The sequence below is a fragment of the Bacillus sp. GMa5/1 genome (assembly GCF_050172015.1).
Lineage (GTDB): Bacteria > Bacillota > Bacilli > Bacillales > Bacillaceae_G > Bacillus_A > Bacillus_A cereus.
This window is the reverse complement of the sequence record NZ_JBNLYC010000002.1, coordinates 57,672-104,452: the sequence shown is the minus strand read 5'-3', so window position 1 is coordinate 104,452 and position 46,781 is coordinate 57,672. Positions and strand designations below refer to the sequence as shown.

Genomic DNA, 46,781 nt, shown 5'->3' with positions numbered 1-46,781 from the left:
TTATTATCTGTAGCGGTTCTATCTACATCACTTGTAGCATGTTCAGGAACACCAGAGAAAACAGTGGCAAAAGAAGAGAAAGTAAAATTAACAGAACAACAATTAATGGCTGATTTATGGTATCAAACAGCCGGTGAAACGAAAGCACTTTACTACCAAGGGTACAACATTGGTCAATTAAAGCTTGATGCAATTCTTGCAAAAGGGACAGAGAAAAAACCTGCTATCGTGCTTGATTTAGACGAAACTGTTTTAGATAACAGTCCTCATCAAGCAATGAGCGTAAAAACAGGCAAAGGCTATCCTTACAAATGGGATGATTGGATTAACAAAGCTGAGGCTGAAGCCCTTCCAGGCGCAATTGATTTCTTAAAATATACAGAGTCTAAAGGTGTAGATATTTACTACATCTCAAATCGTAAAACGAATCAACTAGATGCGACAATTAAAAATCTTGAGCGTGTAGGTGCTCCTCAAGCAACGAAAGAACATATATTACTACAAGATCCGAAAGAAAAAGGAAAAGAAAAACGCCGTGAACTCGTTTCTCAAACTCATGATATTGTCTTATTCTTCGGTGATAACTTATCTGATTTCACAGGTTTTGATGGAAAATCTGTAAAAGATCGTAACCAAACAGTAGCAGATTCAAAAGCACAATTTGGTGAGAAATTCATTATTTTCCCGAATCCAATGTATGGCGATTGGGAAGGCGCTTTATATGATTATGATTTCAAAAAATCAGATGCAGAAAAAGATAAAATCCGTCGCGACAACTTAAAATCATTTGAAGTAAAATAAAAGAGGATGGCATTCGCCATCCTCTTTTATTTTACTTTCTCTGTTAAAGGCAAGATAAATACTTCCACACGTCTATTCTTTGCCTTTCCTTCTTGTGTATCGTTTGGAGCAATTGAACGGTATTCTCCGTATCCAATCGCACTAAATTTTTCTGGTTGTAATTCTTTATTTTGCAGTAATACTTGCATAAAATTAACTGCCCGCTGCGTACTTAATTCCCAATTCGACGCAAACTGCGCATTGGCAATAGGGACATTATCCGTATGACCCGATACTGTAATTTCACGAGGTGACGCTGAAACAAGTAAGCTAGACATCTCTTTTGCAATCCCTAAAGATTCTAATTTCACATCTGCTTTCCCCGAATCAAACAGTATATTTTCTAATATTGTCACCATTAATCCCTTTTCAGTTAATTTAGTTTGAAAAGAAGAGGATAATTGTTTTTCATTAATATATTGATCAATCTTTTTTTGTAATGCTTTCAATTCATCCATCTCTTTTTTTTCTTTAGCTCTAGCTTCTTCTTGTTTTTTTGTTTGTTCTGCCTCAAGGCTACTTGCTGATAATTCTTTTTCATCATTTGGCTTTTGATCACTTAAAAATTCTTTGTTACCTGTTCCCCCAGCTAATTCACTTCGAAAAGCAACTGCCATCTGTTTAAACTTCGCAGCATCTATACTACTCATTGCGAATAAAACGATAAACAATGCAAATAACAACGTTAACATATCAGAATATGGGATTAACCATGTTTCATCGATATGCTCATCATGTTTTTTCTTTTTGCCTCTTCTATTTTTCTTACTCCGCATTTTTTTCTGCTCCTTTTTCTAGCTTTTTACGCTCAGTTGCAGAAAGTGCACCTAAAATGCGGTTCTTCATAATAAACGGATATGTACCTTCTTGTAACATTAATAAACAATCAATGATTAAACGTTTTTTCTCAATTTCAGCTGAAGATTTTTGCTTTAACTTATTTGCAAATGGATGCCATAATACATAACCTGAAAAAATACCAAAAATCGTTGCAATAAACGCACCCGAAATAGCATGACCTAACTTTTCAATATCAGTTAAGTTACCAAGCGCAGCTACAAGACCGATAACAGCACCTAAAACTCCTAATGTCGGTGCATACGTACCAGCTTGTGAAAAAATAGCAGCTCCCTTTGCATGTCTTTCTTCAATTGCCTCTAATTCAGATTCCAAAATCTGCTCCAAATCTTCTGCGGATACGCCATCAATCACAAATTTCATACCGCGCAAAAGAAATTCATCTTGAATTTTGTCTAATTGTTGCTCTAAAGACAAAATACCGTATTTTCTACTTTCAGATGTCCAATGAACAAATAATTCTAGCAACTGTTCATAACTTAAATCCTTTTTATTTGAACCAAAAAGAACTTTAAATAGTTTTGGAACCCTTTTTAGTTGATTCATCGGAAATGCAATACATACTGCAGCAAATGTACCGATAAAAATAATTAATGCTGCGGCAGGATTTAATAAGGCTGTTATGTCAGCGCCCTTGACGACCATCCCTACTACCACTGCTACAAATCCTAAAATAAGTCCAATAATTGTTGCAAAATCCATTCCCATTCACTCCCAGTCTATACAAGAAGTTCTCTATTCTCGATAATCGCTACATCTTCTTATGTATATATATTACATAAAAAATGCATTTCATGAAAGATAAGAAATGAATTATATAAAAAAATACTACAAATTCACACATTTTCTGACATTTTCTTTGCATTTCTATTACGTTATGACTCTTATATTCCTTTTCCAACAAACTAGATTTATAATAAAAAAAACATTACACATTTTATTAAGAAGGGACTGTGATTACAAGGCATCATGAAAAAGATAATAATTATTTCTGCCACTACTATTGTAATCGGGATCACATCTTTCGCTTACTTTGGTTCTAAAACACCACTACATAATGAAGCAAAAGCTGTCGAAAGTCAAAAGCATAATAACCATAAAAAAGAAGAGATTCCTGCTTTTCCAAAAGCTGATCATAATGCAAAGAAAATAGACAATGACTTTTCAGTGGTAACAAATCCCAAATCTAATCTTGTCTTAATTAATAAACATCGAAAACTACCAGATGGATACATTCCTGAAGACTTAACGAGACCAAATGTACCATTTATTAGTCCAAAAGATAAAGAAAAAACATTGCTGCGAAAAGATGCTGCAGAGGCACTTGAAAACATGTTTAAAGCTGCGAAAAAAGAAGGGCTTGATCTTACAGCTGTATCTGGTTATCGTTCATACAAACGCCAAAAATCGTTGCATGATACATACGTTAGACGCCAAGGAAAAGCCGAAGCTAATTCGGTAAGCGCAATTCCTGGTACAAGTGAACACCAAACGGGTTTAGCAATGGATATTAGTTCAAAATCAGCTAAATTTCAATTAGAGCCTATCTTCGGAGAGACAGCAGAAGGAAAATGGGTCGCAGAACACGCTCATGAATTCGGCTTTGTCATTCGTTACTTAGAAGATAAAACAGATACAACAGAATATGCATATGAACCATGGCACTTACGCTACGTTGGTAATCCATACGCTACATACCTATATAAACATCACTTAACATTAGAAGAAGCGATGGAAGACAAAAAATAAGAGAGCAAATTGCTCTCTTATTTTTCTTTCACTCTATTATTGTAGTAATTTCTTCTTCCATTCTTCAGGCCATGGTTCGCCTCTTCCTGTTTTTTTCGACGCTTGAACCATCATTCCACGACCTACTAAACAAACCTCTCCTGCTGCATTCTTCACCATATAATGTAAATCTAAAGAAGAATTCCCGACCGATCCTGCCTTTACATACACCTTCAGCTGTTCATCAAAATATATTTGCTTAATAAAATTACATTGTAAATCCGCAACAACGATCATCGTTTCTGATGATGCATGTGTCCACTCTTGCATAAATCCAAGTTCTTTAAACAACGCAATACGAGCTTCTTCAAAATAAGTAAAAGCAACGACATTATTTACATGTCCAAACATATCTACTTCACCAAAACGAACCTTTACAGGGTTGTAAAACGAAAAACCACTTTCCCATTGCTCAAAGTCTTCAATATAAGAAATCCTCTTCATTGTTATCTCCCCTTTTCACCTTTAAATAAACAGAATAAACAGAAAAATAAAGTTATAAATATTGCCTCTTCGATATGAAGAGGCAATATTTATTAATAGTTATTATCGCTACCAAAGAAATCTTTGAACGATTGAATTGTTGTATCACGGTTTAATGCCGCAATTGAAGTTGTTAAAGGAATACCCTTCGGACATGATTGCACACAGTTTTGAGAGTTACCACAGTTTGCTAGTCCTCCATCTCCCATAATTGCACGTAAGCGATCTGCTTTATGCATTTCACCCGTTGGATGTGAGTTGAATAAGCGAGCTTGTGATAACGGTGCTGGTCCAATAAAGTCAGACTTACTGTTTACGTTTGGACATGATTCTAAGCAAACACCACATGTCATGCATTTTGAAAGCTCATAAGCCCATTGACGCTTTTTCTCAGGCATTCTTGGTCCTGGACCTAGGTCATACGTACCATCAATTGGAATCCACGCTTTAACGCGTTTTAGAGCATTAAACATGCGACTACGATCAACTTGCAAGTCACGTACAACCGGGAATGTCTTCATCGGTTTTAAGCGAATTGGTTGCTCTAATTGATCGATAAGTGCCGTACATGATTGACGTGGTTTTCCGTTAATCACCATCGAACATGCACCACATACTTCCTCTAAGCAGTTCATATCCCATGCAATCGGAGTTGTTTGGTTCCCTTTTGAATCAACAGGATTACGACGGATTTCCATAAGTGCTGAGATAATATTCATATTCGGACGATATGGAATTTCAAACTCTTGGTCAAACGCTTGCGCATCTGGCCCGTCTTGTCTCGTAATGATGAGGCGGATTGTTTTCTCAGACATGTTGTTTATCCCCCTTCTCTTCACCCTTAGCAGCTACATCGTGTTTTGAAGAATAATCACGTTTACGTGGTTTAATTAACGAAATATCAACGTCCTCGTAATGGAATGCTGGTGCATTTCCTTCTCCCTCAAATTTTGCCATCGTAGTTTTTAAGAAGTTTGCATCATCACGATTTGGGAATTCAGGTTTGTAATGCGCCCCACGGCTCTCATTACGGTTATATGCGCCAATTGTAATAACACGTGCTAACTCAAACATATTTGCAAGTTGGCGTGTAAATGAAGCACCTTGGTTACTCCATCTTGCTGTATCGTTAATGTTAATACGTTTGTAACGAGCCATTAATTCTTCAATTTTCGCATCTGTTTCTAATAATTTTTTATTTTCACGAACTACTGTAACGTTATCTGTCATCCATTCTCCAAGCTCTTTATGAAGAACATACGCATTTTCGTTACCATCCATCGTTAAAATATTGTTAAATTTCTCTGTTTCGATTAATTCATTTTGCTCATATACAGTAGATGAAACAGCATCAGATGATTTAGAAAGACCTTTCATATACTCAATTGCGTTTGGTCCTGCTACCATACCACCATAAATTGCTGATAATAGTGAGTTTGCACCAAGACGGTTACCACCGTGCATAGAATAATCACACTCACCTGCTGCAAATAAACCTGGAATATTTGTCATCTGTTTATAATCAACCCATAGTCCGCCCATTGAATAGTGAACAGCTGGGAAGATTTTCATCGGTAGTTTACGAGGATCATCCCCTGTAAATTTCTCATAGATTTCAATAATTCCACCTAGTTTAATATCTAGTTCTTTTGGATCTTTATGAGAAAGATCTAAGTACACCATGTTTTCACCGTTAATACCTAGTTTTTGCTCTACGCAAACATCAAAGATTTCACGCGTTGCGATGTCACGAGGTACAAGGTTTCCGTAAGCCGGATATTTTTCTTCTAAGAAGTACCATGGTTTACCATCTTTATATGTCCAAACACGTCCACCTTCACCACGTGCAGATTCACTCATAAGACGTAATTTATCGTCTCCAGGAATTGCCGTTGGGTGAATTTGAATGAACTCACCGTTTGCATAATATGCGCCTTGTTGATATACAGCAGAAGCTGCTGTACCTGTATTGATAATGGAGTTTGTTGATTTTCCGAAAATGATACCAGGGCCCCCTGTTGCCATAATCACGGCATCTGCTCCGAAACTTCTAATCTCCATAGTTTGTAAGTCTTGTGCAACGATTCCTCGGCACACACCTTCATCATCAACAACAGCTCGTAAGAAATCCCAACCTTCATATTTCGTTACAAGTCCTGCTACTTCGTGACGACGTACTTGCTCATCTAATGCATAAAGTAATTGCTGTCCAGTTGTTGCACCAGCAAATGCTGTACGGTGATGTTGCGTTCCACCAAATCGACGGAAATCAAGAAGTCCTTCTTCCGTACGGTTGAACATAACACCCATACGGTCCATTAAATGAATGATACCAGGTGCTGCTTCACACATTGCTTTAACTGGTGGTTGGTTCGCTAAGAAGTCCCCACCATAAATTGTATCGTCAAAGTGGATCCATGGAGAATCCCCTTCACCTTTCGTATTTACGGCACCGTTAATTCCGCCCTGAGCACATACAGAATGTGAACGTTTTACTGGTACTAAAGAAAACAGTTCAACATTTACTCCTGCTTCTGCCGCTTTAATCGTTGCCATTAAGCCAGCCAAGCCACCGCCGACTACTATAAGTTTCCCTTTCATGCTCTCCCACTCCTTACTGGTTTGCTAGCTGTGGATCGATGAACGCTAATAATGCACTCACACCTACATAAGATAAACCTAAGAAAATAGCTAATGTTACATAAGTAGAGATTCTTTGTGAACGTGGAGATACTGTAATTCCCCAGCTGATGCAGAATGTCCATAGTCCATTTGCAAAGTGGAAAATTGTTGAAACAACACCAACTAAGTAGAATGCAAACATAGCTGGATTGTTTAAAATATCTGCCATCATATCATAGTTTACCTCTTTACCTAACATTGCTTGAATACGAGTTTCCCAGACGTGCCAAGAAATGAAGATCAGCGTAACGATACCTGAAATTCTTTGGAAAACGAACATCCAGTTACGGAAATAACCGTAAGAAACCGCATTGTTCTTAGCTGTAAATGCAATATATAAGCCATATATAGCATGGTACAGTATCGGTAAAAAGATGATGAAAATTTCTAGCGCATACCGGAATGGAAGGAGCTCCATAAAGCCTGCAGCTTTGTTAAAAGCCTCTGCTCCTCGTGTTGCAAAGTTGTTTACAATTAAATGTTGCGTCAAAAAGACACCAACCGGGATGACCCCCATTAATGAGTGCCACTTACGAAACGTATACTCGCGGCCTTTCATGTCCCCATTACCCCCCTTGAATGTTTGACTGCTGTTTTCAGATTAGTTTATGACAATAATGTTTTTTCACTATTGGCATAAGAAAAACTGAAAAAATTATTCGAAATATTTCAGCATAATTTGATACCAAGTTCATTTTACTCCTATTTTTGTCGAAGCGTCAAGAAAACGTATACATAATTTGCATATAATTTGCCAATTCTTTTTTTCTTCTTATATATTCAGATTTTCCTAAAGAAAAATCTGTTTTTATAAATGTGAAATGTTATATAATAATCCCTATAGAAAGAGGGGAATATTGTGAGTAAACATACAATCGATACAACATCTTTAGAAGATGTTTCATTGAACGCCTTCGCTTATGAATTGCTACGTGAAGAATTACTACCTGATTTAATCGGCAACGATTTAGATGGTATTTTATACTGGTCTGGTAGAAACCTTGCAAGAAAATATCCGCTAGAAACAATTGAAGAAGTCATTCAGTTCTTTGAAAAGGCTGGCTGGGGCACTTTAAGCATTGTTGAACATAAGCGTCGTGAAATGCAGTTCCAACTTAAAGGCACACTCATCGCAGAACGTCAAAAACAAAAACGACATTCTTCTTATCAACTAGAAGCCGGATTCATCGCTGAACAAATCCAAAAGCAACGGAACGTCGTTGCAGAGTCATACGAAGAAAAGAAAAAACGTTCTGACTCTATTACATTTCTTGTAAAATGGGATATAAAAGATCTCATTGAAGTGTAATCATTACCTACAGTCAACTAGACATATCAGTTTAGTTGACTTTTTTGTATTTTCATTCAGATGCATTTATTTTAAATCTTCAGAAATTATACCAAAAAACAGAAGACGTTGTAAACTACAACGTCTTCTTATCTGTTAAATACGTATAAATCGTCTCCGCGACATTTTTCGGCATACCCGCTTCGACAAATTCCTCTATAGAAGCTTCTTTCATCTTCTTTAATGAACCAAAATGTTTTAACAATACCTTTTTCCGTTTATCACCGATTCCTGGAATATCATCCAATGCTGATTGAATGACAGATTTCCCGTGTAATTGACGATGGAATGTAATCGCAAATCGATGCACCTCATCTTGAATACGCTGCAATAAATAAAATTCTTGGCTATTTCTCTCAAGCATCACAGGTTCCGGTGGATCCCCAATAATTAAATGGGAGGTTTTATGTTTATCATCTTTTACAAGACCTGCCATCGGAATATATAATCCGAGCTCATTCTCTAAAATATCACTTGCAGCCGCTAGATGGCCTTTTCCTCCATCAATAATAATCAAATCAGGTAAAGGTGAATTTTCTTTAAGCGCCCTTGTATAACGGCGCCTCACAACTTCTCTCATAGACTCATAATCATCTGGTCCTTGAACCGTTTTAATTTTATATTTTCGATACTCTTTCTTCGCCGGTTTCCCATCGATAAAAGCAATCATTGCAGAAACGGGATTTGTTCCTTGAATATTTGAGTTATCAAACGCTTCAATACGATATGGCGTTTCAATCCCAAGCTGCTTCCCTAAATGATCTACCGCTTTAATCGTTCGTTCTTCATCACGTTCAATTAAGTAAAACTTCTCTTCAAGAGCAATCTTCGCATTTTTATTTGCCAATTCTACAAGGTCTTTTTTCTTACCACGTTTCGGCTGCGTCGCTTCCACTTCTAAAAAGCGCTCTACTAATTCCGAGTCTATACTTCCTGGAACGACAATTTCCTTCGGCTTAAAATGACTACTGTTTTCATAAAATTGGCCGATAAACGTTAAAAAACCCTCTTCTGGTTCATCGTAAATTGGAAACATAGAAACATCACGTTCAATTAGCTTTCCTTTTCGAACGAAGAAAACTTGAACACACATCCATCCTTTATCCACTGCATATCCAAACACATCACGATCCACTAAGTCACTCATAATCATCTTTTGCTTTTCCATAATCGCATCAATATGAGCAATTTGATCACGCAACTCTTTTGCACGTTCAAACTCTAGTTTCTCTGAGGCCTCATACATTTTTATTTCTAGTTCTGAACGAACTTCTTTATGTCCACCATTTAAAAACTTAATAATTTCATCTACAATTTCTTTATTTTGTTCTTCCGTCACTTCTTTCACACAAGGCGCTAAACATTGACCCATATGATAATACAAACAAACTTTATCTGGCATATTCGTGCATTTCCGAAGTGGATACATACGATCTAGCAGTTTTTTCGTTTCATGAGCAGATTGTGCATTTGGATAAGGACCAAAATATTTCCCCTTATCTTTTTTTACGTTTCGAGTAATGAGTAAGCGAGGTTGCTTCTCCGCTGTAATTTTAATAAAAGGATATGTTTTATCATCTTTTAATTGAATATTATATTTCGGATCATATTTTTTAATTAGATTTAACTCTAAAATAAGTGCTTCTAAATTCGAAGAAGTTACAATATATTCAAAATCAACAATTTCTCCTACAAGCCGCAGTGTTTTCCCATCATGTGAACCAGTAAAGTACGAGCGCACACGATTTTTAAGCACTTTTGCCTTTCCTACATATATAACCGTTCCTTGCTTATCTTTCATCAAATAACAACCAGGTTGATCTGGTAAAATAGCCAACTTCTCTTTCAAATGTTCGTGCACTCGTCTCCCTCCATTTCTACATACTTAGCATTTTTATTTTCCCTTGAAAACATACTATGCCCAAACACCCAACATACGTTCTTTTATTGTAACGGAAAGACTGTAAAAAAGAAAATAAAAAAAGCTACCAAATGGTAGCTTTTTTTATTTTAGAAGTGTTTAGAAACTAATTCTACTAACGCTTCTTTCGGTTTGTAACCTAACGCTTGATCAACTACTTTACCGTCTTTTAATACGAAAAGAGCTGGAATGCTCATTACTTCGAATTGACGAGCAGTTTCTTGGTTTTCATCAACGTCTACTTTTACTACTTTTACTTTTTCGCCTAGTTCTGCATCGATTTCCTCTAATACAGGAGCGATCATTTTACAAGGTCCACACCAAGGTGCCCAGAAATCTAATAATACAACACCTTCGCTAGTTTCAGCTGCGAAGCTTTGGTCATTTGCGTTTACAATTGCCATTTTATTTCCTCCTTCAAGTATATTCTACCAAGAGTATATCATTAACTTATATACGTGGCGAATAATATGTATCGTTATGTATTGTAACAAAAAAATGTTCCTTTATACTATATAAAAATACGGATTAAATACTAAAAAGATGAGAGACAGGGGATCTCTCACCTTTTTCTATATATAGGGGTACTTCACTTGGAACTCAAGGGTACTAAAATCATGAATGTACTTTTAACTTTTTAAACTCTTCTGTTAAAAGAGGTACAACTTCGAATAAGTCACCGACAATACCGTAGTCAGCTACTTTAAAGATACTTGCTTCTGGATCTTTATTAATCGCAACGATTATTTTTGAGTTAGACATACCTGCTAAATGCTGAATCGCACCAGAAATACCACATGCAATGTATAAGTCTGGGGTAACAACTTTACCAGTTTGACCAATTTGTAATGAGTAATCACAGTATTCAGCGTCACAAGCACCACGAGATGCCCCAACAGCGCCGCCTAGTACGTCAGCTAACTCTTTTAATGGTTTAAAGCCTTCTTCACTCTTCACACCGCGTCCACCAGCGATAATAACTTTCGCTTCAGAAAGATCCACACCTTCTGCTGTTTTACGGACAACATCTTGAATGATTGTACGTAAATCTTTCACATCAACTGTAATAGAAGATACGTCACCGCTGCGAGACTCATCTTTTTCCAGAGTTGCAATGTTATTTGGACGCACTGTCGCAAATAAGATGCCGTCTGTTACAATCTTCTTCTCGAATGCTTTACCTGAGTAAATTGGACGAGTGAAGATAACATTTCCACCTTCAACCTCTAAAGCAGTTACGTCAGAAATTAAACCAGCTTCAAGCTTCGCTGCTAATTTTGGTGATAAATCTTTGCCAAGTGCTGTATGTCCAAAGACAATACCTTCTGGATTTTCTTCAGCATGTACAGCTAAAAACGCTTGTGCATAACCATCAGATGTATATGATTTTAATTTATCATTTTCAACTGTCACAACGCGATCTGCACCGTAATGAATCAATTCATTTGCAAAAGAGGCAACGCTGTCTCCAATTAGAAGACCTACTACTTCACCGCCTTCTGCAATTGTTTTTGCTGCTGCTACCGCTTCAAAAGAAACGTTACGTAGCGATCCATCACGAACTTCACCCATTACTAATACTTTACGAGCCATAGATTTTCCCTCCTGCATATATAATTTCGTATTTTATTAGATTACTTTCGCTTCTGTATGGAGCAACGATACAAGTTCTTTTACTTGATCTTGCAGCTCGCCTTGTAACACTTTTCCTGCATCTTTCTTAGGAGGCAAATAGATTTCAATTGTTTTTGTCTTTGCTTCCACATCATCTTCTTCTAAATCTAAATCATCTAATTCTAATTCTTCTAGCGGCTTTTTCTTCGCTTTCATAATACCTGGAAGCGATGGGTAACGCGGTTCATTTAAACCTTGCTGTGCTGTTACTAAAACTGGTAATGAAGTCGCAATCACTTCTGTATCACCTTCAACATCACGCTCAATCTTCACATTTGTACCGTCAATTTCAAGTTTTGTAATTGTCGTTACATACGGAATATTTAACGCTTCAGCTACGCGTGGTCCTACTTGTCCAGATGCACCATCAATTGCAACGTTTCCCCCTAAAATTAAATCTGCATCTTTATCTTTTAAATATTCAGCAAGCACTTTTGCTGTCGTGAACTGGTCACCATTTTCTACGTCATCTTCAATATTAATTAATACAGCTTTATCACAGCCCATTGCTAATGCAGTACGAAGTTCTTTCTCACTATCTTCGCCACCGACTGTTACAACTGTAACTTCTCCACCTTGTGCGTCTCTTACTTGAATTGCTTCTTCAATTGCATATTCATCGTAAGGGTTGATGATGAATTCCGCTTCGCCATCGTAAATTGCACCGTTTTTAATTACGATTTTTTCTTCTGTATCAAATGTTCGTTTCATGAGTACGTAGATGTTCATTCCATTTACCCCCTTGTTTTTCAGAAAGATTCTATCAATTTTAATTTTCTGTTAATTTATATTAAAAAAATAATTGAACTACCTGCCACTAAATGAAGGTTTACGCTTTTCTAAAAATGCAGCTACACCTTCTCTTCCATCTTCACTCGTAAATACTTCACCAAAAATCTGTGATTCACGTTGTACACCTTCATAGTAATGAGACGATTTTGTCGTTTGCAATAACTCTAGTACAGCACGAGTTGTTGCTGGACTTTTTCCAGCAATTTGTTTTGCAACTTTAAGCGTATCATCTAAAAGAGATTCTTCAGAGAACAATCCGTTAACAAGTCCCCACTTTAATGCTTCTGCACCAGTAATTGGTGTGCTTGTTAACATCATTTCACAAGCTTTCGCTTTCCCAACATAACGTGGTAAGCGCTGTGTACCTGCAAAGCCAGGAATTAATCCAAGTGTTAATTCAGGTAAACCAAGTTTTGCACTTTCAGTTGCAAAGCGCATGTGGCAAGACATAGCAAACTCAAGGCCGCCGCCCAGTGCCGCTCCATGAATTGCCGCAATAACTGGTTTTGAACATTTTTCAACACGCTCAAACGTAACTTGTCCAAGCTGTGCTAATTCTGTTGCTTGCTTCGCTTCAGTAACAGATGTAAATTCTTTAATATCTGCTCCCGCTGAGAAGAAACGTCCTTCACCATGAATAACAACAACACGAATGTTATCATCCTTTTCCACTTGATCAATTAATTCAGTAACGTCATGCATAACTTGTGAAGACATCGCATTCGCTGGTGCGTGATTTAACGTCGCCACCGCGATATGATCTTCAACTCTTACAGATAGGAATTTCAACATGATCCCTCCCATTATTGACGATAACCACAAGCTGCAATAAGTAGCCCGTGTACCGTTTTTGAAAGTGCGACCAGATCATACTTATGATCGCTCATTACCCAATTGGTCACAACTTCATCCACTGTTCCAAAGATCATTTGTCTTGCCACGCGAACATTTAAATCTGCTTGAAATTCACCTTGTTTTATACCAGTCTCTAAAATCTCATCCATAACTTGTAAGTAGCCTTTTAATACTTCATTTATTTTAAGGCGCAAGTCTTGATTGGACTGCCTCAGCTCTAATTGCGTAACGATAGCAAGAGGATCATTTTGCGACAACAGCAAGAAGTGCGTTTCTACCAACATGAATAACTTCGATACAGCGCTTTCAATTCCTGCTGTTTTTTGACGAATTGTTTCGACAAATTCTCCCATCTTCTCTTGGAATAAGGATATTAATATATCTTCTTTATTTTTAAAATATAAATAAATCGTGCCATCAGCTACCCCAGCTTGCTTTGCGATTTTAGAAACTTGCGCTTGGTGGTACCCATTCTCCGCAATCACAATGACTGCCGCATCAATAATTTGATTGTATTTCGGTCTATTTTTCTTCACTTTACTGTCCCCTTCAAGAAGATGACTGAATGAATAGTCATTCATATTCTTATAATACTGACTATTTAGAAAAGTGTCAATCCTATTTTTTCAAAAAGAAAGGGCCTTAGCCCGTTTGCTCATCCTCATTCTTTCTCTTCTCTTCATCTATTAGAACACGGCGCAAAATTTTCCCTACTGTCGTTTTTGGCAATTCATCTCTAAACTCATATACTTTCGGCACTTTATAAGCCGCTAAATATTTACGTGCAAACTGATTTAATTCTTCCTCAGAGCACTCCGTACCTTCTTTTAACACAACAAATGCTTTAACTGTCTCTCCTCGGTACGGATCTGGAACTCCAATTGTCACTACTTCTTGCACTTTTTCATGCTCATATAATACTTCTTCAACTTCACGAGGATACACATTAAATCCACTCGCGACAATCATATCTTTCTTGCGATCTTTTACATAGAAAAATCCATCTTCATCCATGTAGCCAACATCACCTGTATGGAGCCAGCCATCTTGCAATACAGCCGCTGTTTCCTCTGGCTTATTCCAGTATCCTTTCATAATTTGAGGACCTTTCACTACAATTTCCCCTATTTCTCCTGGCGGTAATGCCTCACCAGTCTCAAGTGACATAATGATCGCTTCTGTATCTGGCCACGGAACTCCAATGCTACCTGGCACTCGCTTTTCCCATAAAAAATTACTATGTGTAACTGGAGAGGATTCTGTTAAACCATATCCCTCTACTAGTTTACCACCTGTAACTGTTTCGAACTTTTCCTGTACTTCTACTGGCAGTGGTGCTGATCCACTAATACAAGCACGAATAGAAGAAATATCGTATTCTTTTAAAAGTGGGCTATTTAAAAGAGCGATATAAATAGTTGGTGCCCCTGGAAATAGTGTCACTTTATGCTTCTTAATCGCTTCAAAAACCATTTTCATATCAAACTTTGGAATAAGGACCATTTTGTATCCTTGCATAACACTCAAATTCATAACAGCCGTCATGCCGTACACGTGGAAAAATGGAAGAACCCCAAGAACGACTTCTTCTCCTTCTTTGCAATTATATAACCATTGAACTCCCATTAACGTGTTAGAGACGAGGTTTTTATGCGTTAACATAACGCCTTTCGGAAATCCGGTTGTTCCTCCTGTGTACTGTAAAAGAGCTAGATCATTTTCAGGATCACAAGGCTCCTCAACATCCGTATTCACTTCTTTTTCTACTGAATTCCAAAGATGAATCGTTTCACTCTCTGATACTTTCACAACTAAATTTGACTGTTTTTTCTGCACAAATGGATACAATAGATTTTTAGGGAATGGTAAAAAGTCCGCAATACGAGTTACGATAATATGCTCAATTTTTGTAGCAGATTGAACATTCGTTACTCTTGGAAACACTAAATCGAGACAAAGAATTACTTTTGCTCCCGAGTCATGAAGCTGATATTCTAATTCTCTCTCTGTATACAGTGGATTTGTTTGTACTACGATACCTCCCGCAAGTAATGTGCCGTAATAACCAATTACAGCTTGCGGACAATTCGGCAACATAATAGCAACTCGATCACCCTTTTCCACACCGAGCTTTTGAAGATAATTTGCAAACCTCTTCACCTTATCATGGAAGTCCGAAAACGTAATATCCTTCCCTAAAAAGTGAAGCGCTTTCTTTTCTGGGTAGCGAGAAGCCATCTGTTCTACATATCTATGAAGCGGCTGAATATCATAAGAAATCGTACTCGGAATTTCCTCTGGATAACTTTTCAACCATGGTTTTTCCACCTTCATTCCCCCTTCAAATACATAAAAATAAATGAATGTTCATTCATGATGGTTATTTTCATTATATTATAGTCACCATAGCGTTACAATCATAATATTCTGACTTTTGTATAACTATGCTTTACTTCATTAACTTCTTATTATATGTAGAAACTCTCTTAATCTTAAAAGAGTAAGAGAGTTATAGTTTAACTTAATCTTATTATCGTTAACACTGCTCCTGGAGTAGTTGTTGATAATGTTGCGACAGCTAACAAACCAAATAATTGCAAGCTAATAGCATCTCCTGCTGCGAGAGTTGTAATGATTGTTGCACTAAATGATGTGGTTGCTACCGCAGGAGCATTAATCGTCCCAGCAAGTGCCCCTCCATTAATTGTAATCCGTGAACTGACTAATAATGAAGCCGTTATATTAATTGTATATGAAATATAATAATTACCAGCATTTGCAACCGTAAATACTGTGTTTCCACCAGAAACAGTAATTCCTGGACCGATGTTTTGATTATTTGGAAGCGGGACATTCGTTCCACCAAGAACTACAGATATCGCTGTTCCCGACGTATTATTTGCAAATGCATATGTCGCCGTGATACTTGTACCTGTTGCTCCGGTTGGACCTGTTGAACCCGTTGATCCTGTTGATCCCGTCGGACCTGTTGATCCCGTTGGACCTGTTGATCCCGTCGGACCTGTTGATCCCGTCGCTCCTGTTGGACCTGTTGATCCCGTTGGACCTGTTGATCCCGTCGGACCTGTTGATCCCGTTGGACCTGTTGCTCCCGTTGATCCTGTTGGACCTGTTGCTCCCGTCGGACCTGTTGATCCCGTCGGACCTGTTGCTCCTGTTGAACCCGTTGATCCTGTTGCTCCCGTTGCTCCCGTTGCTCCCGTCGGACCTGTTGCTCCTGTTGAACCTGTCGCTCCGGTTGGACCTGTTGAACCCGTTGATCCTGTTGCTCCCGTTGATCCCGTTGGACCTGTTGAACCCGTTGGACCTGTTGGACCTGTTGCTCCTGTTGCTCCCGTTGCTCCGGTTGGACCTGTTGCTCCTGTTGCTCCCGTCGGACCTGTTGAACCCGTCGGACCTGTTGCTCCTGTTGAACCCGTTGAACCCGTTGATCCCGTTGGACCTGTTGCTCCCGTCGGACCTGTTGAACCTGTCGCTCCGGTTGGACCTGTTGAACCCGTTGATCCTGTTGAACCGGTTGATCCCGTTGGACCTGTTGAACCCATTGGACCTGTTGGACCTGTTGGACCTGTTGGACCTGTTGGACCTGTTGGACCAAGCTTAGGGACTGTCCCATCACAACTAAAACAACACGAATCAACATGTACACCATTTTGATTATTACAACTACAATATCCATTTGTATTATTGAGCCATGAAGACATGTTGATTCCTTCCTTCAAATTCAATCTTATAAGTACAAGTAAGAAATTAAAAAACATTTATCAAATCAGACCGAAAGCTTTATTCAGTGGAGATAAATATAGATTTATCCCGTACATTCTAATAATTATTACATGCGATACTATCTCCTTTTGCTTGTACTTTCGCCTCTCTAGTTAAATGAAATTCCTTTTCTAAATTCTTCATACACATATGGATTTTAATCTTACATAACGATATTCGTATAATTCGTTATTTTTCAGCAAAATTTTAAAAATATAATTACGAATAAAAAACTTATTTTGGGAAAGAAGATGAAGAAAATTCTTAGTATTTTCATGGTTGTTCTTCTATTCGCTGTTGAATGCGGACAGCAAAAAAGAGGAGAAAAAGGTAACAACGATAGAAGATAAAAAGCAAACTATAACAATTAAACATACTGAAGGGGAAACAAAATTAGATAAACCGGCGAAAAAAGTTGCTATACTTGGAACACCTTATTTCTTATGGTTGATGAGGAAAAGTGGGAAGAAAGTTAATTAAAAGACGACTTCATATATGTGAAGCCGTCTTTTCCTATTATGGCAGAAAATTAATATAGGCTTTGTACATAATATATATAACAAGTGAATACATGATTATATTGAATACACTTCGTTTTAAAGTTAACTTTCTCTTTAATTTCTTATCTTGTAATCTCAATTCTATTCCATTTGCTATTTTCAACCTACCTACTATTTGAAATAACTCTCTGTAATCATCAGCATTTCCCAATAATACGTATTCCTTATCATTTTTATACTTTATATGCAGAAACTCGCTTCCACCTTTACGGTCTAATATTGTTTTCATATTGTAGCAATGCTTAATTAATTATTTCTTGTGGAACAGGGATTATATTATCTCTCACGAATTTAATCTATGAACAAAAATAGGAGGGATAACTATGTACCAAACAATTGAAGGCTTTTTACAATCATGGACATACGAGGCTGAGTCTACTCAGAAAATGCTTGATTCATTAACCGATGCATCTTTATCACAGGAAATTGCACCTGGGCACTGGACGTTAGGAAGAATTGCTTGGCACATCGTGACGGCAGTTCCTGTGATACTATCTGGCACAGGGCTAAAGTTTGAAGGAGAAACGAAAGATTATCCTGTTCCAACTTCTGCAAAAACAATTGCAGATGAATACCGTAAAGTAAACGCGGCTTTTGTTGAAACACTTCAAAGTAAATGGACTGATAAAGACTTAGCTACTATTAATGACTTCTTTGGTCGCCCTATGCCGAATTCTATATTTTTAATGACACTCATTAATCATCAAAATCACCACCGCGGACAAATGACGGTTTTAATGCGACAAGCTGGCTTAACAGTTCCTGGCGTATATGGCCCCGCAAAAGAAGAATGGGCTGCGGCTGGAATGGAAGCTCCTAAAATGTAACGACAAAAAAGACAAGATGTTTACATATCTTGTCTTTTTCTGTAACTTGTTTCATGTGAAACTATTTTTTCTTAATAGTTGTTTTATGGAAAAGATAGGTTAAAATGAATACATACTATGAAGAGGAGTAACCAAATTGAATACAAAGAATAAAAAAATAGCTATGGGCACTATTTTATTAACTTCTATTATTGGAGTTATTAGTGTATCTCTTTATTTCACCTATTATGGTACCCCTTGGGGAAAACAAGCAGCAATTACGGAATCAAAAGAATATATTACAAAATATTTTAATCTAGATGCAGAAGTCAAAAACACTTCTTACGATGCTAAAATGAATAGCTATGCAATCGCCTTTGAAACAAGTGGAGACGGAGAGTTTACTATCGAATATAAAAGTCCTAATAACTTTAACATTTCTCCAGGAGTGCAAAAGTATTTAAGCACACACTCTAAATTTACAGAGTAGTACCGAAACATACATATACAAAAAAGAGTTGGTGTAACGCCAACTCTTTTTCTTATTCTTTTCATACAGTTATATCTTCCTTCTCTATATTTTTAATGCCGTAATATGCAATCACAACTCCAATTGCCGCCAATGCTAGTTGAAGGGGAAGTAAAGTTGCTGTAGGAAACTCTGGGTTGGTATTCATTGCAATTGAGACAACGATAAGAGATGAAACAATTGTAGTTGGCACTGAACGTTTACGCATTCCGAAATATAATGGGATTAAACTCATCCCCGCAGTTGCAATGGCTAAAGGAACTAGTTTTATTCCTTCTTGCACCAATTGATCTACTGTGAATGAATGAGGAATAATTGAAAAACAACTATCTATCCCAAAGAAAATTCCTACTACTAAAATGTTAGATACAATAACTGTTATAAATGTTACTATCGCTGTAATAGCCAACTTACTAGCCATCATTTTCTTTCGATTAATGGGATAAGAAAACATGAGTAGTATTGTTTTATTTTTATATTCGTCAATTATTAACCTTGCTATTAATACACTACCAAAAATAATAAATGTTGCTCTTACTACTGTACTAGCCATTAACAAAATCATCTGCGGATCTCTTATTTCTGGATCTCCTTCTATTTGTGCAATGAAACTAACAAAAATTAATAATGCCAGTATAATAATATTTGCAATAACTGCCCCCCTCACATACCATCCAAACTTAAACTTCTTCAATTCTAACTTCATAAGACGTAGCATGATATTCCTCCTTCCTCCTTGGACTTAATCAATATAAATGACTCCTGTTTCACTTAAAATCTTCGCTTCATTTTTTGCATCACCAATCGTTCCTACTTTTATTTTGTCTGTATTTTTATCTTTCTTAAGTCCTTTTAAATCCACTATTACGTCAGCCGAATTACTTTTAGCCATAAGCTTCAATGATGCAGGGACACCTTTATACCGTACGCCAATATCACCTGATTTTGTTTCTATAAATAATGATTTTCCTTCTGTCATATCTTTCAGTAATACTTCCCCAGATGTTGATGTGATGTTCATATTTGAGTTACTTACATTTGTTATATAGTTATCACCAGTCGTAGACTTTATATTTAATTCTTGTACTGAACTACCTTTTAAAACTAACTCTCCACTTTGCGATATGAATTCACCTTTCTCGGCTGATAGTCCTACAATCATTTCATCTCCAGACTTGCCTTTTGTCATGATATTTTTTACTACTATATCTCTTATTTTCACATCACCCGATTTATTATTTAATGCAATTTTATCTATTTCTTTCTTCGGAATAGCTATAGATATACTATTTTTCTTCCTAAACGTGAAACCATTAAAAAATCTGTTCATCTTTTGTTTTTGTTTAATCACAATTTTATTTTCATCATTTTCTATTTTGACAGGATCTATCTCTTTATCTACTTGTTCACCTTGAGCGGAAATTACTATTTTATTAGCGTCTGTACTTTTAAATTCAAGATTCCAGTTTTCATTATCTACTTCTATTTCTTTTATATTATTTATCTCAAAAGACTTTTCTTTCTTAAAACCTTTCCCCTGAAACACCTTAAAACCAAAAACCGCACTAGCAATTGTAATGAATAATATTGCAATTACTATTATCTTTTTCACCATTCATACCCCAGTTCATTGTTGTTTTAAGCTTGCTTCACACCACATCAATCTTATCGATTTTACGATATGAAAGATAACTGATGAAAATTCCTAATAAACAGAGCACTATTGGGATAGCTATAAAATTAAACAGACTTACTTGACCGTTTCCAGGACCAAAGTTACTACTAATTAGCATTCCGATTATTACTGCAGAAGTAATTGTTGTGGGTGTCGATTTCTTTCTCATCCCAAAAAATAAAGGAATTAAACTTATACCAGATATCATAAATGCACTTATAAAAGTAGTTGGAACGATAGATATTATTTCACCTATCGTAGCTGGTGTTTCAATCAGTCCCATCATTGGACTCACAAAATATACAAGCAAACTGATACTGAAAGTAGCGATAATCGTGCTCACAAAACAAAAACAAAAAACAATTGTTAATTTCGCCCTCATTAGCATTTTCCTTTGCAGCGGGTACATAAACGATAATTGCATCGTTTTGTTCTTATACTCATCAATTACTAAACGTGATAAAATGACCGAACTAAAAATAATGAATGTTATCCTAATAAAAGTGTTTATTAAAACCATTTGTTGCGTGAAGTCAAAGAAGAGCACGTCTCCCTCGGCTTTCATTCCCAACGCCATAAGGCTTACTGCAGCGAAAATTGCTATAATACAAATTGCTACCCCTTTAAAGTAACTAGATAATTTATGTTTCTTCCATTCGAGCTTCATTAATCTAAGCATACAAACCACTCCTCCATTCTTTATATAACTGTCTTTATGCTGCTAACATTCTAATTCCAGCAGTAACGAAGCTTAACATTCCTATTACTATTAGAATTAACAACCATTTCCGCTCAGGTTTTCTATAATATAAAATCCCACTTATGAACATTACGATCAATCCACTTAGTAGATTCACTAACAATCCATTAAGCATGAATGCCCTCTCCATCCATTACATTTAAGAAATATTCTTCTAAGGAACTATGTTTCTTATTAATACTTTCAATTTCCACATCGTTCATAATAAGTGCTTTTGAAATGGCCTGCTGAGACGCTAACGTATCATACACACGAATCATGGTTCCACTCATTATTTTGTAGTTTTTTATACCAAGTTTATCTTCTAAAATATAAGCTGCACGTTTCACATCAGGAACAGTGATTTCAATGTACTCTGTTTGTTTTCCGTTAATACTCTTCATTGAAACTTCTTTTATTAGTTTTCCATTTTGAATCACACCAATTGTATCGGCCATTAGTTCCATTTCACCTAAAATATGACTAGAAACTAATAATGTAATGCCATATTCTTTGCAGAGCATTTTAAATAAGTCTCGTAACTCTTTAATACCAATTGGATCTAAACCGTTAATTGGTTCATCTAAAATGAGCAATTCTGGCTTTGTCACGATTGCTCTTGCAATACCGAGTCGTTGTTTCATTCCTAATGAAAAATCTTTTACTTTTTTATTATCTACCCCTTGTAGTTTCACTAAATGTAAAGCATGGTCAATTGCATTTTTATCGTAGTAGCCCATGTATTCACAATGTAGGTCTAAGTTTTCTTTCGCCGTTAATTTATCATAAAAGATTGGGTATTCAATAATTGTCCCCATTCTTTTTAATACTTCATAAGATGTATCTGTTAATTTCTCACCGAAGATTTCAATATCACCACTCGTCGGTTTTATTAAATTTGTAATCATTTTCATAATCGTTGTTTTACCAGCACCGTTTGGTCCTAAAAAACCGTAAATTTCTCCTTTTTTCACATGCATGTTAACACCGGAAATAACTTCTTTCCCTTTAAACACCTTCGTTAACTGGTTTGTTTTTAATATATATGTCATGTTACTTTCCCCTTTCGCAATACTCTATATTTCTATAATAGACAACGGAAATCTCTTTTTTCTTACCCGTTTCTTACAAATTCCTTACGCTGAAAAAAAGCTTGTAGAATCTACTGCTCTACAAGCTAAAACTGTATCTTTATTAATGCAATTGTAAAAATTGTTTTTTCATACGGTTTACTAGAAAGATGAATTTTTCCGTCCATCGCTTCCACAAGCCGTTTCGTAATCGTTAATCCTAGACCGCTTCCTTGGTACAATCTATTTCTTGAATCTTCAAGTGTGTACATACGCTCAAACACTTTATCAATATGAGATTCATCAATCCCTTTTCCTTTATCCCATACATCTATATACACGCCCGTGTCATCATCTCTTAACGTCATACCGAGTGCCTTTCCATCGTCTCCATATGTAATTGCATTTGATATTAAATTATTCAATACCCTACCTAATACTTCTACATTTCCAAGTGCATATATATTTCTTTCTGGTATATCAATATGAACCTGAAAACCTTTCGTCGTCACTAAATCATAAAATGATAAAATCTTCTCGCGGCAAACTTCATTCATATTTATTTTTGTCATTTCAATTGCTTTGTCACCAGATTCTAATTTCGCTAAATCAAAAAACTTATGAATTAATTCCATCACTTCTAGTGTTTTCGTATGCACTTTCTCAAGTAATATTTGTTGTTCTTCTTTATTTATCGTTTTATCCTTATTTAACATTTCTGTATATCCAAGAATAACTGTTAGTGGTGTTTTCAAGTCATGCGAAATATTTGAAAGCATTTTTCTCATCGAAATTTCTACTTTTGCATGATCTGCATTCGTTTTCTGTTTTGCATCTAATAATTGATTAATCGCCACTAATAATTTTTGCAATTCTAGATCATCTGTCATAACGAGTAACGTCTCACCTGTTTTTTCATTTACAATACTTTCTAACTTTTCATATGTGTATCGTAAATTTTTACTACTATTTTTTCTCATTTTATATTGCATATAAATAACACATAACAATATAAAAATAATACCTATTAACAAATTGATCATATTACATCACTTCCAGCTTATAGCCGATGCCCCATAGCGTTTTAATATATTCTGGATTAGATGGATCACTTTCGATTTTCTCACGCAATCTTCTCATATGAACATTAATAACGTTATCGTCACCGTAATACTCTTCATTCCAAACTAACGTATATATTTGCGCTTTCGTAAATACACGATTTTGGTTCTTTACGAATAGCTTTAAAATCTCAAATTCTTTTAAAGTAAGTTTGAGAGGCTTCCCGTTTTTTTCTACAGTAAAATTAATTGGATCAATTGTTAAATCACCAATTTGAATCATTTTTTCTATTGTTTCTGTAGCCGAGTATTTCGTAGACCTCCGAATACCTGCTTTTACACGTGCAGCCAATTCAATCATAGAAAACGGCTTACAAATGTAATCATCTGCTCCAAGTCCTAATCCAACAGCTTTATCAACATCTGTATCTTTTGCCGACATCATTAAAATCGGAACTGCACTTTTTTCTCGAATGATTCGTACAACCTCTAAGCCATCTAGCTTTGGCATCATAATGTCAAGGATAATCAAATCAAATGAACCTTTTAAATATGTGTTCACGCCTTCTTCTCCATCAGACGCAATCGTAACTTGAAAGCCTTCCTTTATTAAATACTTTTCCACCATCTCTTGAATTGAGATATCATCTTCAACTAATAAAATATGATGTGACATATGTCTATCCCCTTTTTACAAACGTTAACAATCCAATTGTATCGTAACTACTACAGACTGGAAACAATTATATGAATTTTCAAACCAACTTCCCTTCCTTCCTTAACAATGATATGATGAAATTCACTACGATTGTTCATAATTAACTTTATATAAAGGAGACTTATCATGTCAGAAAACAAAAAAGTAAGCTTAGCTGATTTAATGCGTGAACAACTTGCTAAGAAAAAGCAAGGAAATGGAAATGGTCAAAATGCAAAAAATCAAAGCCAAGAAACAAAAAAATTACAAAACCAACAAACAAAGAAAACAAACAACCAACGTAGACGTACAGGTGTATAAATGAACGGACAAAAACGTTCTAATATCGCCCCCGGTCTTGAAGTTGATATTGTATTAAAACAAGATCAACGAACAGGCAAATTAACACGTGGAATTGTAAAAGATATTTTAACAAACTCCCCTTCCCATCCGCATGGCATTAAAGTGCGATTGCAGGACGGGCAAGTCGGTAGAGTACAAAATATCGTTCAATAAGAAAAGGAGCTCAAGTAAACTCGAGCTCCTTTTCTTTATTAACCTTTAATTTTCTCGATGAAAACTACTTTTAAGTAGTCTCCTTCTTTAAATTGATCAATGGTACGGAAATCTTCTGGTAAAGAATGTTCTTCTAATATTTTATATTTGCCATTCATTTCTTTAAAGGCTGTATCGATAAAGCCTTTAAACTTTTTCATATCGAATGCGCTACAATTTGTAGAAGCAACGATAATACCGTTATTTTCTGTAATAGCAATTGTTTCTTTTAATAAATTTTTATAATCTTTTGCTGCACTAAATGTATATTTTTTTGAGCGTGCAAAGCTTGGAGGGTCAAGTACGACCATATCAAATTTCATTTTTTTCTTCGCTGCATATTTGAAGTAAAGAAATACATCTTCTACAATAATATCTTGCGCTTCATAATCAACTTCATTTACACTAAACTGCTCAATCGTTTTACTTAAACTACGATTTGCAAGGTCAACACTCGTCGTTTTACTCGCTCCGCCAAGCGCTGCAAATACAGAGAAAGCACCTGTATAAGAGAACATATTTAACACTGTTCTTCCTTTTGCATATTTATCACGAATTTGTTTTCGAACGTTACGTTGATCTAAAAATACCCCAACCATTGCCCCATCATTTAAATAAACCGCAAAGTTTACACCGTTCTCTTTTACGATAAGTGGGAACTCGCCGCGCTCTCCTGCTACGAAATCATCACCCTCAATATATTTCCCTTTCGTATCAAAACGCTTTTTCTCATAAATACCTTTAAAGTTTGCTACTTTTTGAAGAGCGGCTATAATCTCATCTCTGAAAGTATAAATCCCTTCACTATACCAACTTACTACGTAGTAGCCATCATAATAATCGATAATTAGTCCTCCAAGACCATCACCTTCACCATTCACCACACGGAATGCTGTCGTATCACTTGATTTGTAAAATTGCTTTCGTTTATGTAAGGCAGATTTTATTTTACTTTCAAAGAAAGATTGATTAATTTGTTCACTCTCTTTTCTTGTTAAAATCCAGCCGTATCCTTTATTTTGTTTTCCATAATAGCCTTTTCCGACAAAGTGGTTCTTCTCATCTACTACTTTAATGATTGTTCCTTCTTCACGAACATCATTTAAATTTTGAATCGCATCTTTTAAAATAAGCGGATATCCACTTTTAATTTCTTTTATAAATTTCGGTTTTATTTTTACAGTTACTTCTGATCGCATATAATAACTTCCTTTCCATTTGCATGCTTTCTCTATAGGAAGCATTTGAAAAACGAGACTGAAAAAACAGCCTCGTTTCACTATACCATATTATTGCTTTGCTAGTACAACTCGCTCATTCTCTCACTTAACTGCCACATATTTACTACATTTTGAACTGGAAATCTTACTGTCCAATATAATATAAAAAACTTTTATATTTCACATTTAGCATTGACAATGATAATGATTTTCATTATCATTTAATGTATATGAGTTCTTGAAAATATAGCTACATTTATAGGAGGAATAAACATGATTATTGTTACAAATACAGCTAAAATTAAAAAGGGAAATGGACATAAATTAATTGAGCGTTTTAATAAAGTAGGTAAAGTTGAAACGATGCCAGGCTTTTTAGGTCTAGAAGTTCTTTTAACGCAAAATACAGTTGATTATGATGAAGTAACAATTAGCACTCGCTGGAATGCAAAAGAAGATTTCCAAGGTTGGACAAAGAGCGCTGCATTTAAAGATGCTCACTCACACCAAGGCGGAATGCCAGAATATATTCTTGATAATAAAATTGCTTACTATGATGTAAAAGTTGTACGTATGCCAATGGCTGCAGCACAGTAAAAACAGTCCTTTTTTAAAGTATAGAATATGAGAAGCGTTATCTATCACTTCTCATATTCTATACTTTTTTCTTTAATTTCTTTTTACTAATTTTGCGTGTACAACTAGCCTTCCAGCCTCTGGATCAAGCGCATAATCACAAGTAGAAAGTGTTACGATTTCATCATTAGCCGTCAATTCCGTATCCGTTTTGTACAGTGATTTTTCTTGAATTTCCTTTAAGAACGATGTATATGCTGCATCATTTTCAAAATCCGTTTCAATGTAATAAAAGTCCGTTGTTGTCGTGTATACTGAAAAAACTTCCACGTCGTATCCTTCAAATAATGTATCGTAATATAATTTACGATGAGACATAAAAAAGTCTTCATCCAACATCTTTTTTAAACTACCAAACATAGAACCGTCTTTCATACGATGGCCATATAAAATCGTATTTCGATTTTGAGATTTCACATCATTACGATGGTCCATAAAAATGCTTCCCGCTCTCATATCTTCACCTTTATAATTACGAAATAAATAGTAATCATTATCTTTTGCTTGAACGATTGGATAATTAATTTGTGTATCATCCATTGTAATCCATCCGACTATCTCTGGATTAATTTTCTGGAGATCCTGAAACTGTTTACGTACCTCTCCATCTTCTGATTTTTCTTCCATTGGACTTCTTTTATAAATATGTTGTGCCTCAGCCATTACTTTACGATTTTCATAATAATCCATGAAAATCCCGCCCAACTCATACATTGAATAGAAAAAGATTCCTAAAAACACAATTGTAAGTATGCGTTGAAAAAAAGAATTCTTTTTCCGTCCTTTCTTACTATTCAAATTATCACCTCAAAACGGATTATGCTCAGCTTTTAGATTCCCATAGGTACCATGTACAATCCGGTATCTTCATCCTGCTTTACAATGACATCTACACCATATATTGCTTTAACCATTTCTTCTGTTATTACATCATTAGGATTACCTTTCGTAATGATTTCTCCATCTTTCATAACGATAATATGGTCGCTATAACGAATGGCTTGATTAATATCATGTAATACCATTACAATCGTTAGTCCATGCACTTCATTTAACTCTTTCACTAACTCTAATATTTCTAGCTGATAGTAAATATCTAAATATGTGGTCGGCTCATCTAAGAAGAGCATTGGTGTATTTTGAGCTAATGTCATTGCGATCCAAACTCGCTGCCTCTCTCCACCAGATAAAGCATAAATTGGCTTATCACGCTTACTTTGTAAATTCGTACATACTAGCGCACGCTCAATCGCTTCTCTATCTTCATCTGTTTGCGAAGAGAATATATTTTTATATGGCATACGCCCGAAGCTTATTAGCTTTTCCACTGTAATATCTGCTGGAGCCTCATTTTGTTGATGGACAACCGCTAGTTTTCTAGCAAACTCTTTCGGTTTATATTCACTAATCGCTTTCCCATCAAGTATTACTTCTCCACTGCTAGGAGCGTGGTTTCTAGACATGACACTAAGTAATGTTGATTTCCCACATCCATTCGGTCCAATGATTGTTGTAATTTTCCCAATTTCTATTTCACTACTAACAGACTTTAATCGATTTGTTACGTTATCGTATGAAAAGGTTACATTTTTAATTTCCATGAACTTTATCACTCTTTCTAAGCAAGAATATTAAGAATGGACCACCAATAACCGCCATAATTGTTGCTGCTGGAATTTCGTTAGGTGGCACAATTAACCTTCCAATCGTATCTGCCGTCAAAATTAATAACGCCCCTGCAAGAGCAGAAAATGGAATTAATACTTTATGGTCTGAACCGACTAATTGTCTTGAAATATGCGGAACTAGTAATCCTACGAAAGCAATAACACCTGCAATCGCTGTTGATACTGCCGCTAAGAGTACTGCAATGGCAGAAATAATAAGACGAACTCTCGTCACGTGCAAGCCTAAGTTTTTCGCAGTCTTATCTTGTAGCGATAATAAGTTACACCAAGCTCCTACGAACAGAGCAAGAATAAGACCAATCGTTCCATAAGTCACCATTATTTCTACATCGCCCCACGTCTTCATTGTTATGTTAGAAGTCGTCGTTTGCTTAATACTCTTAATAAAATACCCACAAATCGTAACGAATGATTCATTTAACCCAGTAAACATTGCATTAATGGCAATACCAATTAAAATAATGCGAAGCGGGCTTAATCCTGACTTCCATGAAAACGAATAAACGAGATAACACGCAAACGCACCACCTAAAAAGGCGAATACGGGTGTCCAGAAAAAGAATTGCGGGAACAACGTAATAATAACGAGTGTCATAAAACTAGCTCCTGAAGATATACCGATTACCCCAGCATCAGCGAGTGGATTTTTCATAACAGCTTGAAAAAGCACACCTGAAACAGCGAGAGCCGCTCCAGTGAACAACGCAATAATAATACGCGGAAAACGTAAATCTTTAATGACTTCAACATCTTCATTTCCACCTGTAAATATCCCTTGTACAAGTTCAACAATACCTACTTCTAAACTACCTTTCATCGCTGACAATGATGTCATAACAATAAGCAATGCAGTAACAATGAGGAAACTCCAAGTTTTTTTATTCATTCTACTCTTCCTTTATATTAAAATGCATCACGGATACATCATTTTTTTCAATTCATCTAATGCTTCAATTGCTGCTAAATTACCTGTCGTTCCAAATAAACGCTCTTCTAAATCGTAAACACGGTTATTTTTAACCGCAGCAAAGTGTTTCCAAATATCATTTGTTTTAAATTCTTTATCAAACATTTTTACAACTTCATCAGGCATACCATGAGCTGCTCGTAAAATAATATCTGGATCAGCTTTCTTTAAATACTCTGTATTAGAAGCTAAATATTCTACTTGTTCACCTTGAACAATATTTTTACCACCTAGTTGTTTCACTAAATCTCCAATATAAGAATGCTCTGTTGCTACTAAATAACTTCCCGGCACACCTAATAAAATAAGCACTGTCGGTTCTTTCTTTCCTTTTACTTCTTTTTGAATGCTAGCAACCTTTTTATCTAATTTAGTTACTACTGCTTCGGCCTGTTTTTCACGCCCATATTTCTTACCTAAATCGCTAATAGAACTTTGCATATTTTTCAAACTCGTTAAATCTAAAAAGTTTGCTTTCATACCCACACCATCAAAAACTGGCTTTAATTCATATTCAAGTGTTGTCACAGATAACACTTCTGAAGGCTTTAATGACTTTACCTTTTCCATATCTGGACTCATTGGATTCCCAACTTCAGGTAAACCTTTATATCGCTTCGGTAAAGTTTTAGAACTTGTTGGAACGCCGACTAAATCTACTTCTAACGCATCCATAATTTCAGTAACAGCCACTGTTGTTGCAACAACGTGCTCTTTACTTTCACTCTTTACCTGCTTTGCTGATTCTTTTTTTGGTGATGAGCACCCGGCTATACCCATTAACAAAATGATAGCCATTAGTACACTTGCAATTTTCTTCACTCTCAATCACCACTCCTTTCCATACAATATGAAACAAGTCTTGATGCACGCGAACATGCATCAAGACTCCAAAAATTACAATCTACCTGCTCTATATTTACGAACTAGTAAAGCAAGTGAACCTAGCAGTAACACCATGTATAAACCAAGTTGTGCTGTATCTGCAGTTTTTGAGTTTTTCTCTTTTTTTGAATCATTTTTTGTATCTTCTTTTTTCTTCTGACCATCTGCATTTCGGTTAAAATCAGGAGTACCTACTGTTTTTACATTATCTACTTTCGGTGTAGTCACTGGATTTTTCGGTTCATTTTTCGGTTCCTCTTTAATAGTTCCTAACGCGCCGATATTATTTGTATCAAATTGAATTTGTACATCGTAGAAATGATGGTAGTTCATCTCATCGATGTCTACCTTTACTTTTGCGTTTAATTTTTTAAATAGATCTTCTACTTCAAACTGTACTACTCGCGTATTTGCATTTTTATCTTCGCTTACTACTTTCGCATCAGCGAATAGTTCATTGTTTTCCGCTTGGAATTTCGTAATCCACGCACTATTTTTCAGCGTCATCTCAATATATTTTTTACCATCTTTTACGATTAATTTCGCTGGATTTACAACATAGTCATTCATCTTTGAAATCTCATCTGTTTTATCTTTTAATACTTTAAATGTAATATCATATTGGCCATCTACTAAATTTTCCGGATCAACTATTACTCTCGGTTTATTATTTTCATCTTGGTTGTTGTTTCCACCTTGGTTGTCGTTTCCGCCTTGGTTGTCGTTTCCGCCTTGGTTGTTGTTTCCGCCTTGGTTGTTGTTTCCGCCTTGGTTGTTGTTTCCGCCTTGGTTGTTGTTTCCGCCTTGGCTATCTAACGGCTTAATGCTACCTTTATCAAATGCAAATTGAATATCGTAAAAATGGTGATAATTCATTGAATCGATATCTACTTTTACTTTTGCATTTAACTTTTTTGATAAATCTGGTACTTCTACTTCCACTACGCGTGTATCAGCTTTTTTATCTTCACTTATTACATGTGCATCAACAAACGAACCATTTTTCTCAAATTCAAATTTTGTAATCCAAGAACTGTTCGTTAACGTAAATGATACATACTTCTTACCATCTTTTACTTTTAGCACACCTGGACTTTTTGTATATGTGTTCATCATTGAAATTTCGTCTGTTTGATCTTTTAATGCTTTGAAATTGATGCTGTATTCACCATCTTTAATTGTTTCAGCATCTGGTTTTTTATTTTCATCTGGTTTTTCTACTTCTGGTTTTTCTACTTCCGGTTTTTCTGCTTCTGGTTTTTCTACTTCCGGTTTTTCTACTTCCGGTTTTTCTGCTTCTGGTTTTTCTGCTTCTGGTTTTTCTACTTCTGGTTGTTTCTCTTCATTTTTAATTTGTTCAAGTTTATCTTGTTCAAATAAAAGTTGTACATCATGCGTTTGCTTATAATTTCTTGATGCCATTTCGATAAATACTTTTGTATTTAGTTTTTTAGATAAATCGTTTACTTCAAACTCTACTACTCTTGTATCTTTTTCCGTATCCTCACTTACTACTTTTGCATCAACAAATGTGCCATCTTTTTCCGTTTGAAAATTTTTAATTAATGAGCTACTTTTTAATGTTACAATTGCTTTTTTCTTACCGTTTTCTACTTTTAATACTCCTGGATTTACCATGTAAGTATTCATCTTAGATTCTTCATCTGTTTGATCTTTTAACACTTTAAATGGAATGCTGTACGCACCATCTGTAATTGTGTTAGAATTTGGTTGTTGATCTGGGTCAGGCTTTTGGTCGGGCTTCTGACTTGGATCCGGTTTTTCATTTGGATCTGGCTTATTAGCTGGGTCCTCTTTTTCATTTGGTTGTTCCACATGAATTGGTGTAATACTATTTTGATCAAATGCAATACGAACGTCGTACTCATGATGATAATTTAAAAAATCAATATCTACTTTTACTTTTGCATTTAATACCTTCTCTACATCTTCTACATCAAATTCTACTACTCTTGTATCTTTTTCTTTATCTTCACTAATTACATTTGTCGCAACTAGCTTACCTGCTTTTTCTGTTTCAAACTTCGTAATCCATGAACTATTCGTTAATGTAAAGGATACTTTCTTTTTCCCATCCTTCACTTTTAAAGTCCCTGGGCTTACTGAATATTGATTCATCATCGATTCTTCATCTGATGTATCTTTTAAAACTTTGAACCCAATTGAATATTCACCGTCAGCCAACTTGGTAGCTGCTTGAACTGCAAGTGGTTGTAATGTTGATACGAATGTAAATATCATTAAAAACATAGCAACAATAATTTTTGTATACCTGTTCAATGGAACGACTCTCCCTTTTGAAAATTATTTAATACTGCTCCCATCAAATACAAAGCGAATATCATATGAAGCATTATAATTAATAATTGGAATATTAATTTTCACCTTTCCATTTAGTTTTTTTGACAAGTCAGCAACTTCAAATTCTACTACTCTAGTATTATCTTTTTTGTTTTCACTTAACACGTTTGTTTCTACAAATTGACCATCTTTTTCTACTTGGAAACTTTTAATAGAAGCACTATCTTTCACTTTAAATGAAACATATTGTTTTCCATTTTTAACTGTTAATGTTGCTGGGCTTTCAAAATAACTATTCATTCTAGACGATTCATCTTTATCGCCTTTCCATACAGTAAAAGCAATATTATATTTTCCATCAGCTAGTTTTGTAGCAGCCTTTGCATCTTGTAAACCTAGTGTTGCGATAAACGTAAATAAAACAGCAAATACGGCAATAATCATTTTAAATTGTTTAAACATATATTCATCACCCTTCAAAAGATTTATTTACTCAACTTCACTTTACGAATTAAGAAAGCACCTGAAATAAGAATTAACGCTACAAACAATCCAATACGTGCTTCATCGCCTGTTTTTGGGTTATCTGTTTTTTCAGCTTTTCCATTTTCATTTTTTGTTTCTTTGTTCACTTCTTTAGCTGTTTCCTTACTCTCTACTTTTGTTTTCTCTTCTTTTACTTGTGTATCTGTTTTCGCTTGATCATTATTTTTTGTTGTAGCAGCTACGCCGTTATCGCCACCTACAGCTTTTACATTTGCATCAAATGCAAAACGAATTGTGTAGTGATGGTCATAGTTTGCATTTGGTACAACAACATGAATTTTTACAGCTGCCGGTTTGGATAAATCATCTACTTTAAACTCTACTGTTCTTTTATCTGCCGATTCATCTTTACTAACAACTTTCGCATCAACAAAATTCCCGTTCTCTGGTGCTTTAAATTCTGTAATCCAAGCACTATGATTCATCGGAACTTGTACTCTCATCTCACCGTTTTTCACTATTAATTTTGCTGGCTTTTCAAAATAGTCATTTGCCATTGAAGCTGAATCATTTTCCGCTTTTTGAATTACGTAATTAATATCGTAAGTACCATCAGCTAGTTTTGCTGATGCATTCCCGTATGGCATTACAAGAAAAGCTAACATACATACGAACGTTATAATAAAAGCGGGTAATACAGAAACCTTTTTCATTTTTCTTGTTTCCTCCTTGGTTATCTTTCATTTCACTTTTTGAAAATGATAATTATTCTCAATTTATAAAAAAATAATCTCTTCTACCTATTATTTAATTAGCATTCTTTTATGTAACATAAGTATTATTGATTATCATTCTCATTTAATATTAAAAATAATATCTCACCCTATTCCTTATACGAAGGCATAGAAACTGAGAAAAAATGATACAACGTATTTATTGATTATCATTCTCAATGCAAATCAAAAAAAATAAACTATCTCTTCTCCTCTTCTTTCACCTCTTCCCATAACAACACTATAGTTATAGAAACCCCTTTTCCCTCACTTCCCTTCCAATATTTCCACAACTAAGTCAATCTTAGCCTACTCATAAATTTTTTGTCAACTATATTACGTATAAAATTTTTAATATCTAAATTTCTCTATATGCGGCTTTTTTTACAAAAAAAGAGACTTTCTATTATAGAAAGCCTCTTTTCTCTATTTTTCTACAGCAATTTCCTGCTTTTGAAACTTAGAAACTATATAACCAAATCCTATACCGATTATGCCTGGAACTAACCAACCAATTCCTACACTATATAATGGAATCTTATCTAAAATAGGTGCTAGCGCTGCAATTTGAAGGTTTGCATTGTGTAATCCATCAAAGAAACTTATTGCAAATGCTCCTACAATCCCGCCCACATACATCGCTAATGGAAGACGAACGTAGTTTTCAACAAGTGATAATACGATAAGTACGATTCCAATTGGATAAATTGCGATTAAGATTGGTAATGCTAATGCATTTAACTGAGTTAACCCAAGATTTGCTACCATAAATGCTAATACACAGAAAATGAAAACGACTTTTTGATAAGAAAGCTTTGGTAATAAGGAAGAGAAGTAATCACCACAAGCTGCAACAATACCTACAGAAGTTGTTAAACATGCTGCTGTAATTGCGATCCCTAGTAATAAAGTTCCGTAGCTACCAAATAAATGATTCACGACATTTGTTAAAATAATTCCTCCGTTTGCGCCCATTCCAAGTGACACACTAGAAGCTCCAAGATAAGCAAGTGCTAAATACACAAGTAGTAGACCAAGCGCTGCAATAAATCCTGCAAAGATTGTTACTTTTGCAATACTGTTTTTATTTGTAATTCCTTTTTCTTTTAACGCATGAATTACAACATTTCCGAATACCAGTGCTGCAAGTCCATCTAAAGTTAAATATCCATCAATAAATCCTTTAAAGAGAGGAGCACTATACGCTTCTGTCGGTGCACCAAATTCTCCAATTGGTGTAATAAGTGCTTTACCTACGATAATTGCAATAACAGCTAATAATATTGGAGTTAGCACCTTACCAATACGACCCACTAATTTCGAAGGATTTAAAGCTAAATAGAAAGTGACTGCAAAGAAAATAAGTGTAAAGATAACAAGTGGATATGACTGACCAGCTATCTCACTTGGTAAAAACGGTGCAACACTCATCTCATAAGCTACTGTTCCTGTACGCGGCACACTTACGAATACGCCTAAACATAAATAAATTGCAGTGATAAAAACAAGTGCGAATATAGGATGTACACGTCCTGCTAGCTCATTAATATCTCCCTTTAAAGCTATAACAATTACTCCTAATAAAGGTAGTCCAACGCCTGTTACGATAAAACCAAACAGCGCGATCCATACGTCCGTTCCAGCACCTTGCCCTAACGCTGGTGGAAAAATCATATTACCTGCACCAAAAAACAGTGCAAATAACATTAAACTTATTGCAAACATCTCCGAAAACTTTAAAGATGATTTCATTTCTACTAACCTCCTAAAAAAATAAATTAACAAAATATTCTGAATTAAAATCCGTCACATATCCTCTTTCAAGCATACTTCCCCGTAAAAGAACGCAAAAAACACCCGTCCCTAACAAAGGGACGAGTGTTGAAATCGTGGTTCCACCCTTATTCTAATAAAATGAATTTATAACGAAATAAGCTCATTTTATAGCTCGTGTAAATTGATAACGGTTTTATCCGCCAAGAATTACAATGCATCATGTATGCAGTTCACTCTTGAAGTTTAGAGGTGGTAAGCTTGTCTTTTCGTATTAGGAAGCTCACAGCCTAAGGCTTCCCTCTCTGAGAATCGTAAAATACAACTCATGTCCTCATCATTACTTTTATAAAATATCTTGTCGAAACTTGTTGTTTTTTATTATATGGGCTATTTTTTAAAAAATCAATAGTTTTATTTTTTCTGACAAAAAAAATATAGGGAGAAAATTTTCCCTCCCTATAACTGCCCTATTAAAATTTCTAACTCTTCAGCTGTAACGCTCCGCCACTTTCCAACTTCAAGCTCATTTAGCTCTATATTCATAATGCGTACTCGCTTTAGCTTTATTACAGTAAACCCGAAAGCTCGACTCATTCTACGAATTTGCCTGTTCATTCCTTGCGTTAAAACGATACGAAATGTTGATTGATCGACTCTTGTCACTTTGCACGGCTTCGTCATTCCATCTTTAATCTTTACACCGCTGGACATCTCATCAATAAACCAGTCCGTAAAAGGTTTATCGACTGTGACAACATATTCCTTCTCGTGCTCATGATCACCATGTAAAATTCGATTCGCAATGCCGCCGTCATTCGTTAATAAGATAAGTCCTTCCGATGCTTTATCTAATCGTCCAACTGGAAAGATTCGCTCTGGATAATTGATATAATCAATAATATTATCTTCAATATGATCAGCTGCTGTACAAGTAATTCCGACTGGTTTATGAAAGGCTATGTACACCTTTTCTTTCTCTTCTTTTACAATAACTTGCCCATCAATCGTTACAACATCACCATCGCTCACAAGTTCACCGTGCGTACATATTTCACCATTAATAGCCACGCGTCCAGCTTTAATGAGGCGATCTGTTTCACGTCTGGAGCATGATTTTGCTTCGCTTATGTATTGGTTGATTTTCATGTTCTATTCCTTTTCACATATATTAAAAGCGTCAATCTATGGCAATATAATTCTGCCACGATTGACGCTTTTTCACTTCGCAAAAACAACTAAATAAATAACCCCAATCACCAAAAATATTCCGCAACAAGCTAACAATACTTTTGCAAGTTTGTCCATAAACATATAATGGTTTCCCCTTTGTTTCGTTGTTTTCTATTTTAATTCGACAACTGTTACGCCTAGGCCTCCCTCGCCCATGTCGCCGTAACGGAAGGTTTTTACACCGCGATGCTTCTTCAAGTAATCTTGTACACCTTGGCGAAGTGCTCCTGTCCCCTTACCGTGAATAATTGATACGCGAGGATAGCTTGCAAGCTGGGCATCGTCTAAGTATTTCTCAACGCGCGCCATTGCATTTTCAAATCGTTCACCACGAAGGTCAAGTTCTAATGAAACGTGATAGTCTCTACCTTTTACCGTTGCAACTGCTTTTTTCTCTGTTTGCTTCGGTGTGTTAATGTATTCCATGTTAGATTCTTTTACTTTCATCTTCAGAATACCGATTTGTACGCTCCACTCAGTATCGCTTACTTTTTCAAGTAATTGACCTTTTTGACCGAACGTTAATACTTTTACTTCATCACCTGCACGTAACTGTTGCTTCGGCGCAGTGTTTTTCACGTTTACTTTTTGTTTCTTAACAAGCTCTGGTGCTGCGCCTTCTAGACGGCTCTTCGCTTCAATTAACTCGTGATCTTTCACGTTTGCAAGCTGTGCTTTACGCAATTGACGAAGTTCTTGAATAATGCCTTCTGCTTCTTTCTTTGCAGCTTCGACTTTTTCTTCCCCTTCTTTTTGCGCTTTTAATAATCGTTCATCGCGATCTTCGTTAAATTCAATGATTTGACGTTGTAATTCACGATGAAGTTTTTCAGATTGTTTGCGAAGTGCTTCTGCTTCGTTCCAGTCACGCTCTGCGTTCTTCTGGCTTTCTTCTAACTTCGCAATCATATTTTCAATTTTATTCGTATCTGTACTAATGTGGTTGCGTGCTTGGTCAATAACGCGATCAGATAATCCAAGACGTTTCGAAATTTCAAAGGCATTACTACGGCCTGGTACACCGATTAATAATTTATAAGTTGGACTTAATGTATTTACATCAAACTCAACACTCGCATTAATAACTTGCTCACGGTTATATCCGTATGCTTTTAATTCTGGATAATGCGTCGTTGCAACAACGCGAGCACCGCGATTACATACTTCATCTAAAATCGAAATTGCTAGTGCAGCCCCTTCTTGTGGGTCTGTTCCAGCACCTAATTCATCGAATAAAACTAAGCTTTCAAAATCAGCTTTTTCTAAAATATCAACGATGTTCACCATATGTGAGGAGAACGTACTTAAACTTTGTTCAATCGATTGCTCATCACCGATATCAGCAAATATATTTTTAAACACACAAATCTCTGACTCATCCATTACTGGAATGTGAAGACCAGATTGCGCCATTAAAACACAAATACCAACTGTTTTCAGCGTAACTGTTTTACCACCTGTATTCGGTCCTGTAATAACAATTGTCGTGAAATCTTTACCTAACATAATGTTATTTGGCACAATAATTTCTGGATCGATTAGCGGATGGCGAGCTTGTCTTAAATCCATATAACGCTCGTTATTTACGATTGGTTTCGTTGCTTTAATTCGCTTTGCATAAAAAGCTTTCGCAAAAATGAAATCAAGATTCGCAACTACTTCTACGTTTGATAAAACGATATCGGCTTCTACTGCCACTTCTTCTGTTAACATCAATAAGATGCGTTCGACTTCTTGTTTCTCTTTCACACGAGCTTCTTGCAGTGCGTTATTTAATTCTACAATGACTTGCGGTTCAATAAATAACGTTTGTCCAGAAGCTGATTGATCGTGAACAATACCACCATATACGCCGCGGTATTCTTGTTTTACTGGGATTACGTAACGTTCGTTACGAATCGTTACAATCGAGTCAGACAGCATCTTTTGCGCATTTGAAGAGCGCGTCATATTTTCTAATTTTTCACGAATACGGCTTTCCGCAGTACGAATTTGAGTACGAATACCACGCAGTTTATCACTTGCGCTATCGACTACTTCACCGCCGTCACCGATACAATTTGTAATTTTCTTTTCTAAATCATATAAAGATACAATTTGAGCGACGTGAGTTTCTAAAATCGGAAGCTCGACACCGTTATCAGCCATATCTTCAATGAAACGTTTCATATTACGACTACCATACATCGTATTCGCAATATCAAGTAATTCATTTGGACTTAACATACTCCCAATTTTTGCACGCTTCACATTTGAGCGAATATCCGTAATACCACCTAATGGTGCACTACCTTTTAAACGAATAACTTTCGCTGCTTCATCCGTTGTATCTTGCATTTCTACAATTTCTTCAAAATCAGTGCTCGGCACTAAATGCTTCACTTTGTCACGGCCAAGTGAAGAGGCTGTATGTTCAAGTAATTGTTCTTTTACTTTATTGTATTCTAATACACGCAACGTTCTTTCTAACATGTTGCAGGTCCCCCTTGCGTTACTTATTACGTTTAATATAGTCTAATAAACGTTCAATATCCCATGTGTTAATCACGTTATCTTTTTGAATCCAACCTTTACGTGCTGCTGCTACACCTGTTTCCATATCTTCTAACATTTCAAGTGTATGAGCATCTGTATTAATCGCTACTTTTACACCAGCATCTTGTGCTTGTTTTAATAATTTCGCGCTTAAATCTAGACGGTTCGGATTCGCATTTAATTCTAAAACTGTATTTGTCTCTTTTGCGAGTTCAATTAATAAATCTGTATCTACATCATAACCCTCACGGCGCCCGAGAAGACGTCCTGTCGGATGAGCAATCATTGTGACATGTTTATTCTCAAGTGCAGTACGCAGACGCTTCATGATCGTTTCACGGTCTTGTGAGAAGCTAGAGTGAATCGCTCCAATGACATAGTCTAATTCTTCTAATACTTCATCATCAAAATCAAGCGAGGCATCTGGTAAAATGTCCATTTCAATTCCGCGTAAAATTGTAATGTCTGGATACTTTTCATTCATACGTTCAATTTCTTTCGCTTGCTCACGAAGACGCTCTTTCGTTAAACCATTCGCTACTTTTAAGTATTGCGAGTGATCAGTAATCGCCATAAACTTATATCCACGAGCACGGCACGCTTGTACCATTTCTTCAATAGAAAAAGCACCGTCACTCCAAGTTGTATGCATATGTAAATCACCTTGTATATCGGAAAACTGAATTAAGTTCGGATACTCTTTAATTAATTCAATTTCTTTTCCATCTTCACGCACTTCTGGCGGAATAAATGGTAGACCGAAATGAGCAAAGAAGTCTTCTTCAGTCTCAAATGTTTTCACTTCACCTGTTTCTAAGTTCTCTACACCGTACTCACTAATTTTCTCGCCTTTATCTTTTGCGATTTGACGCATTTTTACGTTATGGTCTTTTGATCCTGTGAAATGGTGAAGTGTTGTAATAAACTCTTCTGGTTTTACTAAGCGGAAATCGATTGAAATATCATATTCATATTGAAGACGAACAGAAACTTTCGTATCCCCACTTGCGATTACCTCAATCATATTATCGAATTGTAGTAAATGCTCACGTACCGCTGCTGGTTCTGTCGTTGCAATGATAAAATCTAAATCTTTCACTGTTTCACGAACACGGCGCAAACTACCAGCGCGAGAGAAACGAATTACTTCAGCAATATTCGACAATTTCTCCTCTATTTCCCCGGCAATAGGCAATACCATCGCAATTGGTAAACGCTCTGGACGAGAGCCTACTTGATCGATTGCTTCTAATATTTTCTCTTCTGTCTTCTTACCGAAACCAGCTAAAGCTTGTACTTTATTTTCCTCACAAGCAGCTTTTAACGTCTCCATATCAATAACGCCTAGCTCTTTATATAACTTAGCCACCTTTTTACCACCAAGACCTGGTAGTTTTAATAACGGCAATAAGCTACTCGGTACTTCTTTTTCAAGTTCTTGTAATACTTCAGATGTTCCCGATTCTATATATTCTTGAATAACGGCTGCTGTTCCTTTTCCGATGCCCGGAATCTTTGTGAAATCTTCAATCTCAGAAAGACTACGATCGTCACTTTCTAATGCTGCTGCCGCTTTACGAAATGCAGATATTTTAAATGGATTCGCACCCTTTAGTTCCATAAAAAGCCCGATTGTCTCTAATAATTTGATAACTTGTTTTTTATTTACTTTCATCATTACCCCGCCTTTCTTTCATAGAAAAAAACTTCTCTTTCCGAAAAAAGAGAAGTTATACTCTGCTACCTGTCTGCCATAGTTCCTTCACCTTTTCAGATAGAATCGGTGTATCGTCTACAATTATTTTGCTAATTGATGATTTTTGTAATGGTGTTTGTACTTGTTCAATCGGAAGAATGTTTCCAATGATAATTAAGACAAACAAAACAATATATACTTCTAAAAATCCGAGGATTGCCCCCGCAAACGCATTTACTTGCTTTAAAACCGGTATTTCTGCAAACATATTTAACAAATTACCAAGTAATGAAAGTGCTATTTTTGTAATAATAAACAATATGATAAACGCAAGCGCTTGATAAAATACTGTCTCAATATTATTTGCATCAATCCATTCTGGAACAGATACGTTTTTATCAAATGGATACGGAATAAATTTCGCAAGTGCTGGCGCTAAATCTTTACAGTACCAGTATGCAACAAGGTATGCGATAATAAAGCTTGTTAACTTTACAAGTTGCAGAATAAACCCTCTGCGTAAGCCGAGGAAAAATCCCATAACAAGCAGTAAAATGATAATAATATCAATCATGTTATTCCATTCCTTTTTTTGTCATACTTTCTTTCAATTTCTCATGTTCTTCTTTTAATTTTATGTAATCGTGTATGACGTTTACCGCCGTCAATACCGCTAGTCTACTCGTGTCAAGCGAAGGATTCTTGGCATTGAGTTCGCGCATTTTATCATCCACAATCGCTGCTACCATGCGGATATGACTTGTACTTTCATCGCCAACAACTGAATATTGCTGACCATAGATTTCTACATTAATTCGACTTTTCTTTCCCTTTTGTTGTGACAACTCACCGGCCTCCAATCACGTACAGAATCCTAAAGTTTATCATACCATGAACCTTCATAATATGGAAACAGAAAGAACAATCCGATATGATAAAAATAACAATATAAAAAAAGGGGCGACCATTATGTCAAATTCTATCGTAATTCAAACAAATTCTACAGTAATTGAAGACATGAAACAACAATATAAACATTCGCTTAGCCCGAAAATTCCACAAGGCGGAATCTTCATGGCAAAGGTGCCATCTTGCACGATTACAGCGTATAAATCTGGAAAAGTAATGTTCCAAGGAGGCCGCGCTGAAGCAGAAGCTTCTCGTTGGCAAACTGTCTCTCAAACACCAAAAACAGCTGTAAAAAAATCTGTCGATTCACACCGTTATGCGCCGCCTGCTTCCATCAGTACAATGTCTATTGTAGGGTCTGATGAAGTTGGTACTGGTGATTTCTTCGGACCAATGACAGTCGTTGCTGTATATGTGGATGCGAAGCAAATTCCACTACTAAAAGAACTTGGTGTAAAAGACTCTAAAAACTTAAATGACGATCAAATTACTGCCATTGCGAAACAACTTCTACACGTTGTTCCTTATAGCTCTCTTGTCCTTCATAACGAAAAATATAACGAGCTATTTGATAAAGGAAACAACCAAGGTAAGCTAAAAGCTTTACTACACAATAAAGCTATTACAAACTTATTAGCTAAAATGGCACCTACAAAACCTGAAGGCGTCTTAATCGACCAATTCACACAACCTGATACATACTACAAATATTTAGCAAAACAAAAACAGGTACAGCGTGAAAATGTTTATTTCGCTACGAAAGGTGAAAGCGTCCATTTAGCAGTAGCCGCTGCTTCTATTTTAGCTCGCTACTCATTCGTAAAACAGTTTGACGAACTAAGTAAAAAAGCTGGTATGCCACTTCCGAAAGGTGCTGGTAAACAAGTTGATATCGCTGCTGCTAAATTAATTCAAAAGCTTGGTAAAGAACGATTACCCGAGTTTGTGAAACTGCATTTCGCTAATACGGAGAAGGCGCTTCGCTTATTAAAATAGTATCGACAAAAACAGGAGCCTACAAACTCCTGTTTTTTGTTTCATCCTACTATTGTCCTTATAGTTTTGTTATAATTATAATATACAGATTATTCTAACATAGGAGGAGATCTACATTGCTACTTCTACAAATGATTCTAAATATTTTACTAGGCGATCCACACGAAAGACAGTTCGAAATTAGAGAAAACATTCAGCTACTAAGTGAACAACCAGCGTTCAACGATTTAATAGAGCGTTATGGTCGATCTTTCTTATTAAACTTTCGGATTCGAAGATTTATCGGGAAACACGATGCACGCTTGTTAATACATAATCCAGCAAAACTACAACACTTCTGTGAAGAACTTGAATGTATGATTAGAAAAAGGAGGTTTTTCATATGAACGCTGTAAAAGTTAAAAAGGTACTATATGCTTTCGTACACCTCGTAGGCCCACTTTCTTACCTCACTATTTCTATAATTTGGGGAGCTTTTTTCACTACTAAATCCACATTCGAAAATATATCTGATAATCTTGGCGTGATGGCCATCTATTACGTGTTCATAAGTTTACTGTGGTTTTTCTATTTAGATCGATTAGACAAAGACATAAATAAGATTACAAAAGAAATTAACGATAATAAGATGTAACACATAACAAAGGAGAGCCCTTAAGACTCTCCTTTGTTATGTTAGCTTCGTTTCTGCTTCTTATTTGATGAAAATACTTTATGAGAACCTGTTTCATGTGTCGTCGTTCCTTGTCCTTCAACTTCTGGAGAACCTAGGCCCGATCTTGAATGATCTTTTTTCACTTTTTTACTCATTTATATTCACCCCTTCGCGTTACTTTTTGCTACGAGGGAATAAACTATACAATATGTAAAATAAAAAGCGAGAGGAAATCCTCTCGCCTTTTTTCATATTTTAGAATTCAGAAGAACCTGGAGTTCTTGGGAATGGAATTACGTCACGGATGTTAGCCATACCAGTGATGTACATTAGGAAGCGCTCGAAACCTAGACCGAATCCAGCGTGTTTTGTACCGCCGTATTTTCTAAGTTCTAAGTACCACCAGTAGTCCTCTTCGTTCATACCTAATTCTTTAATTCTGTCTACTAAAACGTCCATTCTTTCTTCACGTTGGCTTCCGCCGATTAATTCGCCGATACCAGGAACTAGAAGGTCCGTAGCAGCTACTGTTTTACCGTCTTCATTTAAACGCATGTAGAATGCTTTAATGTCTTTCGGATAGTCAGTTACGAATACAGGGCGTTTGAAGATTTCTTCTGATAAGTATCTTTCGTGCTCTGTTTGTAAGTCAATTCCCCATTCTACTGGGTATTTGAAGTCAGCACCTGATTCTTGAAGCACTTTAATTGCTTCTGTATATGTGATGCGACCGAAGTCAGAGTTGATTACGTTGTTCATGCGCTCTAGAACTGTTTTATCAACGAAGCTGTTGAAGAATTCCATTTCTTCTGGTGCATGCTCTAATACGTATTTCATTGCATATTTCAGCATATCTTCTGTAAGGTTCATTACGTCACCTAGTTCAGCGAATGCAATCTCAGGCTCAACCATCCAGAACTCAGCAGCGTGACGAGTTGTGTTTGAGTTTTCTGCACGGAATGTAGGTCCGAATGTGTATACATCACGGAATGCTAATGCATAAGCTTCAGCGTTCAGCTGTCCACTTACTGTTAAGTTTGTTTCTTTACCGAAGAAGTCTTTTGACTCATCAACTTTTCCGTCTTCACCTTTTGGTAGGTTATTTAAATCTTGCGTTGTTACGCGGAACATTTCGCCAGCACCTTCTGTATCACTACCAGTGATGATTGGTGTGTGGACATGTACGAATCCACGCTCTTGGAAGAATTGGTGAATCGCAAATGCTGCGATAGAACGTACGCGGAACGTTGCAGAGAATGCATTTGTTCTTGGACGTAAGTGAGCGATTGTACGTAAGTATTCAAACGTATGACGCTTCTTTTGAAGTGGGTAATCAGAATCTGATAAGCCCTCGATATCAATTTTTTCTGCTTTAATTTCAAATGGTTGCTTCGCTCCCGGCGTTGCAATTACTTTACCTTCTACTTTAACTGAAGAGCTAAGTGGAAGTTTTGCAATTTCTTTGAAGTTCTCTAATTCTGTATCGAAAACGATTTGAACGCTTTTGAAGAAGCTACCGTCGTTTAATTCGATGAAACCAAATGCTTTTGAATCACGTAAGTTACGAATCCACCCTGATACTTGTACTGTTTGATCTGCATACTTTTCTGTATCTCTATACAGACTTTTTACTAATGTGTTTTCCATAGTGAAATTCTCCTTTGCTCATATATTTAAATACAAAAAAACCTTTCATCCATAAAGGGACGAAAGGTTAAACTTCGCGGTACCACCCAATTTGTCATAAAGACCAACTTTAACTCGTATGTAATACATACTTCCCGGTTTGTAACAGGCCGGATTCCCGTCTAAGTCTACTCTTGAATACAAAATTCAATTTCGGTTAGCAACTCCAAGGTGTTCTTCACATATACCGCCTCATCAGGCTCTCACCGTCCCTGACTCGCTTTGGATTATAGTATATACTACTTTTCCTTATCATCGTCTTTCATTTTGTTAAACTAAAATTAATGTACTACATTCGAGAGAAAGATGCAAGGTGTTGGAAAATATATGAGCGATTTTTGTAATATATCGACTTACCGACAGTGTCCGACAACCAATCCAATAAAAAAATTGCCGGAATGAATCCGGCAATTTTCTAATTACTTACGTAACTCCGCACCGAATTTCTCTTCTACCGTTGTTAGTACACGGTTATGTGCTTCTGTTACTTCTTCGTCTGTTAATGTACGTTCTGCATCGAAGTAAGTCATAGAGAATGCAAGTGATTTCTTGCCTTCTTCCATTTTTTCACCTTCGTATAAGTCGAATAGTGTTACGTCTTTCAGAAGTTCTCCGCCAGCTTCAGCAATGACTTGCTTCATTTCACCAGCTTTTGTTTCTTTTGTTACTACAACAGCCATGTCACGTGTCATAGATGGGAAACGTGGAATTGCTGAGTAGTAAGTTTCCTCAGCGTCTGCACCGAATACTTTTACAAGAGATAATTCAAATACGAATGTATTTTTCACATCTAATTGTTTTTCTGCTTCTGGGTGCAATTGACCGATGAAACCAATTACTTCGCCATCTAATACGATGTCAGCTGTACGGCCTGGGTGCATACCTTCACGTTTTGCTGGTGCATATGTGATTTGATTTGAAACGCCAAGCACGTCGAATAGTCCTTCTAGTACACCTTTCACAACGAAGAAGTCTACTACTTTCTTCTCACCTTGCCATGCATGGTGAAGAGCAAGACCTGTCATAACACCTGCAAGATGTTGTTCTTCTTTCGGAAGTTCTCCTTCTTCTGTCGGTAAGAAGATAGAACCTACTTCGTATAAAGCAACGCTGTCGTTTTTACGAGCGACATTGTATGAAACTGCTTCTAGTAATTGCGGTACTAAGCTTAAACGAAGTTGGCTACGTTCTTCACTCATTGGAAGTGCAAGACCTACAGGCGCCTTTTCGTTTGGCTCAACCATATATTGTTTCGCTTTGTCAGCGCTTGTTAATGAATACGTAATTGCTTCATATAAACCAGCACCCTCTAAGAAGCGGCGTACTTTACGACGTTTCGTTTGTGCTGATGTTAATTTACCACGAGTCATCGTTCCAGAAGGTAATGTAACTGGAATGTGGTCATAACCGTATAGACGGCCCACTTCTTCTACTAAGTCTTCTGAAATTGTAATATCAGGACGACGTGCTGGTACATTTACATGGAATGTTCCTTCTACTTCTGTAAATGGGAATTTCAAGTTTGTGAACATTGTACCCATTTCACTCGCAGAAATATTTGTACCTAATACACGGTTTACTTTTTCAGCAGTAACAGATACT

The 46,781-nt window shown here is 36.1% G+C and carries 49 protein-coding genes, 2 pseudogenes and 2 other annotated features (1 of these 53 only partly in view); of the genes and pseudogenes, 12 read left to right on the top strand and 39 right to left on the bottom strand.

What is annotated here, in order from left to right; genetic code table 11:
* Nucleotides 1-801, top strand: an 801-nt coding sequence (locus ACQGSG_RS01105) for a 5'-nucleotidase, lipoprotein e(P4) family (RefSeq protein ID WP_426947012.1), incomplete at its 5' end; no start/stop codon positions are given.
* Nucleotides 802-827: 26 nt separating this feature from the next.
* Here the strand turns inward: ACQGSG_RS01105 and motB are convergent.
* Together motB and motA are read right to left on the bottom strand one after the other, a co-directional pair.
* The gene (gene motB, locus ACQGSG_RS01100; protein WP_001256735.1) at nucleotides 828-1,616 is read right to left on the bottom strand and encodes a flagellar motor protein MotB; all 789 of its coding nucleotides are present in this window, start codon (nucleotides 1,614-1,616) and stop codon (nucleotides 828-830) included.
* Complete coding sequence (gene motA / locus ACQGSG_RS01095; RefSeq protein ID WP_000344853.1) at nucleotides 1,606-2,400, bottom strand: flagellar motor stator protein MotA; 795 nt, start codon at nucleotides 2,398-2,400, stop codon at nucleotides 1,606-1,608. The genes motB and motA overlap by 11 nt, the downstream gene beginning before the upstream one ends.
* A gap of 267 nt (nucleotides 2,401-2,667) precedes the next feature.
* On the opposite strand from motA, the gene ACQGSG_RS01090 reads away from it, so the two are divergent.
* Nucleotides 2,668-3,447 (top strand): M15 family metallopeptidase, encoded by a 780-nt coding sequence (locus ACQGSG_RS01090; protein ID WP_000720201.1) that lies wholly within the window; start codon nucleotides 2,668-2,670, stop codon nucleotides 3,445-3,447.
* 36 nt (nucleotides 3,448-3,483) lie between these two features.
* Here ACQGSG_RS01090 and ACQGSG_RS01085 read toward each other — a convergent pair whose 3' ends face one another.
* From ACQGSG_RS01085 to sdhC, 4 genes are all read right to left on the bottom strand, one after another.
* Complete coding sequence (locus ACQGSG_RS01085) at nucleotides 3,484-3,930, bottom strand: acyl-CoA thioesterase (RefSeq protein WP_000822734.1); 447 nt, start codon at nucleotides 3,928-3,930, stop codon at nucleotides 3,484-3,486.
* Between the two features lie 92 nt (nucleotides 3,931-4,022).
* Complete coding sequence (sdhB, locus tag ACQGSG_RS01080) at nucleotides 4,023-4,784, bottom strand: succinate dehydrogenase iron-sulfur subunit (RefSeq protein ID WP_001291827.1); 762 nt, start codon at nucleotides 4,782-4,784, stop codon at nucleotides 4,023-4,025.
* Nucleotides 4,777-6,570, bottom strand: coding sequence for a succinate dehydrogenase flavoprotein subunit (gene sdhA, locus ACQGSG_RS01075; protein WP_000676750.1), 1,794 nt, complete (start codon nucleotides 6,568-6,570; stop codon nucleotides 4,777-4,779). Before sdhA ends, sdhB begins: the two co-directional genes overlap by 8 nt.
* 13 nt (nucleotides 6,571-6,583) lie before the next feature.
* On the bottom strand, nucleotides 6,584-7,210 hold the full coding sequence (gene sdhC, locus ACQGSG_RS01070; protein ID WP_000678354.1) for a succinate dehydrogenase cytochrome B558: 627 nt from the start codon (nucleotides 7,208-7,210) through the stop codon (nucleotides 6,584-6,586).
* Between the two features lie 300 nt (nucleotides 7,211-7,510).
* Here sdhC and ACQGSG_RS01065 point away from each other — a divergent pair, with 300 nt between their 5' ends.
* Nucleotides 7,511-7,960, top strand: coding sequence for a YslB family protein (locus ACQGSG_RS01065; protein WP_246961347.1), 450 nt, complete (start codon nucleotides 7,511-7,513; stop codon nucleotides 7,958-7,960).
* Between the two features lie 115 nt (nucleotides 7,961-8,075).
* On the opposite strand, the gene uvrC is transcribed toward ACQGSG_RS01065, so the two are convergent.
* The 8 genes from uvrC to ACQGSG_RS01025 all read right to left on the bottom strand — a co-directional run bounded on the left by uvrC (nucleotide 8,076) and on the right by ACQGSG_RS01025 (nucleotide 16,966).
* A complete protein-coding gene (gene uvrC / locus ACQGSG_RS01060; protein ID WP_000544296.1) occupies nucleotides 8,076-9,860 on the bottom strand; it encodes an excinuclease ABC subunit C in 1,785 nt (594 codons plus the stop codon).
* Nucleotides 9,861-10,009: 149 nt separating this feature from the next.
* Nucleotides 10,010-10,324 (bottom strand): thioredoxin, encoded by a 315-nt coding sequence (trxA, locus tag ACQGSG_RS01055; RefSeq protein WP_001018943.1) that lies wholly within the window; start codon nucleotides 10,322-10,324, stop codon nucleotides 10,010-10,012.
* A gap of 211 nt (nucleotides 10,325-10,535) precedes the next feature.
* On the bottom strand, nucleotides 10,536-11,513 hold the full coding sequence (gene etfA / locus ACQGSG_RS01050; RefSeq protein WP_000101943.1) for an electron transfer flavoprotein subunit alpha: 978 nt from the start codon (nucleotides 11,511-11,513) through the stop codon (nucleotides 10,536-10,538).
* Nucleotides 11,514-11,549: 36 nt separating this feature from the next.
* Complete coding sequence (gene etfB, locus ACQGSG_RS01045; RefSeq protein WP_001029028.1) at nucleotides 11,550-12,323, bottom strand: electron transfer flavoprotein subunit beta; 774 nt, start codon at nucleotides 12,321-12,323, stop codon at nucleotides 11,550-11,552.
* A gap of 78 nt (nucleotides 12,324-12,401) precedes the next feature.
* The gene (locus ACQGSG_RS01040; protein ID WP_000911292.1) at nucleotides 12,402-13,178 is read right to left on the bottom strand and encodes an enoyl-CoA hydratase; all 777 of its coding nucleotides are present in this window, start codon (nucleotides 13,176-13,178) and stop codon (nucleotides 12,402-12,404) included.
* Nucleotides 13,179-13,189: 11 nt separating this feature from the next.
* Nucleotides 13,190-13,777 (bottom strand): TetR/AcrR family transcriptional regulator, encoded by a 588-nt coding sequence (locus tag ACQGSG_RS01035; protein ID WP_000742223.1) that lies wholly within the window; start codon nucleotides 13,775-13,777, stop codon nucleotides 13,190-13,192.
* A 106-nt stretch (nucleotides 13,778-13,883) separates the two neighbouring features.
* Nucleotides 13,884-15,569 (bottom strand): long-chain-fatty-acid--CoA ligase, encoded by a 1,686-nt coding sequence (locus tag ACQGSG_RS01030; protein ID WP_000414742.1) that lies wholly within the window; start codon nucleotides 15,567-15,569, stop codon nucleotides 13,884-13,886.
* Between the two features lie 188 nt (nucleotides 15,570-15,757).
* Nucleotides 15,758-16,966, bottom strand: coding sequence for a BclA C-terminal domain-containing protein (locus tag ACQGSG_RS01025; protein ID WP_426947011.1), 1,209 nt, complete (start codon nucleotides 16,964-16,966; stop codon nucleotides 15,758-15,760).
* Nucleotides 16,967-17,278: 312 nt separating this feature from the next.
* On the opposite strand from ACQGSG_RS01025, the pseudogene ACQGSG_RS01020 reads away from it, so the two are divergent.
* Nucleotides 17,279-17,465, top strand: a pseudogene (locus tag ACQGSG_RS01020) (ABC transporter substrate-binding protein); the annotation flags it as partial.
* 78 nt (nucleotides 17,466-17,543) lie between these two features.
* Here the strand turns inward: ACQGSG_RS01020 and ACQGSG_RS01015 are convergent.
* Nucleotides 17,544-17,816 (bottom strand): annotated as a pseudogene (locus tag ACQGSG_RS01015) (septation ring formation regulator EzrA); the annotation flags it as partial.
* Between the two features lie 94 nt (nucleotides 17,817-17,910).
* Here ACQGSG_RS01015 and ACQGSG_RS01010 point away from each other — a divergent pair.
* Both ACQGSG_RS01010 and ACQGSG_RS01005 read left to right on the top strand, forming a co-directional pair.
* Nucleotides 17,911-18,414, top strand: coding sequence for a DinB family protein (locus tag ACQGSG_RS01010; RefSeq protein ID WP_000284977.1), 504 nt, complete (start codon nucleotides 17,911-17,913; stop codon nucleotides 18,412-18,414).
* A 136-nt stretch (nucleotides 18,415-18,550) separates the two neighbouring features.
* The gene (locus ACQGSG_RS01005; protein ID WP_001093293.1) at nucleotides 18,551-18,883 is read left to right on the top strand and encodes a hypothetical protein; all 333 of its coding nucleotides are present in this window, start codon (nucleotides 18,551-18,553) and stop codon (nucleotides 18,881-18,883) included.
* Nucleotides 18,884-18,944: 61 nt separating this feature from the next.
* On the opposite strand, the gene ACQGSG_RS01000 is transcribed toward ACQGSG_RS01005, so the two are convergent.
* The 7 genes from ACQGSG_RS01000 to ACQGSG_RS00970 all read right to left on the bottom strand — a co-directional run bounded on the left by ACQGSG_RS01000 (nucleotide 18,945) and on the right by ACQGSG_RS00970 (nucleotide 24,143).
* Entirely contained in the window at nucleotides 18,945-19,640 is a 696-nt protein-coding gene (locus tag ACQGSG_RS01000) for an ABC transporter permease (protein ID WP_000945178.1), read from the bottom strand.
* 24 nt (nucleotides 19,641-19,664) lie between these two features.
* Nucleotides 19,665-20,537 carry a DUF4097 family beta strand repeat-containing protein gene (locus tag ACQGSG_RS00995; protein WP_134995798.1) on the bottom strand — a complete coding sequence of 291 codons (873 nt, stop codon included), beginning with the start codon at nucleotides 20,535-20,537 and terminating at the stop codon, nucleotides 19,665-19,667.
* A gap of 34 nt (nucleotides 20,538-20,571) precedes the next feature.
* Complete coding sequence (locus ACQGSG_RS00990) at nucleotides 20,572-21,276, bottom strand: ABC transporter permease (RefSeq protein WP_000945212.1); 705 nt, start codon at nucleotides 21,274-21,276, stop codon at nucleotides 20,572-20,574.
* Between the two features lie 34 nt (nucleotides 21,277-21,310).
* Nucleotides 21,311-21,472: a hypothetical protein gene (locus ACQGSG_RS00985; RefSeq protein ID WP_000931763.1), complete on the bottom strand. Its 162-nt coding sequence runs from the start codon at nucleotides 21,470-21,472 to the stop codon at nucleotides 21,311-21,313.
* The gene (locus ACQGSG_RS00980; RefSeq protein ID WP_000221066.1) at nucleotides 21,465-22,388 is read right to left on the bottom strand and encodes an ABC transporter ATP-binding protein; all 924 of its coding nucleotides are present in this window, start codon (nucleotides 22,386-22,388) and stop codon (nucleotides 21,465-21,467) included. Before ACQGSG_RS00980 ends, ACQGSG_RS00985 begins: the two co-directional genes overlap by 8 nt.
* Nucleotides 22,389-22,513: 125 nt before the next feature.
* On the bottom strand, nucleotides 22,514-23,449 hold the full coding sequence (locus ACQGSG_RS00975; RefSeq protein WP_000609140.1) for a HAMP domain-containing histidine kinase: 936 nt from the start codon (nucleotides 23,447-23,449) through the stop codon (nucleotides 22,514-22,516).
* A gap of 1 nt (nucleotide 23,450) precedes the next feature.
* On the bottom strand, nucleotides 23,451-24,143 hold the full coding sequence (locus ACQGSG_RS00970; protein ID WP_000018029.1) for a response regulator transcription factor: 693 nt from the start codon (nucleotides 24,141-24,143) through the stop codon (nucleotides 23,451-23,453).
* A gap of 168 nt (nucleotides 24,144-24,311) precedes the next feature.
* On the opposite strand from ACQGSG_RS00970, the gene ACQGSG_RS00965 reads away from it, so the two are divergent.
* Complete coding sequence (locus ACQGSG_RS00965) at nucleotides 24,312-24,485, top strand: hypothetical protein (protein ID WP_001293578.1); 174 nt, start codon at nucleotides 24,312-24,314, stop codon at nucleotides 24,483-24,485.
* Nucleotides 24,486-24,680, top strand: a complete 195-nt coding sequence (locus tag ACQGSG_RS00960; RefSeq protein WP_001014310.1) for a YwbE family protein — start codon at nucleotides 24,486-24,488, stop codon at nucleotides 24,678-24,680.
* A 38-nt stretch (nucleotides 24,681-24,718) separates the two neighbouring features.
* On the opposite strand, the gene ACQGSG_RS00955 is transcribed toward ACQGSG_RS00960, so the two are convergent.
* On the bottom strand, nucleotides 24,719-25,918 hold the full coding sequence (locus ACQGSG_RS00955) for a class I SAM-dependent rRNA methyltransferase (protein ID WP_087875794.1): 1,200 nt from the start codon (nucleotides 25,916-25,918) through the stop codon (nucleotides 24,719-24,721).
* 294 nt (nucleotides 25,919-26,212) lie between these two features.
* Between ACQGSG_RS00955 and isdG the strand changes: the two genes are divergently transcribed.
* On the top strand, nucleotides 26,213-26,536 hold the full coding sequence (isdG, locus tag ACQGSG_RS00950; RefSeq protein ID WP_098295404.1) for a heme oxygenase: 324 nt from the start codon (nucleotides 26,213-26,215) through the stop codon (nucleotides 26,534-26,536).
* 72 nt (nucleotides 26,537-26,608) lie between these two features.
* Here the strand turns inward: isdG and srtB are convergent, their stop codons facing one another.
* The 13 genes from srtB to zapA form a co-directional block, all read right to left on the bottom strand.
* Nucleotides 26,609-27,373, bottom strand: coding sequence for a class B sortase (gene srtB / locus ACQGSG_RS00945; RefSeq protein WP_001086122.1), 765 nt, complete (start codon nucleotides 27,371-27,373; stop codon nucleotides 26,609-26,611).
* A 32-nt stretch (nucleotides 27,374-27,405) separates the two neighbouring features.
* Nucleotides 27,406-28,176 carry an ABC transporter ATP-binding protein gene (locus tag ACQGSG_RS00940; protein WP_044306745.1) on the bottom strand — a complete coding sequence of 257 codons (771 nt, stop codon included), beginning with the start codon at nucleotides 28,174-28,176 and terminating at the stop codon, nucleotides 27,406-27,408.
* Nucleotides 28,166-29,149 carry a FecCD family ABC transporter permease gene (locus ACQGSG_RS00935; protein WP_001036841.1) on the bottom strand — a complete coding sequence of 328 codons (984 nt, stop codon included), beginning with the start codon at nucleotides 29,147-29,149 and terminating at the stop codon, nucleotides 28,166-28,168. The genes ACQGSG_RS00940 and ACQGSG_RS00935 overlap by 11 nt, the downstream gene beginning before the upstream one ends.
* Nucleotides 29,150-29,176: 27 nt before the next feature.
* On the bottom strand, nucleotides 29,177-30,058 hold the full coding sequence (gene isdE, locus ACQGSG_RS00930; RefSeq protein WP_002101379.1) for a heme ABC transporter substrate-binding protein IsdE: 882 nt from the start codon (nucleotides 30,056-30,058) through the stop codon (nucleotides 29,177-29,179).
* A 69-nt stretch (nucleotides 30,059-30,127) separates the two neighbouring features.
* Complete coding sequence (locus tag ACQGSG_RS00925) at nucleotides 30,128-32,416, bottom strand: NEAT domain-containing protein (RefSeq protein WP_426947010.1); 2,289 nt, start codon at nucleotides 32,414-32,416, stop codon at nucleotides 30,128-30,130.
* Nucleotides 32,417-32,440: 24 nt separating this feature from the next.
* Complete coding sequence (locus ACQGSG_RS00920; RefSeq protein WP_000476163.1) at nucleotides 32,441-32,899, bottom strand: NEAT domain-containing protein; 459 nt, start codon at nucleotides 32,897-32,899, stop codon at nucleotides 32,441-32,443.
* A 23-nt stretch (nucleotides 32,900-32,922) separates the two neighbouring features.
* Nucleotides 32,923-33,636, bottom strand: coding sequence for a heme uptake protein IsdC (isdC, locus tag ACQGSG_RS00915; RefSeq protein WP_000757952.1), 714 nt, complete (start codon nucleotides 33,634-33,636; stop codon nucleotides 32,923-32,925).
* 486 nt (nucleotides 33,637-34,122) lie between these two features.
* Nucleotides 34,123-35,448 (bottom strand): branched-chain amino acid transport system II carrier protein BrnQ6, encoded by a 1,326-nt coding sequence (brnQ6, locus tag ACQGSG_RS00910; protein ID WP_000842650.1) that lies wholly within the window; start codon nucleotides 35,446-35,448, stop codon nucleotides 34,123-34,125.
* 115 nt (nucleotides 35,449-35,563) lie between these two features.
* Nucleotides 35,564-35,819, bottom strand: a binding site (T-box leader).
* 109 nt (nucleotides 35,820-35,928) lie between these two features.
* On the bottom strand, nucleotides 35,929-36,618 hold the full coding sequence (locus ACQGSG_RS00905; RefSeq protein WP_000700746.1) for a 23S rRNA pseudouridine(2604) synthase RluF: 690 nt from the start codon (nucleotides 36,616-36,618) through the stop codon (nucleotides 35,929-35,931).
* A 195-nt stretch (nucleotides 36,619-36,813) separates the two neighbouring features.
* Complete coding sequence (locus ACQGSG_RS00900) at nucleotides 36,814-39,174, bottom strand: endonuclease MutS2 (protein WP_000893716.1); 2,361 nt, start codon at nucleotides 39,172-39,174, stop codon at nucleotides 36,814-36,816.
* A gap of 19 nt (nucleotides 39,175-39,193) precedes the next feature.
* A complete protein-coding gene (gene polX / locus ACQGSG_RS00895) occupies nucleotides 39,194-40,912 on the bottom strand; it encodes a DNA polymerase/3'-5' exonuclease PolX (protein ID WP_000867517.1) in 1,719 nt (572 codons plus the stop codon).
* 55 nt (nucleotides 40,913-40,967) lie between these two features.
* Nucleotides 40,968-41,507 (bottom strand): CvpA family protein, encoded by a 540-nt coding sequence (locus tag ACQGSG_RS00890; RefSeq protein WP_000565412.1) that lies wholly within the window; start codon nucleotides 41,505-41,507, stop codon nucleotides 40,968-40,970.
* 1 nt (nucleotide 41,508) lies between these two features.
* Nucleotides 41,509-41,778 (bottom strand): cell division protein ZapA, encoded by a 270-nt coding sequence (zapA, locus tag ACQGSG_RS00885; RefSeq protein WP_000082701.1) that lies wholly within the window; start codon nucleotides 41,776-41,778, stop codon nucleotides 41,509-41,511.
* A gap of 124 nt (nucleotides 41,779-41,902) precedes the next feature.
* On the opposite strand from zapA, the gene rnhC reads away from it, so the two are divergent.
* The 3 genes from rnhC (at nucleotide 41,903) to ACQGSG_RS00870 (ending at nucleotide 43,472) form a co-directional block, all read left to right on the top strand.
* Nucleotides 41,903-42,838, top strand: coding sequence for a ribonuclease HIII (rnhC, locus tag ACQGSG_RS00880; RefSeq protein ID WP_000071574.1), 936 nt, complete (start codon nucleotides 41,903-41,905; stop codon nucleotides 42,836-42,838).
* 116 nt (nucleotides 42,839-42,954) lie between these two features.
* A complete protein-coding gene (locus ACQGSG_RS00875; RefSeq protein ID WP_000925537.1) occupies nucleotides 42,955-43,224 on the top strand; it encodes a hypothetical protein in 270 nt (89 codons plus the stop codon).
* On the top strand, nucleotides 43,221-43,472 hold the full coding sequence (locus tag ACQGSG_RS00870) for a hypothetical protein (RefSeq protein ID WP_000994758.1): 252 nt from the start codon (nucleotides 43,221-43,223) through the stop codon (nucleotides 43,470-43,472). Before ACQGSG_RS00875 ends, ACQGSG_RS00870 begins: the two co-directional genes overlap by 4 nt.
* Before the next feature lie 41 nt (nucleotides 43,473-43,513).
* On the opposite strand, the gene ACQGSG_RS00865 is transcribed toward ACQGSG_RS00870, so the two are convergent.
* The 3 genes from ACQGSG_RS00865 to pheT all read right to left on the bottom strand — a co-directional run.
* The gene (locus tag ACQGSG_RS00865; protein ID WP_098686526.1) at nucleotides 43,514-43,648 is read right to left on the bottom strand and encodes a YuzL family protein; all 135 of its coding nucleotides are present in this window, start codon (nucleotides 43,646-43,648) and stop codon (nucleotides 43,514-43,516) included.
* Between the two features lie 100 nt (nucleotides 43,649-43,748).
* Nucleotides 43,749-45,140, bottom strand: coding sequence for an asparagine--tRNA ligase (asnS, locus tag ACQGSG_RS00860; protein WP_000432177.1), 1,392 nt, complete (start codon nucleotides 45,138-45,140; stop codon nucleotides 43,749-43,751).
* A 52-nt stretch (nucleotides 45,141-45,192) separates the two neighbouring features.
* Nucleotides 45,193-45,444 (bottom strand) — a binding site (T-box leader).
* Between the two features lie 154 nt (nucleotides 45,445-45,598).
* Nucleotides 45,599-46,781, bottom strand: the 3' end of a protein-coding gene (gene pheT, locus ACQGSG_RS00855) for a phenylalanine--tRNA ligase subunit beta (protein ID WP_000498191.1). 1,238 nt of this gene lie beyond the right edge of the window; the window shows 1,183 of its 2,421 coding nt (coding positions 1,239-2,421); the start codon falls outside the window, past its right edge; the stop codon is at nucleotides 45,599-45,601.

What these genes read in the sequence shown, in the direction of transcription:
- ACQGSG_RS00890 (WP_000565412.1), bottom strand. Translation starts at nt 41,507, where the DNA reads ATGATTGATATTATTATCATTTTACTGCTTGTTATGGGATTTTTCCTC.
- ACQGSG_RS01010 (WP_000284977.1), top strand. Translation starts at nt 17,911, where the DNA reads ATGTACCAAACAATTGAAGGCTTTTTACAATCATGGACATACGAGGCT.
- ACQGSG_RS01085 (WP_000822734.1), bottom strand. Translation starts at nt 3,930, where the DNA reads ATGAAGAGGATTTCTTATATTGAAGACTTTGAGCAATGGGAAAGTGGT.
- ACQGSG_RS00935 (WP_001036841.1), bottom strand. Translation starts at nt 29,149, where the DNA reads ATGAATAAAAAAACTTGGAGTTTCCTCATTGTTACTGCATTGCTTATT.
- ACQGSG_RS00940 (WP_044306745.1), bottom strand. Translation starts at nt 28,176, where the DNA reads ATGGAAATTAAAAATGTAACCTTTTCATACGATAACGTAACAAATCGA.
- ACQGSG_RS00905 (WP_000700746.1), bottom strand. Translation starts at nt 36,618, where the DNA reads ATGAAAATCAACCAATACATAAGCGAAGCAAAATCATGCTCCAGACGT.
- ACQGSG_RS00955 (WP_087875794.1), bottom strand. Translation starts at nt 25,918, where the DNA reads ATGCGATCAGAAGTAACTGTAAAAATAAAACCGAAATTTATAAAAGAA.
- ACQGSG_RS00980 (WP_000221066.1), bottom strand. Translation starts at nt 22,388, where the DNA reads ATGACATATATATTAAAAACAAACCAGTTAACGAAGGTGTTTAAAGGG.
- ACQGSG_RS00990 (WP_000945212.1), bottom strand. Translation starts at nt 21,276, where the DNA reads ATGCTTAGATTAATGAAGCTCGAATGGAAGAAACATAAATTATCTAGT.
- sdhB (WP_001291827.1), bottom strand. Translation starts at nt 4,784, where the DNA reads ATGTCTGAGAAAACAATCCGCCTCATCATTACGAGACAAGACGGGCCA.
- ACQGSG_RS01000 (WP_000945178.1), bottom strand. Translation starts at nt 19,640, where the DNA reads ATGCTACGTCTTATGAAGTTAGAATTGAAGAAGTTTAAGTTTGGATGG.
- sdhC (WP_000678354.1), bottom strand. Translation starts at nt 7,210, where the DNA reads ATGAAAGGCCGCGAGTATACGTTTCGTAAGTGGCACTCATTAATGGGG.
- polX (WP_000867517.1), bottom strand. Translation starts at nt 40,912, where the DNA reads ATGAAAGTAAATAAAAAACAAGTTATCAAATTATTAGAGACAATCGGG.
- ACQGSG_RS00865 (WP_098686526.1), bottom strand. Translation starts at nt 43,648, where the DNA reads ATGAGTAAAAAAGTGAAAAAAGATCATTCAAGATCGGGCCTAGGTTCT.
- sdhA (WP_000676750.1), bottom strand. Translation starts at nt 6,570, where the DNA reads ATGAAAGGGAAACTTATAGTAGTCGGCGGTGGCTTGGCTGGCTTAATG.
- etfB (WP_001029028.1), bottom strand. Translation starts at nt 12,323, where the DNA reads ATGAACATCTACGTACTCATGAAACGAACATTTGATACAGAAGAAAAA.
- ACQGSG_RS00985 (WP_000931763.1), bottom strand. Translation starts at nt 21,472, where the DNA reads ATGCTTAATGGATTGTTAGTGAATCTACTAAGTGGATTGATCGTAATG.
- ACQGSG_RS00870 (WP_000994758.1), top strand. Translation starts at nt 43,221, where the DNA reads ATGAACGCTGTAAAAGTTAAAAAGGTACTATATGCTTTCGTACACCTC.
- ACQGSG_RS00965 (WP_001293578.1), top strand. Translation starts at nt 24,312, where the DNA reads ATGTCAGAAAACAAAAAAGTAAGCTTAGCTGATTTAATGCGTGAACAA.
- ACQGSG_RS00995 (WP_134995798.1), bottom strand. Translation starts at nt 20,537, where the DNA reads ATGGTGAAAAAGATAATAGTAATTGCAATATTATTCATTACAATTGCT.
- isdC (WP_000757952.1), bottom strand. Translation starts at nt 33,636, where the DNA reads ATGAAAAAGGTTTCTGTATTACCCGCTTTTATTATAACGTTCGTATGT.
- ACQGSG_RS00920 (WP_000476163.1), bottom strand. Translation starts at nt 32,899, where the DNA reads ATGTTTAAACAATTTAAAATGATTATTGCCGTATTTGCTGTTTTATTT.
- ACQGSG_RS00975 (WP_000609140.1), bottom strand. Translation starts at nt 23,449, where the DNA reads ATGATCAATTTGTTAATAGGTATTATTTTTATATTGTTATGTGTTATT.
- ACQGSG_RS00900 (WP_000893716.1), bottom strand. Translation starts at nt 39,174, where the DNA reads ATGTTAGAAAGAACGTTGCGTGTATTAGAATACAATAAAGTAAAAGAA.
- rnhC (WP_000071574.1), top strand. Translation starts at nt 41,903, where the DNA reads ATGTCAAATTCTATCGTAATTCAAACAAATTCTACAGTAATTGAAGAC.
- ACQGSG_RS01025 (WP_426947011.1), bottom strand. Translation starts at nt 16,966, where the DNA reads ATGTCTTCATGGCTCAATAATACAAATGGATATTGTAGTTGTAATAAT.
- ACQGSG_RS01040 (WP_000911292.1), bottom strand. Translation starts at nt 13,178, where the DNA reads ATGTTGAAATTCCTATCTGTAAGAGTTGAAGATCATATCGCGGTGGCG.
- isdG (WP_098295404.1), top strand. Translation starts at nt 26,213, where the DNA reads ATGATTATTGTTACAAATACAGCTAAAATTAAAAAGGGAAATGGACAT.
- ACQGSG_RS01090 (WP_000720201.1), top strand. Translation starts at nt 2,668, where the DNA reads ATGAAAAAGATAATAATTATTTCTGCCACTACTATTGTAATCGGGATC.
- etfA (WP_000101943.1), bottom strand. Translation starts at nt 11,513, where the DNA reads ATGGCTCGTAAAGTATTAGTAATGGGTGAAGTTCGTGATGGATCGCTA.
- ACQGSG_RS00960 (WP_001014310.1), top strand. Translation starts at nt 24,486, where the DNA reads ATGAACGGACAAAAACGTTCTAATATCGCCCCCGGTCTTGAAGTTGAT.
- motA (WP_000344853.1), bottom strand. Translation starts at nt 2,400, where the DNA reads ATGGATTTTGCAACAATTATTGGACTTATTTTAGGATTTGTAGCAGTG.
- ACQGSG_RS00970 (WP_000018029.1), bottom strand. Translation starts at nt 24,143, where the DNA reads ATGTCACATCATATTTTATTAGTTGAAGATGATATCTCAATTCAAGAG.
- trxA (WP_001018943.1), bottom strand. Translation starts at nt 10,324, where the DNA reads ATGGCAATTGTAAACGCAAATGACCAAAGCTTCGCAGCTGAAACTAGC.
- motB (WP_001256735.1), bottom strand. Translation starts at nt 1,616, where the DNA reads ATGCGGAGTAAGAAAAATAGAAGAGGCAAAAAGAAAAAACATGATGAG.
- brnQ6 (WP_000842650.1), bottom strand. Translation starts at nt 35,448, where the DNA reads ATGAAATCATCTTTAAAGTTTTCGGAGATGTTTGCAATAAGTTTAATG.
- asnS (WP_000432177.1), bottom strand. Translation starts at nt 45,140, where the DNA reads ATGGAAAACACATTAGTAAAAAGTCTGTATAGAGATACAGAAAAGTAT.